The following is a 56,536-nucleotide window of genomic DNA, read 5'->3' on the forward strand; positions in this document are numbered from 1 at the left end:
GGAATTTTTGCGCAGCGACGTGATGATCGCCTTCGCGGTCATGACCGCGGTCACAGTGGCCTCGCGCCTCGGTGGCTACTGGCTGATGGGCTACGTCAACGTCACGCCGCGGGTCCGCCGCATGCTCGACGCATTGCCGGGCTCGATCATCGTCGCTGCCGCACTGCCCGTGGCCGTCAATGGCGGGCCGGTGGTGGTTTTCGCGATCCTCGCCGCGATGGCCGTGACCATCATCCGCCGCAACGACTTCATTGCCGTCATCACCGGGATGGCGGTCGCCGCGGCCGCCCGGGCGCTCGGGTTTGGCGGCTAGTCGTTATATCGGCTCCAGCGAGCTTCCTGGATTCGCGAGGCGCCGAAGCCCTGCCGACGTCATCGCTTCGGATCTTCTTGCGTCGCGGTAGTCGTGACCCCTCAAGCTCGACGCTTACGACGTTATTCAGGCAGCGCTTGAATTTAAGTGGGTGTGATCTTCGATCATGCTCAGCAAGAAATGGGAACCGCCGTCCTTGCCGGCGATCGGAAGCCGCTTTACCGAAACAATCCGCACGCCGTTGCCAGGCGTTTCAATTGTGTGGGTGCCGGCCTCAATTTCGCGATTTTCTGCCAGGAGTTGCTTGTCATGACGCTCAATCAATTCAGCGGTCTGTTTGGGGAAGAGATCATGCGCCGTCTTCTCGATGATTTCTGATCGCGGGAGGCCGTAAAGTATCTCTGCGGCCCGATTGACGAAGACATACTTCAGATCGCGCGCTCGCTTGGCGATAATCGCCTCGGGCACGTTTTCGATGACCGTCGCCAGGAATTGCTCGGTCCTTTCGAGTGCCTTCATAATCTGACGCTGGATGGTGATGTCTTGGTGGGTCGCGACCCATCCACCTCCGTCCATCGCCCGTTCTGAAACGCTAATGATCCGCCCATCCGCCAGGTCGATGTCGTGGACGGCTGGTTTTCTCTCGGCGATCCGGGTCAGGATCATGCTCATGTAACCGTCGATGTCGCCCGTAAATAATCCAATCTGGGCCCTGTGCTTCAGGATATCCTTGAGGGAACAGCCGGGGCGTATCACCTCTGGCGGCAAGCGATACATCTTCCTGTACTGATCATTGACAAGAACAATCCCACCGGATCGATCAAGCATGACCAAGCCCTGGGCCATATTGTTGATGGCCGCGTCCAGCTGCCATTTTTTCGTGTGAAACTTGTCTTCCAAACTGTCGCGCGCCTTGGCGACAACCTCGCGCTCGCCTTCGAGTGCGAGGTTTTGCTCTTGAAGTTCTTCGATCTGACCTACCGCGTCCTGAAAGTTCCGAACGGCGCGAGCGAGATGGCCGATCTCGTCCTGGCGGTTGATGTGCGGAATCGCGAGTTTGATCTTCCCGGAAGCGATTCTGTCTGTGGTTTGGGTAATGTCCGACAGTGGACGCACGATAGACTTGAGGATCAATAGCGCAACGAAAGCTGCCATCGCCATTGCCGCGATGCCTAACGCGATGAGATACCACGAGACGAGTTCACCATGCTTGCCAAGCTCCGCAACATCCTTGGCACGACTGGCATAAACCTTTGCGAGAGTTTCGAGGTCTTCGTTCAGCGCAATACGCACGGTGCGGTTGGCATCGTTATCGCCCCATTCGCGACCGGCGGCGGGATCAATCGTCCTGGCTCGGCGAACGAGTTCATCGCGGAAACCGACAAACTGGTCGATGCGTTTCTTGAAAACGGCAAACTGCGCGGCGTCATCGTCGCTCACAATCTGCTCCCACTCCGCGACGACCCGCTCGATTTCTCTGTTTCGCTTGAGAAGGCTATCGCCAAAGGACTTCGCTTTGGCACGATCAGTCGACATATAGATACCGCGGGATTCCATCACCGCGGCATAGATCAAAGCGTTGACCCGCTCGATGTTCAGGGCCGCGCGCGCCGAGATATCCAGCTTCTCGTGATAGGCGTGCTGTCCGCGAGCGGAATAGACCGCAAGGCACACCAGCAGGAGAATCAGCGTCAGGAAAGTCGCAACGAGTACGTAAACCGTTTCCTTAATGCTGAGCTTTCGGACCTCCGCCGATAGATCGCTCCACAGCCCCTTCATGGCATCCCGCTCTTGGTTGACTATCAAATGACCCGGTACCCTGATCCGAAAGGGATAATTTTGCGTTTCAGCAACTTCTGATCGAGTGAGCAGCTGATCGAGAGACCGGTTGGTCGCCAAGTGATGTAAACGCGCCTTCCTCCACGATGCGCCGAAGGGGCCGAAGACCGTGCGCTCGACCGCAGAAGTATGGCCAAGCCCGACCACCTCTGGACCAACGGTCTAGGGTCGAGAGGATGAACCGCACACTCAAGGAGGCCACGTCAGCGCTACCACTATGAGAGCCACCGGCAGCTGGAAGATCGCCTCGCCGCATTCCTTGACGCCTGCAACATCGCCAGGCGCCTTAAGAGCCTACGCGGCCTCACACCCTACGACACTATCTGCAAGATATGGGCGGATGAGCCAGACCGCTTCAGACTCGATCTCCTCCACTTGACCTCGGGACTGGACACCTGGATCTACCCGAAAAGTTGAATCCCGCCATGCGCAAAACACCTTGTCAATGAGTCTGAACTAGTGTTCAGTTCTTATCGCGGGCACCCTCAAGCTCGCTCAAAACCTTGAAGTTACGCGCCTTATTTGTGACAGCCGTCAGGTTGGCCAAGGGGTGCCGGGGATGAGACGCTCATGGTTTACCGACGGACCCATCAAGTCGTGAAGCGGCTTGCGGCGCGGCGCAGCGCCATTCTGGCGGCGGCACGCGAAACCTGTGCCGAAGGTGGCATGGCGGCGGTTCAGATCGCGCCGGTTGCAGTTCGCGCCAATGTCGCGGCGGGCACGGTTTATCGGTATTTCCCGTCCAAGGCCGACCTTATTTCCGAACTCATCGCTGACGTTTCGCGCGATGAACTCGCCGCGATCCGCCGGGCTGCGGATGCTGCGCCGGGACCGTCATCGGCGCTCGCTGCTGCGGTGACCACGGTGGCCGTGCATGTCGTCTCTCACCGCAAATTGTCGTGGGGCATCCTGGCCGAGCCGGTCGAGGTCGATGTGACGGAGTCGCGGCTGGCCAGCCGCCGTGAGATCGCCGGCGAAGTCGAAGCCCGCATTGCGGCCGCTATTCGCGCCGGTCATTTGCCGGCGCAGGACACGGCGCTCGCAGCGGCCGCATTGCTCGGCGCGTTGCATGAAGCGCTGGTCGGGCCAATGGCCCCCGACAATCTCGAAGATCAGGCCAAGCTGCGCGACGCGGTGCAGACCGTCACGCTGCTGGCGCTGCGCGCCGTCGGCGTGATGGATGCCCGCGCCCGCGGCCTCGTAGTGCAGGCCGTGCTGCCGACCAAGATGGCGGCCGGCGCCTAGCGCGTTTTCAAGCGCAGTGGGCACCGGTTCGCATCAAGAAAACGCGCCAAACCAAAAGGCTTCCGCGCTTACGGCTTGATTTTGCCGTCCTTGTCGAATTGCGCAAGGAAGGCCCACAGGTCGTTCACCTCGGATTCTTTCTTGATGCCGGCAAAGGCCATCTTGGTGCCCGGGATCTTGGCCTTAGGGTCCTTGATGTATTCCTTGAACGTCGCTTCATCCCAGGTAATGCCGGAATTCTTGTTGGCGTCCGAATATGAATAGCCCTCGGCGATGCCGGATTTGCGGCCGTTCAACCCGTTGAGTTCCGGACCGACCTTGTTCTTGGCGTTTTCGCCGACGGCGTGGCAGGCGAGGCACTTGTTGAAGGAGGATTTCCCGGCGGCGACGTCCTGTGCAAGTGCGAAGGAGGAGGCGGTCGAGACGGCAAGGACGATCAGGGCGCCGAAAGTGACAGACTTCATGGATGGCTCTTTTTGTTGGTTGGCTTTCCAGCTTAGTTTGTTGCACACGCTCCGAGTAGTCCACAAGTGCGATGGCGGCTGCCGCGCGTTCCGGCACCATGCGACGCGTCATGCTTTGGTAAGCTACCCAAAGCCGCCCGGACGTGGTTGATTCATTGCAAAGCAGCCGAGTGATCGCTGCGATCTTCGGGAGTGAGCGTTCAATGACCATCATGATGCCCGCGGCGGATCAGGCTGTCCTCGCAAGGCGCGAGGCCATTATCGCTGCGTTGCGAAAGCTGGTTCCGGGCGAGGGCGTGATTTCCAGTGCTGCGGAAATGCTGCCCTATGAGTCGGATGGGCTGATGGCCTATCGCCAGCCGCCGATGGTCGTCGTGTTGCCCGATACGACTGAACAAGTCTCAAAAGTTCTGAAATATTGTCACGAGAACGGCATCAAGGTGGTGCCGCGCGGCTCGGGCACGTCGCTGTCCGGTGGCGCGCTGCCGCTGGCCGACGCGGTGCTGCTTGGTCTCGGCAAATTCAAGCGCGTGCGCGAGATCGATTTCGACAACCGCGCCGTGGTCGTCGAGCCCGGCGTGACCAATCTCGCCATCAGCCAGGCGGTGGCGCATGCGGGATTTTACTACGCGCCGGATCCGTCATCGCAGATCGCCTGTTCGATCGGCGGCAATGTCGCGGAGAATTCCGGCGGCGTGCACAGCCTCAAATACGGCATGACCACCAACAATCTGCTCGGCTGCGAGATCGTATTGATGTCGGGCGAAGTCATTCGCGTTGGCGGCAAGACGGCAGAGACGTCGGGCTACGACCTGATGGGGATCATCACCGGCTCGGAAGGTCTGCTGGGTGTCATCACCGAAATCACCGTGCGCATCCTGCAGAAGCCGGAAACCGCGCGCGCGCTGATGATCGGCTTTGCCGAAGTCGAGCACGCCGGCCAATGCGTTGCCGATGTCATCAGCGCCGGAATCATTCCCGGTGGCATGGAGATGATGGACAAGCCCGCCATTCACGCGGCGGAAGCGTTTGTGCATGCCGGCTATCCGCTCGATGTCGAAGCACTGCTGATCATCGAACTCGACGGCCCAGGCGTCGAGGTCGACGAACTGATCAAGCGCGTCGAAAAGATAGCGCTCGGCTGCGGCTCAACCACCTGCCAGATATCGACCTCCGAACAGGAACGCCTGCTGTTCTGGTCTGGCCGCAAGGCAGCCTTCCCTGCAGTTGGGCGCATTTCGCCGGATTATCTCTGCATGGACGGCACCATTCCTCGCGCGGCGCTGCCGCTGGTGCTGCGTCGCATGAAGGAGATGTCTGCCAAATACGGTCTTGGCGTCGCCAACGTGTTTCACGCCGGCGATGGCAATCTGCATCCGCTGATCCTTTACGACGCGAACAAGCCCGGCGAGTTGCAGCTCGCGGAAGATTTCGGCGCAGATATTCTGAGGCTGTGCGTCGAGGTCGGCGGCGTGCTGACCGGCGAGCACGGAGTCGGCATCGAGAAGCGCGACCTGATGCCGGAGATGTTCAGCGAGGTCGATCTCAATCAGCAACAGCGCATCAAATGCGCGTTCGACGCGCAGGGCTTGCTCAATCCCGGCAAGGTGTTTCCGACGTTGCATCGCTGCGCCGAACTCGGCCGCGTACATGTGCATGGTGGCAAGCTGGCGTTTCCCGATCTGCCGCGGTTTTGATGATGAGTATCAAATTTGCTCTGGCGGCTGTGCTCCCTCCCCCCTTGCGGGGGAGGGGCGGGGAGAGGGGTAACCACGAGCGATGGCGCTTGTGGCCACCCCTCTCCCGGCGCTCCGCGCCACCCTCCCCCGCAAGGGGGGAGGGGACGATGAACACGACAAGTTTGCGATAGGTCTTCCGTGGATATTTTGAAAGTCAGAGATGCTCAGGACGTCGAGCAGGCGGTGCGCGCGGCAATTGCAAGCGAGCAGCCGCTGGAAATCATCGGTCATGGCAGCAAGCGTATGGTCGGCCAGCCCATTGCGACCAATGCGGTGCTTGATCTGTCGGCCTTGAATGCGGTGACGTCCTATGAGCCGAACGAATTGATCCTCACCGTACAGGCCGGCGCGCCGATGGCCGACGTGCTGTCGCTGATCGATTCCAAGAATCAGCAGTTTTCGTTCGAGCCGATGAACACGTCACAGCTTCTGGGCACGCCGGATATCGGCACCATCGGAGGCATGATCTCGGCCGGGCTCGCCGGGCCACGGCGCATTCAGGCCGGCGGTGCGCGCGATCATCTGCTCGGCGTGCATGCGGTGTCCGGCTTTGGCGACAGCTACAAGGCCGGCGGCCGGGTGGTGAAGAATGTCACCGGCTACGATGTCTGCAAGCTGCTCGCCGGCGCGTGGGGCACGCTGTCCGTGATGACGGAGGTGACCCTCAAGGTCATGCCGCGGGCGGAGAGCGAGCGCACGCTGGTGCTGCGCGGGCTCGATGATATCGCAGCCAACAAGGCGATGACCGCGGCGTTGGGATCACCCTTCGATGTCTCGGGTGCCGCGCATCTGCCGGGCTCGGCGTTACGCACCACGCAGGGGGCGCTTGGCGAGATCGCGTCGCCCGACCAGTCGGTCACGCTGATCCGCCTCGAAGGCATCACCGCGTCCGCGTCGCAGCGCGCGGTGTCACTGAGCACGACGCTGAAGTCATTCGGCGTGGCCGAGATACTTGAAGACGCTCAGTCCGCGGCACTGTGGGCGGCTGTCCGAGATGTGACGCCATTCGCGGCCAGCGGTCCGCGTGCGATGTGGCCAGTGTGGCGCATCGTGACGCCGCCGGCATCGGGCGGTGCGCTGGGCCAGGCCATCGCCAAGGGCTCGCAGGGCGAGGTCATCTATGACTGGGGCGGCGGGTTGATCTGGGCGGCACTACCGCCATCGGCCGATGCGCAGGCAACGCAGCTCCGCAAGCTGGTCAATGCGGCCGGTGGCCATGCGACGTTGATCCGCGCGCCGGAAGATGTGCGCCGTGCGGTCGATGTGTTTCATCCGCAGCCCAAAGGCATCGCGGCGCTCGGCGAGCGCGTGCGCAACAGTTTCGATCCGAAGACCATTCTCAATCGCGGCCGGATGTCGCGTGGCCTTGGTACTTGAAAGACTTGCGACATGAAAACCGAATTCACCCCGACCCAACTGGCCGATCCGGATATTGCCGAGGCCGACAAGATCCTGCGCAAATGCGTGCATTGCGGATTCTGCACGGCGACCTGTCCGACCTATGTGCTGCTCGGCGACGAACTGGATAGCCCGCGCGGCCGCATCTACCTGATCAAGGAGATGCTGGAGAAAGATCAGAAGCCGACGCAGGAGGTGGTCAAGCATATCGACCGCTGCCTCTCATGCCTCGCCTGCATGACGACCTGCCCGTCCGGCGTGAACTACATGCATCTGGTCGATCAGGCGCGGGTCAAGATCGAGAAGGACTACAGACGGCCGCTCTCCGAGCGACTGCTGCGTGACGTGCTGGCCTGGGTGCTGCCGCGTCCCGGTCTGTTTCGCCTGAGCATGACCATGGCCCGGCTGGCGCGGCCGCTGGCGGCGCTGCTGCCCTCGACCAGCAAGCAATCCAACCCGAACCTGCTTAGCCGCGTGAAGGCGATGCTGACGATGGCGCCGAAGCAGTTACCTGCCGCCGGTCCATTGGGTGGCAGCGTTTTCCCCGCTATCGGCGCTCGCCGTGGCCGGGTCGCACTCCTGCAGGGCTGCGCCCAGCAGGTGCTGGCGCCACGGATCAACCAGGCCGCCATCAGCCTTTTGACCCGACATGGCGTCGAGGTCGTGCTGGTCCGGGACGAACAGTGCTGCGGTGCGCTGACCCATCATCTCGGCCGCGACGGGGATGCGCTGGCGCGGGCCAAGGCCAATATCGGCGTCTGGCTCGGGGAGGCAGACCGGGGCGGTCTCGATGCCATCCTGGTCACGGCGTCCGGCTGTGGAACCGTCATCAAGGACTATGGCTACATGCTGCGCGAGGATCCGGAGTTTGCCGCGCCGGCCGCCAAGGTCTCTGCGCTGGCGAAGGATATCAGCGAGTATGTCAGCGCCATGGATCTCCCAAAGCCTGACAAACAAAGCGACCTCGTCGTCGCCTATCACTCGGCGTGTTCGCTGCAGCATGGGCAGAAAATCACACAGGCTCCGAAAGAATTGCTTTCCAAGAATGGATTCGTGGTGAAAGATATCCCAGAGAGCCATTTGTGTTGCGGTTCGGCGGGGACGTACAACATTCTCCAGCCTGATATTGCGAGCCGGTTGCGCGATCGAAAGGTCGCCAACATCGCGATGGTCAAGCCGGATATCATCGCTGCCGGCAACATCGGCTGCATGGTTCAGATCGCCGGAGGGACGTCAGTCCCGGTCGTACATACGATTGAGCTACTCGATTGGGCGACAGGCGGTCCCAGGCCAGGATTGAACTGATCTAATTGTGACACCGGCCCCGCGTTAAACTGGCCCCGCGCTGGCGCGGAAGACTTGAAACGCTGGTCCCTTTTGGATCGGCGCCAACAGGAGGACCACGATGGCTAAAGGCAAGAAGTCGAAAAAGGACAAGAAGGACAAGAAAAAGCAGAAGAAGCTTTTGACGGCGGCGAAGCCCGCGAAGAAGTCCTCCAAGAAGTCAGTCAAGAAATCCGCGAAAAAGACGGTGAAAAAAGCGGCCAAGAAGGCTGCGAAGAAATCAGCCAAGAAGACGGTGAAGAAGGCGGCCAAAAAAGCCACCAAGAAGACCGTCAAGAAAGCCGCGAAGAAGTCTGCCAAGAAGGCGCCGAAGAAAGCTCCCGCTAAAAAGACGGTGAAGAAGGCCGCGCCGAAAAAGGCCGCCAAGAAAGCGTCACCGAAAAAAGCTGCGCCGAAGAAGGCTGCCAAGAAGGCGGTGAAGGTTCCTTCCGCGCTCCTGACCAGCACGGCGCCCGCGCCGGCCGTGGTCGAGGCGTCTGTGCCGGTTGCGATGCCGCCGAAGCCGCCGCGCAAGCCGCGGGCCCCCAAGCCGAAGCCGGTCGAACCGCCAATCGCCGAGACACCGAGCTGGGCGACGCCGGAGCCTGATCCGTCACCGGTCGAAGGACACTCGTCCGGCGGGACCACGCCAATCGAGTCGCCCGGCTATACGGCGCCCGATCACGACGAGTCCAAGTAGTCGGATCAAGGCTGACCATCGGTTCTGATCGGCCGACTGATATCTGAGGAAACCGCAACGCTCGTCGTTGCGGTTTTTTCTATGGGAACGCTCGGTGCGGGCGTGCTCGATTCCTCCGTGTCGCATCAAATCTGCAGGGGCGATTCGAGTAATCGTCGTCCCGGAGGCTGTGGGTGGTCAGGTATTCACCGCTTTCGGGACGGTAATTAACAATTCCCAGCCAGTGATAATTCCCCGTGGTGGTATTTTTGGACTGGAATCCCTCCAAAAACGTTGTGCTTTTGCAACACCGCGCCACAACCTCTCACGGAAACGTCAGAACGCCTATTTAGGCGGCACTTGCTCGTTTTTTTTCCTTCACCGCTCCGCTTTTGCGCCCCAGAGTTGCGTCCAGTCGATGAATTTCGCGGTCCCGCCGTCTTTCAGACACGGAACTGCCTCTGGTTTCAAAAGTGATGGGGAATGTCATGAAGAAGATTGTTGTCGCCTCTGCTGCGGTGCTCGCCATGGGGATGAGCTCGGCTTCCGCAGCCGATCTGGGCGCGAAGATGTACAAGAAGGCGCCGCCGATCGTGGCTGCCTACGATCCTTGGGACATCGCTTTCGGCGCTGCGGTCATGAGCAACTACGTGTTCCGTGGTGTCACGCAGTCGAACGGCAACAAGGGTTCGGTCGCCGCTTACTTCGAGCCGCGCTACAACATCACCAAGGACGTTCAGCTGTACGCCGGCGTGTCGGGTGAGAGCATCGCCTTCCCGAACCGCGCTTCGATGGAGCTCGACGGCTACTTCGGTATCCGCCCGACCTGGGGCGCAGCAGCGTTCGACTTCGGCTTCTTCTATTACGGCTATCCGGGCGGCCAGTGCTTCAACACCCCAGCCTTCTGCGGTGGCGATATCAACGCCGTCGCACTGCCGAACGGCAGCGTCGCGAAGAAGAACGCCAGCTTCTACGAAGGCTATGCCAAGCTCAACTACACCTTTAACGACTACTTCTCGCTGGGCGGCAACGCGTTCTACTCGCCGAACTTCCTGAACACCGGCGCAGAAGGCACCTATGCTTCGATTACCGGTAAGGTGATCGCGCCGTCGACCTGGTTCGGTTCGACCGGCATCGGCTCCTACGTCTCGGGTGAGTTCGGTCGCCAGTGGCTGGGCACCTCGGATGCCTTCTACGGCACCGTAGCCTTCCCGAATGGCATCAAGTACGCCGACTATAACACCTGGAACATCGGCATCGGCTTCACCTACAAGGTCTTCACGCTGGACCTGCGCTACTCGGACACCAACCTGTCCAAGGGTGATTGCAACGCCTTCACGTCGGACTTCACGGCTCCTGCCGCCGGCACCAACTTCACCGCGATCAACCCGTCGGGCGCTGGCTCGAGCTGGTGCGGTGCCACCGGCATCGTCAAGCTGTCGGCTGACCTGACCGCGATGACCAACCTGAAGTAAGCATTTCGACTGAGATCGAAGGGGCGGCAGAGCGATCTGCCGCCCCTTTTCTTTTGGGATAGGGCTTCCATGACCCGGGACTGGTTGCGGCGCGCAGCGAAGACGATCCGTCGCAACAATCATCGCAATGCGCTGGCTGGTACCGTTGCCGGGCTGGGGGCAGGGATTGCCATCGGTGTGATGGAGTTCTTCTCGGCCGTTGCGCATTATCCGCTGGTCATCATTCCTTTTGCGACCTCGATCGTCCTCGTGATCGGCTCTCCGGAAGCCGAGCCGGCGCAGCCACGGGCGTTGGTCGGCGGACACATCGTCGCGACGCTGGTAGGGCTCGCGGTGCTCAAGCTGACCGGCCCCCATGCCTGGGCCGCCGCCATGGCGGTCGGCCTCGCTGTGTTGGCGATGTATGTCACCGGTACATTCCACCCGCCTGCCGGGATCAATCCGTTGCTTGTCGTGTCTCACGCACTACCGTGGACGTTCCTGCTCGCTCCGGTGCTGGTCGGCGCGCTGCTGCTCGCGAGCTTCACGTTTGTCTGGCATCGCTATGCGGCAGGCCGCGACTGGCCGCGGCACTGGCTTTAGCGGGGCGTGTCACGCCTCAGGCGGTTTCCGTCCTGGCCTTTGCATCTCCCAGCGCGAAGTGATCGCCGGACCGCGTTAGCGACACCTTGCGCTGATGCAAGTCATCGAGCGTGGTGCGGTGGCCGATCGAAACGATGGTCGTGCCAGGCAGCTTGTCTTCCAGCAGCCGGTACAAAGCCGCTTCCGATGGTTCGTCGAGCGATGCGGTAGCCTCGTCAAGGAAGAGATATTGCGGCTTTTGCAGCAGCGCGCGGGCGACGCCGAGACGCTGTTGTTCACCGAGTGACAGCATGCGATTCCAGTGGCCATCTTCGTCAAGCCGGGTCGCCAGCGCAGGCAGACCCACGGATCTGACGGCATCGGCGACCTCCTGTGGGCTGAACGCGTCGGTTTCGGCAGGATAGGCCACTGCATCCTGCAGCGTGCCGACCGGGAAGTACGGCCGCTGCGGCAGCATCATGATCGCCGCATTCGCGGGGATCGAGATCTTGCCCTTGCCGAATGGCCAGATGCCGGCGATGGCGCGAAACAGCGTGGATTTTCCGGAGCCCGATGGGCCCGTAAACAGCGTGCGTTCCCCGCGGCGGAAGCTGAAGCCCGGCGTCTGCACCATGGGACCGCCATTGGGGAGGGTGAGCGTCAGATCGCTCAGCGCGATGTCACTGGTGCCGGTCTCAGTGGCGTGAACGATATCGGCCTTGGTCGTCAGCGCCTGTACGTTGGCAATGGCTGTCTCGAAGCCATCAAGGCGCATCACGCCGGACTGCCATTCCGCCAGTGTGCGATAGGCGGTGACAAAGAATGAAAGCGCACCCTGCACGGTGCCGAACGCATCCGCGGTCTGCATCACGGCGCCGAGCTGGACCTTCTCCGCAAAATAGGCTGGCGCGACCAGAACATAGGGCAGGATGATCGCGATCTGCTGATAGCTGACCGTGAAGGATGTCAGCTTCTTGGTGCGGCGCATGATGTCGATCCAGTTGCCGACGACCAGCGCGAAGCGGGTCGAGAGTCGCTGCCGCTCGACCGGTTCGCCGCGCAACAGAGCGATCTGCTCGGCATTTTCGCGCGCACGCACCAGATTGAAGCGGAAGTCCGCTTCATAGCGCTGCTGCTGGAAATTCAGTGCCATCAATGGCGCGCCGATATAGTGCGTCAGCGCGGTGCCGATCACGGCATAGACGAGCGCGCCCCAGACGAGATAGCCGGGGATCGGGATATCCTGACCGAACACATGCAGCGGCGCCGCGTCGGACAGGCCCCACAGGATGATCACGAAGGAGACCAACGTAACGACCGAACTCAGCAGGCCGATGCCGATGTCGAGCGTCTTCTCCACGAACAGCTTCACGTCTTCGGCGATGCGCTGATCCGGGTTGTCGGCAGCGTCGCCCTGCAGCTGCATGCGATAGTGGTTGGCGTCGGCGAGCCAGTTGCCGAGATAGCGCTCGGTCATCCAGCGCCGCCAGCGGATCTGGAGCCACTGGTTGAGGTAGAGCTGATAGACCTTGAGTGCGATGTTGATCGCCGCAAGCACGCTGAAGTAAGCGAGCTGATAGGTGAAGACGTCGAGGTTTCTGTCCTGCAGTGCGTTGTAGAAGGTGTTGTTCCAGCGATTGAACAACACGCTGAGACCGACCACCGCCAGTTCGATCGCGATCACCGCCGTGAGGAGGCCGAGTCCCGCCCATTTGTCCTCGGAACGAAAATAAGGAACCGCGATCCGCCAGACGGTCGCGAGCGTGGAGCGGATGTTATTCACAGATCGTCTCCGGGAGGAGGGCCCTAAGCCCTTAAGATCAGAAATGAATTCCAGCGTTTAGACTAAAGTAGCTGGTTTGATGGCCTGCGGCACCTTGTCGCGAAACTGTGATTCACCCTAGCATGACCAAAAGCGAGGCATGGGGGCCTCGCATTTGCGTAGCCATGGGCGCTATCGGCTTTGGCCGATCGTGGACGCCCTCGCAAGTGAACAATCAGCAACTTGCCGATCGATAACGATCGAGCCGCTGCAATAATATAAAGGGGGCGAACGGCCATGTGGAATCAGGTCTACAATCCATTCAATAGCTCCACGATCTCGACGGTTGTGGCCGCGATACCGGTGGTCGTCCTGCTGGTGCTGATCGCCACCAACAAGGTCAAGGCGCATATCGCAGCGATCATTGCGCTGGTGCTCGCCAATCTTGTGGCGATCTATGCATTCACGATGCCCGCTAATATGTCGCTTCGCGCATCGGCGCTCGGCGTCGTGACCGGTTTCTTCCCGATCGGCTGGATCGTCCTCAATGTCATCTTCATGTATCGCCTCACGGTCGATAGCGGCCGCTTCGAGGTGTTGCAGCGCGCGATTGGCGGCGTCACCAATGACCGCCGTCTGCAGATTCTGCTGATCGCGTTTTCGTTCGGCGCATTCTTCGAGGGCGCGTCGGGCTTCGGTACGCCGGTGGCCGTCACCGGCGCCGTGCTGATCGGTCTCGGCTTCTCGCCGCTGGCTGCGTCCGGCCTGTCGCTGATCGCGAACACCGCGCCCGTCGCCTATGGCGCACTCGGCACGCCGATCCAGGGCCTCGCCACCGTCACCGGCTTCGATCCCTTCGTGCTCGGCGCAATGGTCGGTCGCCAGCTGCCGGTCTTCTCCATGATCGTTCCATTCTGGGTGGTCTGGGCCTTCGCCGGCTGGAAGGGCATGAAGGAAGTCTGGCCTGCCATCCTCGTTACCGCGCTCTCCTTCGCGATCCCGCAATTCGTGATCTCGAACTTCATCAATCCGTGGATCGTCGACATCGGCGCCTCGCTGATCTCGATGGGCGCGCTGATCCTGTTCCTGAAGGTCTGGCAGCCCAAGACGATCTGGACCTCGGCTGCGCTGCGCGTGCATGACGACTCGGCGTCGACTGTGCCGCCAGTGAAGCCGATGAGCACCGAGAAGCTGACCTCGGCTCAGGTCTGGAGCGCGCTGACCCCGTGGATCATCCTCTGCGTCATCCTGCTGGTCTGGGGCACCAACTGGTTCAAGGGGATCGTCAACCCGATCTTCTCCTGGAATTTTCCAGTGCCTGAGCTGCACAACATGATCAACAAGGTACCGCCGGTGGCCGCCAAGCCGACGCCGGAAGGCGCGGTGTTCGCGTTCACTTACGTTTCCTATACCGGCAGCGGCATGTTGCTGGCTGCGATCATCTCCGGCTTCATCATGGGCTTCTCGCCTGCGAAGATGATTGTGGAATATGGCCGCACCATCAAGATCTGCACCTACTCGCTGATCACCATCTCGGCGATGCTGGCCATCGGCACGCTCACACGTCTGTCGGGTGTCGACGCGACGCTCGGTCTGGCCTTCGCTGCCACCGGCGTGCTGTACCCGTTCTTCGGCACATTGCTTGGCTGGCTCGGTGTGGCGCTCACCGGTTCGGACACGGCGTCGAATGTGCTGTTTGGTAACCTGCAGAAGATCACGTCCGAACAGCTCGGTCTGTCGCCGATTCTGATGAGCGCGGCGAATTCGTCCGGCGGCGTGATGGGCAAGATGATCGATGCGCAATCGATCGTTGTGGCCTCCACCGCAACCAACTGGTTCGGGCATGAAGGCACCATCCTGCGCTTCGTGTTCTGGCACTCGATCGTGCTGGCCTGCATGGTCGGCCTGTTCGTGATGCTGCAGGCCTATGTCTATCCATTCACGCTGATGGTCTTGGCGCCGTAGAGCGCACGCAAGGAATCAATGACGAATCCCCGCGGCTGCAAAGCCGTGGGGATTTTTCATTTCGGTGCCACATTGTCTCCGTTCGGTTCTGGTCAACCGGTGCCGCCGCGCGTAGAACCGCGCCCATTGTCGCCACCCACGATCACGCCGAGAATTCATATGACTGCCATGACCACTTTGCTGCGAGCCGCCTTTGCAAGTGCTGCGTTTCTGATTGTCGTCCCTGCGCATGCCGCCGACGAATTTCCATTCGGCATGGAAATGACTCTGGATGCGCAACGTCAGCCCGGCTCGAAGCGGATTCCCAATCTGGAAATCGGCGAGGCCGGCGAGACGCGGGTGGAGTTGTGGTGCAGGGGCGGAAAGGGCCAGTTCTCGGTCGCCGGCAACACGGTCGTCTTCGTGGCTGGCGCAATGGACAATCGCAGCTGTTCAGATGCGCAGGTAGCGATGGACGATCAGTTGCTTGCGGATCTCGGCGCGGCCACCAACTGGCAACGGCGGGGTGACAGTGTGACGTTCGTCGGTCCGAAGTCACTGCGGTTTCGGCTGAATACGAACTGATAGCTTAAGCTGCGAAGGCGCTCCACTTCCCCTCTCCCCCGCGGAGCGTAGCTCCGCCAGGCGGGAGAGGGTGACTTCGCGAAGCGAAGGCGGGAGAGGGGTAGCAGCGAAGCGCGGTGCCTGTGGCACCCTCTCCCGTCTCGAACGCACTTCGTGCGTTCGATCCACCCTCTCCCACGGCGCGCAGCTTCGCTGCGCTGGGGGAGAGGGGAAGTAGCGGCGCTCACTTCCAGTTCGAATTATCTGCGTCCCAACGCTGTGCCTTGAACTCCGTCGCGACAGCTGCAACCGCGCCGTTGTCGTCGCGCGGATCGCTTTCTTCATCGGCCGTCGGCGAATCCGCGAGAGCCAGCTTCGCGCCCGAGTTCTCATCGGCAGTGGTGACTGACGGCGTGCTGACCCACAGGATCAGCTTATCCGTCGTACCGGGCTTGTCGGGAGCGATGATCGCGCTGACCTCGACCGTCTCGGTCAATTCGAGCGCGGGCAGAACCTGACTCGGGCGCTTGAAGGTCAGCTTGAGCTTTCCGGTCTCGTCATCCCATGACGTGGCGGCAGGTTTGCCCGACATGGTCTTGGCGAGCACATTCGCCAGCGTGGTCGCAACCTTGTCGCGATTGATCTTGTCGCCATCGCGCCAGTCGGCGGCTGCAAAGCGCACGGTACGATCCATGTCGATAGCGCCCGTGGTCCAGCCGACATTGACGACGCCGGGATAGGTCTTGGTTTTGGCGACGAAAGCCGCGGCGCGTTCCGGATCGATGGCGAGGCTGATGACCTGCTCGCCGGCGCGAAGTGCATCGCAGGACACGGTCAGACTGTTCAACGCGACTTCGACATTCTGCCCGCGCAGCGTGCGGACGAAATCGAGTGCGGCTTCGAGCTTGATCTTCACCGCGATGGCTTCTGGCGAGACTTCGGTGAAATCCTTCGGCGCGGGCGCGATATTGTCGTCGGTGGACTGGTTGTCCTGGAATTCCTTTTCGCTCTGGTCGGAATTGTCCGAAGACGTCACGTTGTTGTTGGTCTGGCCGACCGAGATCTGTCCCTTGAATTCGAACGTGTCGCCGGTCGGCCGGCGGTTCAGCTTGATGGTCACCGGCAGCTTGTCGACCTGGGTCTGCGTTGCGCCGGTCAGCGCCGAACCACTGACTGAGAGATTGGCGACGAAGCGATCCTTGCGGTCGCTGCCCTTCTCGGCGGGATAGCAGACATCAAGCGTCGCGGCCGTGACGGCCTTGCCCTGCCGCGTCTCCCGCAGGATGACGTCGGCATTGCCGTTCATGACGCCGTCGATCGAGGTGAAATAGCGCGTCTCGGGGCCGTTTACCTGGTTCTTCGGGGCTGCCTTCATCTGCGCCGAAGCGAGATTGATGGTTGCAACTGAGGTAGTGGCTGCAAGGCCGAGCAGGCAATAACGAAGCGCGCGCATCTCAAAATATCCCTGGACGTTCCTCGGGTGACGACTGATTCCACCCGTGAGCTTAAAGCGCGATTGAATCAGAACCGCGACCGGTGCGAAAGGCCGGAAGGCGGAGCGGTATTGGCCAAACGGCAAAAAAGAAGGCCGCCCGGAGGCGGCCTTCGATCACAATGCAGTTGAGCGTGAAAGCAGGGCTTAGAAGCCCATGCCTCCCATTCCGCCCATGCCACCCATACCGCCGCCGCCACCCGGCATCGCCGGTGCAGCTTCCTTCGGCAGTTCGGCGACCATGGCTTCGGTGGTGACCAGCAGGCCGGCAACCGAGGCTGCGTCCTGCAGTGCAGTACGCACCACCTTGGCCGGATCGATGATGCCCTTGGCGACCATGTCGACATAGGTTTCGGTCTGCGCGTCGAAGCCGAAGGTCTCGGACTTCTCGTCCAGGATCTTGCCGACCACGATCGAACCTTCAACGCCGGCGTTTTCGGCAATCTGGCGGATCGGAGCTTCCAGCGCCTTCAGCACGATGTTGATACCGGCCTGCACATCGGCGTTCTCATTGGTGAGACGGCCGACGGCCTTCTTGGCGCGCAGAAGCGCAGTACCGCCACCGGGGACGATGCCTTCCTGAACGGCCGCACGGGTCGCGTTCAGCGCGTCATCCACGCGATCCTTCTTTTCCTTCACTTCGACTTCGGTCGCGCCGCCGACGCGGATGACGGCAACGCCGCCAGCCAGCTTGGCCAGACGCTCCTGCAGCTTCTCACGGTCGTAGTCCGAGGTGGTTTCCTCGATCTGCGCCTTGATCTGATTGACGCGGGCTTCGATCGCCGGCTTCTTGCCAGCGCCGTTGACGACGGTGGTGTTTTCCTTGTCGATCACGACCTTCTTGGCGCGACCGAGCATGGCAAGCGTGACGCTTTCCAGCTTCATGCCGAGATCTTCCGAGACGAGCTGACCGCCGGTCAGGATCGCAAGGTCTTCCAGCATCGCCTTGCGGCGATCGCCGAAGCCCGGAGCCTTGACCGCAGCAACCTTGAGGCCACCGCGCAGGCGGTTGACGACGAGGGTGGCGAGGGCTTCGCCTTCGACATCTTCAGCAATGATCAGCAGCGGCTTGCCCGACTGCACCACGGCTTCGAGCACCGGCAGCATGGCCTGCAGGCTGGAGATCTTCTTCTCGACGAGCAGGACGTACACGTCCTCGAGCTCGGCGGTCATCTTCTCGGCATTGGTGACGAAGTAGGGCGACAGGTAGCCGCGATCGAACTTCATGCCCTCGACGATGTCGACTTCGGTCTCGAGCGACTTGTTCTCTTCAACCGTGATGACGCCTTCGTTGCCGACCTTCTGCATTGCCTGGGCGATCATCTTGCCGATGGCAGCGTCGCCGTTGGCGGAGATGGTGCCGACCTGAGCGACTTCAGCCGAAGACGCAACCGGCTTGGCGCGCTTGGTGATGTCCTTGATGACGGCGGCGACGGCGATATCGATGCCGCGCTTGAGGTCCATCGGGTTCATGCCGGCGGCAACCGACTTGGCGCCTTCACGGACGATGGCCTGGGCCAGTACGGTGGCGGTGGTGGTACCGTCGCCTGCGGTGTCGTTGGTCTTCGAGGCGACTTCGCGCAGCATCTGCGCGCCCATGTTCTCGAACTTGTCCTCGAGCTCGATCTCCTTGGCGACGGTGACGCCGTCCTTGGTGATGCGCGGAGCGCCGAACGACTTCTCGATCACGACATTGCGGCCCTTCGGACCGAGCGTGACCTTGACGGCGTTGGCGAGAATGTCGACGCCGCGCAGCATGCGATCGCGCGCGTCTCCGGAGAATTTAACGTCTTTGGCTGCCATGTGATGGTGCTCCTGAATTCTTGAAAGGTGAAACTTAAAACGCTGTCATGGCCGGGCTTGACCCGGTGATGACAGCGTTTGTGCCAGGCGGCGTCGCTTAGGCGATCACGCCCATGATGTCCGACTCCTTCATGATGAGGAGTTCTTCGCCGTCGAGTTTGATCTCGGTGCCCGACCACTTGCCGAACAGAACCTTGTCGCCGACCTTGATGTCGATCGGGATCAGCTTGCCGGATTCGTCGCGGCCGCCAGGGCCCACGCCGACGACTTCGCCTTCAGACGGCTTTTCCTTGGCGCTGTCCGGGATGATGATGCCGCCCTTGGTCTTCTCGTCGGCGACGATGCGCTTGACGACGACGCGGTCGTGCAGCGGGCGGAATTTGGTCTTGGCCATGGGAGTGTCCCTTTAGGGTTTGCGATTTCGTTGCCATCTCGGAGGCGGGCGGGAATCCAGCCGGAACGCTCGGGGCGGCCGGCTCATTCCCTTAGCAATCGCGCTCCGGGAGTGCTAATTGAGCGTCCGGGAAATATGGCCAGACGCTTTTTGAGTCAAGCGAGGCCTTAAGGCCTTGGTGAGGCCAATATAGGATGATCTGGAAACCATAATGGAGAGTCGGCGTAATTCTGCCGACCTCATTGCGCCGTCAGGTGTTTTGCGCTTGGCTGCCGGGATGGGCAGCCGGGGAATTTGCTCTAGGGGATAATATGATCAGGTCACGCTACGCCCGCACGGTTGCCCATCTGGCGATCGTTTCAACTTTGGCGCTGTCATTGGGCGGGTGCGGCACGTCTGGTGGATTGGGCGGGTTCAGCTTTGGGAACTCGCAGCCGACACCGCCGCCGGAGCCCCCGCCGGCGCCGGAACTGCCAGCCTCGATCCGCTCGGAAGAACTCGTCGGCCGCTGGGGTCTGGCGTCCTATATGAACCCCAATGATCGCGTTCGCACCGAGAACGCCGCGCGCGGCCAGTGCAAGCAGCCCTATATCATCGGCCAGGGCGCCACCGGCGGCGTCATCATGCACCTCGCCGACGAGGCGACGCCGCAGGAACTGCGCCTGAAGGGCAGCCCGAGCGGCAAGAACTATATCGGCCCGCCCGGTCCCGCCGGTGGCGAGAAGGATCGCGAGATCGTCTCCTTTGACGGCCGGATTCTCGTCACGCGCTTCATCGACAAGGACGCTGCGGTCCGCTACGGCAACATGGTCTATGTCCGCTGCGCGCCCAAGGCATGACCTGAGGCGTAAGGCGGGTCCCACCATCCTGCTGACAACGTGAGATCATGCACCGATTGCGCGACCTCGTTTTCGGACCGGGCCGCGCGGTCCTCGTGCTGGCATTCACCCAGATCCTGACCTGGGGCATCCTGATCTATCCACCGGTGCTGACCATGCCGCATGTTACGGCGGCACATGGCTGGTCGCTGGCCTTCGGCATGGCGGGCTTTTCGCTGGGGCTGATCGTATCGGGACTGCTGTCGCCGGTGGTTGGTGGATTGATCGACCGTCACGGCGGCAATGTCGTCATGGCATCGGGCGCATTGGCCGGTGCCTTGGGTCTCGCTCTATTTTCAGTAGCCGATCATCCCGCGACCTATCTGGCTTGCTGGTTGTTGCTCGGCGCTGCAATGTCTGCGTCGCTCTACGATCCCGCCTTCGCCACGCTGACGCGTATCTTCGGTGCCTCGGCGCGGCGGCAGATCACCTTCGTGACCTTTGCAGGCGGCTTCGCCTCGACGGTCGGCTGGCCGGCGACCCATCTTCTGCTTGAGGCTGTCGGCTGGCGCGGGACGTATCTGACCTTCGCAGCGATCTTCGCCTTTGTCGTTGCGCCGCTTCATGCTTTTGCATTGCCGCGCCACGTCGCCGTTGCGCCTCTGCCCGTGGTGGACGCCGTTGTCGTCCCCCAGCAGGCAACTCTGCGCCCGGAAGGCTGGCCGTTCATCCTGCTGGCGGCGGCGTTCTCGCTTTACAGCTTCATTCTGTCGGGCGTGACGTCGAACCTGCTGGCGCTGCTGGAGCGCGGCGGGCTCAGTGCTGCAACGGCGGTGACGATCGGTGCGATGTTCGGCCCGGCGCAGGTGGCATCGCGGTTGGCAGACTTCATGCTGGCGGGGCGCACCCATCCGCTGTGGATCGCGCGCGGGGCGGTGGTGCTGGTGGTGTCGGCCTTCGCGATGCTGGCATTGGCCGGGATTTCATTTCCGCTCGCGGCGCTGTTCGCGGTTGCTTTCGGCGCCGCCAATGGCGTCATGACCATCGCGCGCGGCGCGCTGCCGCTGCTGATGTTCGGTCCGGTCGGGTATGGCCGCGTCATCGGCCGCATCGCGCGGCCTGCCTTGTTCGTGCAGGCCTTTGCACCGTTCGTGGTGGCATCCGCGGTCGAGACGCTGTCGGACCGCACTGTACTGCTGCTCGGGACGGCGGGAGCGTTGATCGTACTGGTCTGCTTCGTGATGATAAAAACGCCGGGCGTTGCGGCCCGGCGTTAAGTCGTTTCTAATCTTGCGCGCAGGTTCCGGCGTTAGCCGAACAGCGCGTCGATATCGTCCTGCGAAGCGTGGCCGACGTCGCCGTCCAGCTTCGGGCCGTTGAGCAGCTTGTCGTCTTCGCTGCGCTCATCGACCTTGGCCGGCGCATGCGCCTTGATCTCATCGACGCCACCCCAGATGTCCATCATCGCGGTGATGCGGTTTTCGATGAACTTCATCGTGGTCATCACCTTGCTGATACGCTGGCCGGTGAGGTCCTGGAAGTTACAGGCTTCGAAGATCGCGACGACGTTATCGCCGATCTCTTCCAGCATCTGCTTCTGCTGATCGGGTGAGGTCACCTTGCCGAGCGCTGTCGATGCATTATCGATGGCTTCGGCTGCGGCGAGAATCTGCTGCGTGGCTTCTTCGGTGCCGCCGACGACGGCGCCGAGTTCACCGTTGACCTTCGCCATTTCGTCGCCTTCGAAGCTCTTGCCGTGAAGAACTGCGATTTCCATTTTGGTGCGGGTAATGGCGTCGTGGATCAGATCGAGTTCGATCTTGAGCTTTTCGCACTGCTCGATCTGAGCGCGATAGGTTGCCAGCAGCGCCTGTGCTTCCGCGACCTGCTGATCGGCGGCGGCGCCGACCTGATCTGTCACGGCGTTGCGGGCCGGCGCTCCCATCTGCGCGCGGATCGCGCGGAGCTCAGCCATGATTTCGCGATGCATTGGCATCGGCTCGCTGCTGCCCACCACTTCATTGGGCATAGGTGCAGTACCGAAAACTTCTTCAATGCGAAATCGCTTGCGACGAACAGACATCAGGTCCCCCAACGTTCAATCAATCCCCCGTTCGTATACCCATGAGTTTAACGTGAAGTTCACGCGGGAACATCGCACCTATAGTCGAAATTTCTGCGAGAGAACTGTTAGTTAACCATAGGGCTTTCGCGTTCATTCAAAATAAACGCTACCAAATAGAACTGCGCCGTTTGACGACGTGGTGAATCCAAACGGCGATTGTGTTTACCAAACCGAGGCGATTTTAACCTTAAGTCGGAGTGTGCAAAGCGCTTCTCAGGTGAGAACGCGCACGACGAAACAGTACAGAGTACGTCGATGTTCAGAAAGTTCTCTCTCACGCTTCTTGCCAGCGCATCTTTCATCGCAGCTGGATCGCATCAGACGCTTGCGGTGGAAGCCGCGGCGCAATTCGCCGAGCCTCCGGTGGTCTATGCGCAGCAGCCGCAGCGCCCGATGCAGCGCACGGCCTATGCCGAACGCTCGCGCATGGGCGGCGGCTTCATCGAGTTTCTGTTCAGCGATGGTCCGGCGCAGCAGGGCCAGCGTTATCAGCAACAGCCGGACTACTCTTACGAGCAGCGCCGCTCGCTGCTGCCGCCGATGGATCCGCAACAGCGCGTCTATCAGCAGGAGGAGACGGCAGATGCCGCGCGTCCGGCGCTCGATCCCAGATATCAGCCGCAGATGGTGGAATATCAGGGCAGCGAAAGCGCCGGCACCATCGTCGTCGATACGCCGAACAAATTTCTGTTCCTGGTACAGGGTGGCGGCAAGGCGATGCGCTATGGCATCGGTGTCGGCCGGCCGGGCTTTACCTGGTCCGGCGTAAAGACGATCACGGCGAAGAAGGAATGGCCGTCGTGGACGCCACCGAAGGAAATGCTGGCGCGTCGTCCTGATCTGCCGCGTTACATGGAAGGCGGTCCGGAAAATCCGCTCGGCGCCCGCGCAATGTATCTCGGTTCGACCCTGTACCGCATTCACGGCTCCAACGAACCATGGACGATCGGCACCAACGTTTCCTCAGGCTGCATCCGCATGCGCAACGAGGACGTCATCGATCTCTATGGCCGCGTCGGCGTTGGCGCCCGGGTCGTCGTGATCTAATTGATCTCCCGTCACATGAAAACGGCCGCTCGTGAGAGCGGCCGTTTTTGTGTTGCTGGTCTAAACGATCAGGCCAAATCGCTGTCGTCGGAATCCATGTCCATGGCGTCGTAATCGCCGTCGTCCTGGTCTTGATCCTGGTCCTGATCGGCATCGGCCTGCGCCTGATCGAAGGATCCGGCGCGGGAGCCGCTGGACGAGCCGATATCATTGACGCCGGCCTGATTGCCGAGGTTGCCGCCGGACGAATCCGAACCGGAGCTCCACGGGCTCTTGCTCTCGCTGGCATTGGCGGCGTCGCCAAAACCTTGCTGATGGCTGCCGCCCATCATCGAACGGATGCTGCCGAGCAGAAGCGAGCCGCCGACCACGCCGGCTGCGGCTGCCGCTGCGGTGCCCAGAAACGAACCGCCGCCACCAGCCTGAGGTTGCTGCTGGCCGAACTGTCCCGGCGCCTGACCTTGGCCATAGCCGCCCTGACCATAGCCACCCTGTGGCTGGGGCTGGCCGATGACCTGCCCGGTGTTCCAGGCAGGACGGCTCGGCTCGGGCGGGCGAACGCTCGGCACGGAGCCGCGCGGCTGGTTCGGGTTCTGACCCTGACCGAACAGGGCGTCCCGCATCGAATCGAGGAAACCGCCCTGAGCGGCCTGTTCGGGGGCGCCGTTGCCTTCTAGTTGCTGGATGCGCTCATGGGCGCGCTTCAGCGCTTCGTCCTGCAGCAATACGGTCTGCACCAGCGCGTAGACCGCATTGGGTGCGCGGCGCTGGCCCTGCGCAATGGCGTCGAGCGCGTCCGGATCGCGTGGCGCGCCTTCGACCTTGCTGAGCCGGTCAAAGAGATCGTCAACCAGTTGGCGTTCTTGCGGTGTCATGGCGTCCTCTGTCTTCAAAGCGCGCTTGCTTTGCGCGCTGGAGATGTAGTGACGCTTTGTGTCGCAATAAGTGCCGCCCGGATTAAATTTAGTTATGCGACAAAACGACCGGCAGGCATTGTCGTGCTTCCTCTTGTCATGCTTCCAGCGCGTAGCGCGCCAGATTGGCCTTCAGCATGTCGAGAATCTGATCCCGTGCCGGATCGCGGGTCCCTCTGACCCAGGCTGCGGCGAGTGGCAGTCGGTTCATAGCCGACATGCCCAGTGGCACATAGCGAACGCCGCGCGCGGGCATGCGGGACGTCCAGCGCGGCACGATCGCTAGTCCGATCTCGGCGGCAACGAGATTGACGATGGTCTGCTTCTCATCGGCGATCTGAACAACATTGGCCTGCAGTCCATCTTCCGCAAACAGCTTCATCGTCAGGTCGTGACTATGCGGCCGCGACCGTCGCTCCGGCACGATCAGAGGCTCGTCGGCGATATCGGTGATCGTCAGATGCGTGCGCGAGGCCAGCGGATGGCGTTCGGAGACGGCGACGACCGCCGTCTCGTGAAACAGAAACATGAACTCCAGCCGCTTGTCGGCACTCTCGGGCGGCCGGACGAAAGCGAGATCGAGCCGGCCCGACAGCAGGCGCGGCAGCAGCCGGATCGTCTTGTCCTCATCCAGCTTGATGGCAACCTCAGGGACGCGCTCGCGAAGATCGTGAAGCAGCGCCGGCAGAAGCCCGGCGGCGGCGCTGTCGATTGCGCCGACCCGGATCGTGGCTGCACGGGCCCGCACGCGTGCGCGGAAGGACGACGCGATCTGATCCGCGCGGGCGAGCAGGTCGCGCGCCTGTTTCAGAAACTCGGCGCCGTCATCGGTCAGGGCGACGCTGCGCGTCGTGCGCGTCAGCAGGCGTGTGCCGAGATCGTCCTCGAGGAGGCGGATGTAGCGGCCGAGTGCCGACGGCATCATCTCCAGCCGCTGCGCCGCGCGGCCGAAATGCAGTTCGTCCGCCGCCGTCACGAAACAGCGCAACTGGTGCAGATCCATCAAGCCCTCCCGATGGCGCCCTTCCTTCGGCCGCCTCAGGAGTTATTATATCATTTATTTATATAAACAATCGCGATTGAGCCGGGCGTAGCTCGCCTGCAGGGTGGGAGAGCCAGTTCAACCCAGCAGAGACCTCACCATGCGCGAATATTCCATCGCGGCCATCCCGGCCGACGGGATCGGCCCCGAAGTCATCGCCGCAGGCACTCGCGTGCTCGAAGCGCTGCAGAAGCGCGTCGGCGACGTCACCTTCAATGTCGAGACCTTCGACTGGGGTTCGGCCTATTACCGCAAGCACGGCGTCATGATGCCGGCCGACGGCCTACCCAAACTCAAGAAATTCGATGCCATCTATTTCGGCGCCGTCGGCGCGCCTGATGTCCCCGACCACATCACGCTGTGGGGCCTGCGGCTGCCGATCTGCCAGGGCTTCGACCAATACGCCAATGTGCGCCCGACCAAGATCCTGCCCGGCATCACCTCGCCACTGCGCGGTGTCGAAACCGGCGATCTCGACTGGGTGATCGTGCGCGAAAATTCCGAAGGCGAATATGCCGGCTGCGGCGGCCGCGTGCATCGCGGGCTGCCGGAGGAAGTCGGCACCGAAGTGTCGGTGTTCACCCGGGTCGGCGTGATCAGGATCATGCGCTATGCGTTCAAGCTCGCGCAGTCACGTCCGCGCAAGCTGCTCACCGTGGTCACCAAGTCCAACGCGCAGCGCCACGGCATGGTGATGTGGGACGAGATCGCCGACGAAGTGTCGAAGGACTTCCCTGACGTCACCTGGGACAAGATGCTGGTCGACGCCATGACCGTGCGCATGACGCTGAAGCCGCAGAGCCTCGACACCATCGTGGCGACGAACCTTCACGCCGACATTCTCTCCGACCTCGCCGGTGCATTGGCCGGCAGTCTCGGCGTTGCGCCGACGGCGAATATCGATCCCGAGCGCCGATTCCCGTCGATGTTCGAACCGATCCACGGCTCGGCCTTCGACATCACCGGCAAGGGCATCGCCAATCCTGTCGCCAGCTTCTGGACTGCGGCACAGATGCTCGATCATCTTGGCGAACCGGATGCCTCGGCGCGGTTGATGCGTGCGGTGGAGAAGGTCTGCGAAGCAGGCATCATCACACCGGATGTCGGCGGCAAGGCCACGACGAAAGAAGTGACTGACGCCGTGGTGGATGCGATCCATAGTTCGAACGTCTGACGCGATTTCCGAACGCCCCGGCCTCACCGGGGCGTTCGCCTTCAATAAATCAAAACAATATTCAGGGAGGATCTCATGAAAACCACAGCTATACTTGCGTTTGCGATTACGCTGGCAAGCTCCGCTGCCTTCGCACAGGGCTATCCCAACAGGCCGATCACCATGCTCGTGCCGTTCGCGGCCGGTGGCGCCACCGACACCGTTGCGCGCGTCACCGCTGCGACAATGTCGAAGATCCTCGGCCAGACCATCATCATCGAAAACGCCACAGGCGCCGGCGGCACCATCGCGGCGGCCCGCGCGGCCCGTGCCGAGCCGGACGGCTACACGATCCTGATCCATCACATCGGCATTTCCACGGCTGCGACGCTGTATCGCAAACTGCCTTACGACACCAAGACCGCCTTCGCGCCGATCGGCCTCGTCACCAATGCGCCGATGACCATCATCTCCAGGCCGAACCTGCCGCCGAACACGCTCGCCGAGCTGATCACCTATATCAAGGCCAACGGCGACAAGATGACCTTCGGTAATGCCGGCCTCGGCGCAGCCTCGCAGCTCTGCGGCCTGATGTTCATGAATGCCATCGACAAGCAGATCCTGTCAGTACCCTACAAGGGCAACGGCCCGGTGATGAACGACCTGATCGCCGGCCAGATCGATCTCACTTGTGATCAGACGACTAACACCACCGGTCCGATCGCGGCCAAGCTGGTGAAGAGCTACGCCATCACCACCAAGACACGCCTGTCGTCGATGCCGGATCTCCCCACGGCCGATGAGGCTGGTCTGAAAGGCTTCGAAGCCGGCGCCTGGCACGGCATCTACGCCCCGAAGGGGACGCCGGATGACGTCGTGCAGAAACTCGCCAAGACGCTGCAGGATTCGTTGCGCGATCCCGAGCTGATCAAACGCTTCAACGACATCAACACCGATCCGGTGCCACAGGATCAGGCGACGCCGCAGGCATTGAAGAAGCAGCTCGACAGCGAGGTCGATCGCTGGGCGCCGATTATCAAGGCGAGTGGACAGTTTGCGGACTAACGCGTCAGCGTGACGTTGCTCGACGTCAGCAGCTGCGCGAAGGCATCGCTTGCCAGATACTGATATTCGCGCTCGCGCTGATCGGTGAACGGATCGAGGTCGATCAGGATCTCATCGACATGACCCGGGTGGCACATCACGAGTCCGCCATCCGGAAGGTCGTTGAGGAAACCGGTCATGAGCGTGCCGAAGTCGGCATGCTTCGTGAAATCGTAGGCGCCGGCGAATCCCGGATTGAACGTCACGTCGGCGCGTGTCGCACGTCGGCGGAACGTGGCGCTGAGCGTGTCGAGCAACAGCGCCTTCGGATTATCGAGGCGTTGGCCTAACGGCAGCACGCGGCCGGATTGGCGGACCCAGGCCTTTGGCGCATTTTTCTTCATTGCGGCGAGGAGCGCATCGCGCACCTGCGGGAAGGTCTGCACATGCTGGTGCCCGTCGACATAGTCGGGGGCGCGCCCGAACAGGGCCACAAACTTCGCGATCTGCGTAGTCAGCTCGGTTTCGATCGCCTCGCGATCGAGTTTTCGCAACAGGCTGAAGCGCAGCATCTTGCCAAGCGGCAGGAACAGCTCGTCGAGCAGCGGCCGGTAGTGCATCGTCAGCGGATGAAACGGGGCGGTCAGTGTCGCGTGTAGCCCGATCTCGCAGTTCGGATTGTTGGCGACGGCGTCCTGCAACGCACTCACGTCATCGCGCGAAATCGCAGGACCGACCACCATCACGGATGTGGCGTTGAGGCGACCAAGCGCAATGAGTTCGCGGATGCCCTGATTGACGCCGGGGCTGATGCCGTAATCGTCGGCGCAGAGTGTGATGCGGCGCAGGGCTGCGCCGGTCATTCGGCAGCGGTCCGGTCGGTGGTTTGCGCCACGCTATCGGGGGTGTTGCGCTTCACGCTGTGCTCGGCGACGAAATAGATCGGCCGCGCCTTCAGCTCAGACAGGATCTTGCCGATATATTCGCCGAGCACGCCGATCATGATCAGCTGCACGCCGCCGAGGGTCATCAGGCCGACGACCAGCGATGGATAGCCCGGTACCGACTTGCCGGAGACCCATGTCTCCCACAGGATCGACAGACCGAACAGGAACGCGCCGAAGGCGAGCAGCAGACCGAGCAGGCTGGCGAAACGCAGCGGAGCTACCGAGAACGAGGTCAGGCCCTCGATCGACAGGCCGATCAACTGCTTCGGATTGAACGATGTCACGCCATGTTCGCGCGCCGCCGGTTCATAGTCGACGCGGAGCTGGCGGAAGCCGATCCAGGTGGCCAGTCCCTTGAAGAAGCGATTGCGCTCCGGCAACTGGCGCAGCGCCGCCGCGGCGCGCGGTGACAGCAAACGGAAGTCGCCGGCATCTTCCGGGATCTTCTGCCGCGCGCCCCAGTTGATCAGCGCATAGAAGCCGCGGACGGCCTGGCGGCGCAGGAAGGATTCGTTGTCGCGATGGGCTTTGGCGGTATAGACGACGTCATAGCCTTCGACGATCCAGTGGCGCACCAGCTGTTCGACCAGTGACGGCGGATGCTGACCGTCGCCATCCATGAACAGCACGGCGCCCTTGGTGACGTGATCGAGCCCCGCCATCAGCGCGGCTTCCTTGCCGAAATTTCGCGACAGCGACACGACCTGAACGTCAAGCGACGTGGCCTGCAGGCTGCGCGCAACCGCCAGCGTGCCATCGGCGCTGCCGTCATCGACATAGACGACTTCGCAGGCGAGGCCGTGGCGTTCTTTCAGTGTAGTCGCAAGCGTCACCAGCCGCTCATGAAACAGAGCAAGGCCGGGCGCCTCGTTGTAAACAGGCACAACGATCGACAGGCCTTGTGCCGCGGCGGTCGCGGCATCGGTCGACAGGCTCGATACGTCGCTGCCCAGCATCATCGATCAGATTCCGATATCCAAAATATGCTCATGAATCATATGGTAATCAGCCAGTGCGTCCGCCAGCAAGGCGAAACGCCGCGCTGCGCATTACTGCCGCAGGAAGGCCTCAAGTTTGGCGAACAGCGGATTCTCGCGATCCATCACATAGTCGAGCGAGGCGACCGAGACGGTGTCGGCGCCGTTGGCACGCAGGAAGCTGCTCAGCGCGTAAAGCTGCGCCGGCGGGCAGTGCAGCGTGATCATGCCCGACGAGGTCGGGCCGCCGAACGGCGATACTACGCCGAAGCGGTTGTGGGCCTCGGTGAGGAGCGCCTGATTGCAGCCGGCGAAGCGGGTGCGCACTTCCTTGTATTTGCTGGCGCGGGCGCGCGCGGCAATGTGGTCGAGAATGATGCGCGCAGTTTCCAGGGACTGCGCCGACCAGTCGGCGGCGCGCGAGGCGACGAGATTGGCCTGGCTGCGCAGGATGACGCCGTCATCGAGTACCTTGAGGCCGTTGGCGACGAGGGTTGCGCCGGTGGTGGTGATGTCGACGATCAGCTCGGCCGTGCCGGTGGCCGGTGCGCCTTCGGTGGCGCCGGCGCTTTCGACGATGCGATAGTCGACCACGCCGTGAGACGCGAAGAAGTTGCGTGTCAGGTTGATATACTTCGTGGCGACGCGCATGCGGCGATTGTGCTGCGCGCGGAAGCCGGTGGTGACGTCATCGAGATCGGCCATGGTGCGGACGTCGATCCAGGCCTGCGGCACCGCGACGACCACATTGGCGCTGCCGAAGCCCAGGCCATCGATCAAAGCGACCTTCTTGTCGGCGTCGGGGATGCTTTCGCGCAAAAGATCTTCGCCGGTGATGCCGAGATGCACGGCGCCGCGCGCCAGGTTCGAGGCGATCTCGCTGGCCGAGAGATAGGCGATTTCGACATTGTCGAAGCCGGCAATGGTGCCGCGGTAATCGCGCACGCCGCCCGGCTTCGCCAGCGTCAGACCGGCGCGGGTGAAGAAGGCTTCGGCGTTTTCCTGCAGCCGGCCCTTGGAGGGAACGGCAAGGACGAATGGTGCGGTCATGACGCGCTCCCGGAAACCAGCGCCGAGGACGCGTTGTGAGTGAGGGCTTCGATCCAGATCGAGAAACCGACCGCAGGGATCGGCGTCGCGGAGCCGAGCTGCGTCAGCAGTCCGTCATAACGGCCGCCGGCTACCAGCGGCTCGGTGCCATTGCCCTTGCGGTGCAGTTCGAATTCGAAGCCGGTGTAGTAGTCGACGCCGCGGCCGAATGACGTCGAGAAACGCGTCTTGGTGGTATCGATACCGCGCGCCGCCATGAAGCCGATGCGGCTTTCAAATTCGTCGATCGCGGCCGTGATGTTGAGCTTGGCATCGGAGGCGAGCTTGCGCAGTTGCTGCAGGGCATCGTCGGGATCGCCTGAGATTGCGAGGAAGCGCTTGATAAGCACCAGCGCATCGCGCGGCAGTGCGCCGCCTTTCAGCGTCGACTGTTCGAGGAAGCGATCGGCGATTTCTGCCACCGAACGGCCGCCGACATTGGTGGCACCGGCGATCGACATCAGGTCGGTGACAAGCGCCAGCGCCGCCTTGCGGTCGGAGCCCGCGAGGGCGGCGAGCACGCCTTCATATTCGTTGCGCACCGGCGACTCGGCGAGCGTGAGCCGGTCGAGGTCGTGGGTCAGGCTGATCTTGCGGTTGAAATCCTTCATTAGCCGGCGCTTCCACACCGGATAGAGGTCGAGCGCCTCGATCAGCGCCGCGAACAGCGCGACGTCGCCGGTGCGGATTTCGATATCGCTGAGGCCGAAGGCGGCCGTTGCCTCGAGGCCGAGCGCCAGCATCTCGGCATCGGCGGCGGCGCGATCCTGGCGGCCGAAGGATTCGATGCCGGCTTGCTGGAATTCGCTGGGCGTGCCCTGCCGATAGCGGAACACCGGGCCGAGATAGCTGAAGCCCGCAGGCTGGCCGGCCTGCGGTGAGGCGAGATAATCGCGCGCTACCGGGATGGTCAGATCGGGCCGCAGGCAAAGCTCTTCACCCGACGCGTCTGTCGTCAAATACAGGCTCTTGCGAATGTCTTCGCCGGACATGTCGAGGAACGGATCGGCCGGCTGCAGGATCGCCGGCTCGGCATGGGCGTAGCCGGCCTCGGCAAACGACAACAGCAGCGCATCCGCCCAGGCGGCGGATCCGGTCGCGCGAGGGGCGGCGGGTTTGGTCATCTCGAAGTCCAGCAATCTCAACAGAGTGGTCGTTGGCGCAGCCCATAGCATGGCGGTTGCGACGTTTCGACCACCATCGCCCGGCGGCCTTAATGTCGGGTCATGGCGGCGCCTTATTTGCCTACTTGGTTACCATTCCAGTCACCAAGCCCCGTTTGCACCAGCGCCAGCGCTGCCACGGCGGCGGTATCGGCGCGCATGATCCGGGGTCCCAGCGCCAGCCGCAGGATATTGGCCTGTTTCAGCAGAAGGGCTCGCTCTTCCTCGGCAAAACCGCCTTCCGGGCCGATCAGCACATCGATTCCGGCGGAGGCGGCAGTGCGGGCACCGGTCAGCGCCGCCGTGGGATCTGCCACTTCCGCGGCCTCGTCGCAGAAGATCAGCAGCCGTTTGGCATCCCGCTGGTCGAGATATTTGGGCAGGTTCAGCGGCTCGGCGACGCTGGCCACGCTCAGAATTCCGCATTGTTCGGCCGCCTCGACCACATTGGCGCGCATCCGCTCGGTATTCACCCGGCTGGCCTGGGTAAAGCGCGTCATCACCGGCTGCAACGCCGCCGCGCCCATTTCGATGGCCTTCTGGACCATGTAGTCGAGCCGGGCGTGTTTCAGCGGTGCGAACACGTAGGTGACGTCGGGCAGGTGGTCCTGCGGCCGGGTCTGGGTTAGCAGCGTCAGACGGTCTGCCCGCTTGCCGCCGGAAATGGCGGCCTGCCATTCGCCGTCCTTGCCGTTGAACACCAGCACCGAGGCGCCGGAGCCTAGCCGCAACACATTGCCGAGGTAATTGCTCTGGTTGCGGTCGAGCGAAATGGTTGCGTCGGCTGCAAAAGGCGCATCGACAAACAGGCGGGGACTGCGGAAATCGGTTTGCGGCATCGTTCATGTTCCATTCAGAGGGCGAGCTTTAGCCCAACTGCGACGAATTATCATGCGGGAACGCGGGTTTGCGCCGTGCTGCCGCCCGAATCCGCGTGCTGTTGGTGGGTTGTTAAGGCTTGGCAGGAATCGTAGAAAGTCCTGAATCAGGATGGGCTTCGCCCCCGATCGATCGGGGCACTGAGCTGCCGGAGGAATATCTGTGATCATCCGTCGTTTGATTGTGCCGTTGTCGATGGCCGTGTTCGCCATGCAGGCTATCGAAGTTCATGCCCAGGGCGCGTTTCCCGCGCCGCTGCCGGGCAATAGCTCGGCTGCGCCTGCGAGTTCGTCGCCGTTCCCGCCAGTGAACGGCGCGCCTGCCAGCGCATCGCCATTTCCGCCGGTCAATGGTGCAGCGGCTGCGCCCAGTGCGTTTCCCTCCAATGGCGCTGCGCCGATCGGTGGTGGCGGCTTTGGCGCTCCTCAGCAGCAGCAGGCGGGCCCGCCCGGCGGCGAAGATTGCATGAAGGGCTTTCTGCCCCTGCGTCAGGACGCCGAAAAGAAGGGCGCTGCCATCAAGGCTGCGAGCGAGCGTCGCGCGCCTCCGGACGAGGCCTGCAAGCTGATCACCTCTTTCTCGCAGACCGAAGTCAAGATGATCAAATACATCGAGGCGAATGCGCAGAAGTGCGGCATTCCGCCCAATGTCGGCGAACAGATGAAGACCGGCCACAAGAACACCGAAGGCATGCGGCAGAAGGTCTGCAGCGTCGCGCAGCAGCAACGGGGTGGCGGTGGTGGCGGCCCGGTGGCAGCGCCGCGTCTGAGCGACGTGCTGGGCTCCTCGGCATCGCTGCCGGAAGCGAATAATGCGCGCAAGAGCGGCGGCACCACGTTCGATACGCTGAACGGCAACGTGCTCACCCGATGATCGGGTGGCAGATCATTCTGCTCCAATGAGCGACGCGGCCGCCCGCGTTGCGGATGCGACCGGCAACTGGGTCGATCGCTCGGCGCCGTTGTGGTCGCGGCCCTATCTGCGGCTGTCGCGCTTTGACCGTCCGATCGGCTCATGGTTGCTGCTGATGCCGTGCTGGTGGTCGGCGGCGCTCGCCTCCGGCATGGCGCATGATATCCATCAATTGCCCAAGATGATCGCGCTGTTCTTCATCGGCGCCTTCGTGATGCGCGGCGCCGGCTGCACCTGGAACGACATCACCGATCGCGACCTCGACGCAAAGGTCGAGCGCACACGCTCGCGGCCGATCCCGGCCGGGCAGGTCACGGCGAAACAAGCTTTTGCATTTCTGGTGCTGCAGGCCCTGATCGGTCTCGTGGTGCTGCTGCAGTTCAACACTTTCTCCATCGCCACCGGCATCGCCTCGCTTGGCATCGTTGCCGCCTATCCCTTCATGAAGCGCATCACCTACTGGCCGCAGAGCGTGCTGGGTCTTGCTTTCTCATGGGGCGCGCTGATGGGCTTCGCCGTGGTGTTCGGTGGCATCGATGCGACGGCGCTGCTGCTTTATGCCGGGTCGATCTGCTGGGTGATCGCCTACGATACGCTCTACGCCCATCAGGACACCGAGGACGACGCGCTGATCGGCGTGAAGTCGACCGCGCTGTTGTTTGGGGAACGCACGCAGGCCGCGCTGGCGCTGTTCTACGGGCTTGCCGTGTTGCTGATCGGAGCGGCGCTGCTGTTGGCCGGTGTGCGCTGGCCGGCATGGCTCGGCCTCGCGGCGTTCGCCCTGCATCTGGTCTGGCAGGTCGCGCGCACCGATATCAGCGATTCCGCATTATGCCTGCGGCTGTTCAAGTCCAACCGCGATGCCGGACTGCTGCTGTTTGCAGGATTGCTTGTGGATGCCATCATGCGGGCGGCGTAATCGCGCCTTCCTAAGCACTGGTGGACCACAGAGATGGACGTCGCGCAGCTCAAGACACTCATCCACGTGGCCGAGCTGGGTAGCCTGAGCAAGGCCGCCGATCGCCTTCGCATCGCGCAGCCGGCTTTGAGCCGGCAGATCAGATTGCTGGAAAAAGAGCTGGGGGCCGTGCTGTTCGAACGACATGGTCGCGGCACGGTCATCACCGAGATCGGCCGTGACGTTCTTAACCACGCCACCCGCGTGATGACCGAGCTTGATGCCATCCGCAATGTCACCTCCGAGGAGAGTGCATCGTTCAAGGGCCTCGTCTCCATCGGCACCACGCCGACCGTGGCCGAGATCGTCACCGTTCCCCTGGTCAAGAAGATCAGGGAGGTGCATCCACAACTCTCGATCCGGCTGTCATCGGCCTTCACGGGGCATTTGCTCGACTGGCTGCAGCGCGGCGAACTGGAGCTCGCTGTGTCCTACGATCCGCAGCCGCTGCGTTCGCTTCGTATTGTGCCGGTCATGATGGAGAACCTGTTGTTCGTCGGCGCCGGCGGCAAGGGATTGCGGATGGACCGTCCCGTTCCGTTCGCGGCGCTGGCTCATGAAGAACTGGTTTTGCCCAGCCTGCGCCATGGCCTGCGCGGGATCATGGAGGAATGCGCGCGGCAGGCTGGCATTCAACTGCGCGGCAGCGTCGAGGCGGACTCCTTCGGCGCGATGATCGATCTGGTGCGCAACGGTGTAGGCTCAACGGCTTTGCCGCTCGCGCCGATCCATGCGCTGGTCGAGAGCGGCGTGCTCTGTGCGGCGCCGCTGGTCAATCCTACGCCGGCGCGCAAGCTGGTGCTGGCCTATCCGGCAGACCGTTCGGTCAGCGCGGCGGCACGCTTCGTCGGCGATACATTCACGGAGATCGCGGCCGATCTCGTGGCCCGGAATATCTGGGTTGGCCACATGATCGATCCCGGGAAAACGTAGCTGCGTCGCACCATTCGCGCGCTGTCGCGTGCTGCAACGCCAGAGATCAAATCTCGGCATATCTCTTCGAGCAAATCGGTATGCGTCGGGCTGTCTGCTTTGGGCTAAGCGTGAGTCAGCGCTATGCTGCAGCAACGGAGACTGGAATGTCAGATGCAGGGCCCACGCCCGGTTCACAGGTGGATTGGCGGCACGATGTGTTCCGCATCCTGAAGGAGGCCGACGTCAAGCACATGGTCTATGTGCCCGATGCCGGCCATTCCACGGCCATCCGTCTCGCCGACGAGGACAATGCGATCAATTCCGTGGTGCTGACCACCGAGGAAGAAGGCATCGGCTATCTCGCGGGCGCCTGGCTCGGCGGCGAGCGCGGCGCGCTGCTGATGCAGTCGAGCGGCGTCGGCAACTGCATCAATACGCTGGCGCTGCAGGCTTGCACGCGCTTTCCTCTGCTGATGGTCGTGACCATGCGCGGCGACTGGGCCGAGTTCAATGCGTGGCAGAACCCGATGGGGCAGGCGACGGAGAAAGCGCTCAACCTGATGGGCGTGCTGACCTGGCGCGCCGATGAGCCGCAGGACGTAGCGCCGCTGTTGCATGGCGCCGCATCGATGGCATTCAATGGCGATGCAGCCTGTGCATTGCTCCTGGGGCAGCGTTTGATCGGAGAGAAGCAGTGGGTCAAGTAAACGCAACCGGCGCGCTCGATCGCCGCGAGGTCGTGCAGAAGCTGCTGGCCGGCCGCAAGGATCTGCTTGTTGTGACCGGCCTCGGCTCACCATCCTACGACGTGATGGCCGCCGGTGATCACGACAATAATTACTATCTCTGGGCGGCCATGGGCAGCGCCGCCATGGTAGGGCTCGGGCTCGCGACGGCGAAGCCTGATCATTCGGTGCTGGTCATCACCGGAGATGGCGAGATGCTGATGGGTATGGGCGGACTCGCCACCATCGCCACGCGCAAGCCGACCAATCTCACCATCGCGATTCTCGATAATGGGCATTTCGGCGAAACCGGCATGCAGGTCAGCCATGCCGGGCTCGGCGTCAATCTCGATCGCGTGGCGCAGGCCTGCGGCTTCGGCTGGACGCGCGAGATTCGCGACATGGCCGGCGTGGACGATCTTCGCACTCGCCTGTCGTCGCGCGATGGCGTCAAACTCGCGACCATCAAGGTGAAAGCCGAGAATCCTCCGCGCGTGCTGCCGCCGCGTGATGGTGTCTATGTGAAGAACCGATTCCGCGCAGCGCTCGGACACGCGCCACTCTGAACCAACGGAAGGGCGCCCATCGAAGGAGATGCGGCGCCCTTCTGACGATCGCTGGAAGACCCAATGCTGGAAAACCAGTGTGGGAAACAAAAACATCATCAAGGGTAGGGAAACAATGGCGAGCAAGATCACACGCCGCACGTTCTGCCGCTCGGCAGCCGTTGCGGCGTCCAGCATGATGATTCCGGGTACCCATGCCTGGGCGCAGGCGGAGTTGCCAAAAGGTCCGATCACGCTGGTCGTGCCTTTCGCCGCCGGCGGGGCCACCGACATCGTCAGTCGGCATGTCGCCAAGAAGGTCTCCGATCAGCTCGGGCAGACCATCCTCATTGAAAATGTCGGCGGCGCAGGCGGTGTGGTCGGTGCCACGCGGGTCGCGCGCGCCAAGCCCGATGGGCTGACGCTGTTGATGGGCACGATCTCCACCCACACGATCAATCCGCTGATGGCGAAGGTGCCGCCTTACGATCCGGTCAAGGATTTCACCGCGATTTCGATGCTGGTGACGGTGCCCAATGTGTTGATGGTGTCCAAGCAGGTGCAAGCGACCACCGTCAAGGAACTCATCGCGCTGCTCAAGGCCGATCCGACCAAATACAGCTATGGATCGTCCGGTGTGGGCACGCCGCCGAATCTGTCGGGAGAACTGTTCAAGGTGCAGGCGGGCGTGAAGATGGAGCACGTGCCCTATCGTGGTGGTGCGCCGGCCATGAACGACCTGATGGGCGGACAGATCCCGGTTTTGTTCGACGTGCTGAGCGGCGCGGCACCGTTCATCAAGGCGGGCTCGATCCGCACACTGGCCGTCACCACCAAAAAGCGTTCGCCGTCCTTCCCGGATATTCCGACAATCGCCGAGTCTGGCCTGCCTGATTACGAGACCTACACGTGGAACGCGGTGTTTGGCCCGCCCGGCATGGCGCCGGCGCTTGCAGAACGGTTGAGTTCGGAGTTCCGCAAGGCCGTTGCCGATCCGGACGTGGCGAAGCAGTTGCGCGAGCTGAGCGGCGATCCGGTTGGCTCGACCGGCGCCGAGCTTGAGGCGCAGGTCAAGGCCGAAGCTGTGAAGTGGGGCCCGATCATTCAGGCCGCAGGTCTCAAGTCGGAATAAACAGTCGAAAGGATCGCCTCTTGCCTCTTACGGATAGCGAACGCGCCGCGTTTCTGCAGGCGCTGGCGGCGATCATCGGCGACAAATATGTACGAACCGGCGCGGATGCCGAACCGTATCAGCAGGACTGGCGCGCGCGCTATCGCGGCGTGGCCGTGGCCGTTGCCTTGCCGGCAAGTACGGACGAGGTGTCGGCGGTGGTTCGCCTGTGCGGTGAGCGTGGCATCGCCATCGTGCCGCAGGCCGGCAATACCGGCTTGACGGGTGGTGCCATCGTTCCGGACGGCGTGGCGGCGCTGATCGTCAATGTTTCGCGGCTCAATCGCGTGCGCAATGTCGATCCGCTCAACAATGCGGTGACGCTGGAAGCCGGCTGCATTCTGGCGGATGTGCGTGCGCTGGCTGACCAGCACGACCGGCAATTTCCCGTGCTGCTCGGCAGCGTCGGCAGTTGCGAGATCGGCGGGCTGATCTCCACCAATGCCGGCGGCACCGGCGTGCTGCGCTATGGCAACATGCGCGAGCAGGTGCTTGGCCTTGAAGTTGTTCTGGCCGACGGGCGGATTTGGCGCGGGCTGAAGGCATTGCGCAAGGACAATACCGGCTACGATCTGAAGCAGCTCTTCATCGGCGCCGAGGGAACGCTGGGCATCGTCACCGCCGCTGTGCTGAAACTGTATCCAAAGCTCATGGTGTCAGCGACGGCGATGGTGTCGATGGGGCAGGTCGGCCAGGCGGTTGCGCTATTGCAGTATCTGCAGCGCACCACGGGCGGTCGTGTCGAGGCCTTTGAATTGATGTCGCAGAGCCAATTGCAGATCGTGCTGCGCCATGGCTCCGGGAGCGGCAGTCCGATGACGGGTGAAGCGCCATGGTATGTGCTGCTCGAACTGGCGGACAGCGCCGCGGACTGGAATGCCGTGGAAAGCCTCGAGACCGCACTGGCAGCAGCGATGGAGGACGGGCTCATCGGCGATGCGGTGATCGCAACCGATCAGGCCAAGGCCGACCGGATCTGGAATTTGCGACACACGATTTCCGAATCCAACAAGCGCGAGGGCTTTACGGTGTCGAACGATACGTCGGTGCCGATTTCGGCGCTGCCGGAATTCATCGACCGCGTCACGCGTCGGCTGCAGCGCGAGCTGCCGAATGCGCAGGTCGCGCATTGCGGGCATGTCGGTGATGGTAATGTCCATGTGATCGTCGTGTTTCCCTACGACATCGGCGATGCGCAGGTGCGCGAGGCTGCGGCGCACGAGGCCAACACCATCGTGCATCAGGAAAGCGTTGCCTGTGGCGGCAGTATCAGCGCGGAGCATGGCATCGGCCGCATGCATATCGATCGGCTTCCGCTCTATACGTCGGAGGTCGAGCTCGATCTGATGCGGCGTGTGAAGCTCGCGCTCGATCCCGACCGGATGATGAATCCGGTCAAGGTGTTGCGGTTGCCGGGAGAGTAAGACGGCAGGTGATCCTGCCTGTCTCCTTAGTGCCGCGCGATGATCTCGCGCTCGCCCTTGTACATGCCGGCTTCGCCGAGCAATGCGCCCGGACGACGGCGCACCAGGAATTTCGGGCGGCGCTCCCGAATCGCATTGCGGCGACGGCGGCGCTGCGATGGTTCGTAGATCTTCTCTTCGGGCAGTTGCGGAAGCGCGAAGATCTCGCTCCACATCTGCCAGGCCATGTCGATTTCTTCGCGATCCGAGCTGACCAGCAGCGGGACTGACAGTGACGGATCGCGATGCGCGAGCATCAGCATCTTGCCGTCGTCGAGACCGCGCAGGGTGACGCCGAGAAAATCGCTGACGCGCACATTGATCGCCATGCGCATGCCGCCGACGGCACGGTGCAGGACGACCCGGGTACGATGCAGTTCGATATGGCGGATCGCTCCGTCGGCGCGGGTATCATGCGCCTCGAAACGAACCGGAAGTGAATGGGGATCGAGCCGCAATGCGCTGCTCGATCCCGGGGCATGGGCCCCACCTGTCGCTGTTTGATGCCTCACGGCCTTTTATCTCCCCGCCGGAATTATGTTCCCGGTCGATGGGGAGACCTTGCCAGAGCCGGTTCGGAATCGGCTTAAAAAGGCTGGTTAATCGAATCCGACTGCCCTTCATGATTGACAGAAGCTTGGCAGGCATGATTGACGAACCGTTGCGAGAGCCCTGAAATTCTTTCCTTTTCGGCGCGGCAAATGCTTGAAGTCCCTGCGAAATAAGCACATCTCTAACGGCGGTCATCGCCGCTTCGGACCTGTTGAAATCGTCTCTCAATGTTGGGATTTTGTTCGTGAACTCTTCACCAAACGCATCGTCGTCTGTCTCCACGAAATCCGACAATTCCGATCTGCTCGATCAGTCCGTACTCTCCACGCTGGCGCAGCGTCTCGTCGAGGCTGCCAGGAAGGCCGGTGCGGATGCCGCGGATGCGGTCGCGGTGCGCGGGGTGTCGCATGGCGTCGAAGTGCGTGACGGCAAGGTCGAAGCCTCCGAGCGTTCGGAGGGTGACGATATGGGCTTGCGCGTATTCGTCGGTCGCCGTCAGGCGGTGATCTCCACCAATGACATGTCCGGCGACAATGTCGCGCAACTGGCCGAACGTGCTGTCGCGATGGCGCGCGTCGCACCCGATGATCAATATGTCGGCCTTGCGGACCCAGCGCTGCTTGCGCGCGACTTTGCAAATCTCGATCTGCTCGATCCCGTCGTGCCGTCGGTGAGCGAACTCGAACGACGCGCTGTCGAAGCTGAAGAAGCCGCGCTCGCGGTGAAGGGCGTGACCAAGTCCGGCGGTGCATCGGCCTCGACCGGCATCGGCGGCATGGTGCTCGTCACCTCGACCGGTTTCCACGGCTCCTATCTGCGCTCCAGCCAGGGCGTCTCGATGACTGCCATCGTCGGCGACGGTACCAATATGGAGCGCGACTACGCCTTCACCTCGGCGCTGCATGCATCCGATCTGGAGTCGCCGGCCAGCGTCGGCAAGCTCGCGGGCGAGCGTACGGTGGCGCGGGCCAACCCGCGCAAGGTGCCGACCTGCAAGGTGCCGGTGGTGTACGACCCGCGCGTCTCGAACTCGCTGGTCGGTCACGTCATCGGTGCCGCCAATGGCGCGTCCGTCGCGCGCAAGACCACGTTCCTCAAGGGCAGTCTCGGCAAGCAGCTGTTCAGCAGCAATATCCGCATCATCGACGATCCCCTGCGCGTGCGCGGCCTGCGCTCGCAGTCCTTCGATGCCGAAGGCGTTGCGACGAAGCAGCAGGCCATTATCGATGGCGGCGTGCTCACGACCTGGCTGCTGGATTGCGCGACCGCGCGCGAACTCGGCATGACCACGACAGGCCACGCGCATCGTGGCGTGTCGTCGTCACCATCGCCCGGCGCATATAACCTGCACATGGAAGCGGGCGACGTGAGCCCCGAAGACCTGATCGCCGATATCAAGGAAGGCTTTTACGTCACCGATCTGATCGGCTCGGGCGTCAATGGCGTGACCGGCGACTACAGCCGCGGCGCCGGCGGATTCTGGATCGAGAACGGCAAGCTCACTTACGCCGTCAGCGAGATCACCATTGCGGGTCATCTTTTCGAGATCTTCAAGTCGATGACGCCTGCGAACGACCTCACTTTCAAATACGGCGTCAACGCGCCGACCGTGCGCGTCGAGGGACTGACGATTGCCGGACGCTGATCTCGACACGGACAAACGGCTCGCGCACGATGTTGCCCTGATGGCGGACACCGTGCGGGCGGCCGGCGAGCTCGGCCTCGCAATGTTCGGTACAGAACTCAAGAAATGGACCAAGGGCGAATCCTCTCCCGTCTCCGAAGCGGATATCGCCGTCAACGATCTGATCGAGAAGCGGCTTCGTGCCGCGACGCCTGATTACGGCTGGCTCTCGGAGGAGAGCGCCGATGACGAATCCCGCCTCGGCAAGCGCCTGACCTGGATCATTGATCCGATCGACGGCACCCGCAGCTATCTCGCCGGTCGCGAGGATTGGTGTGTCTGTGTCGCGCTGGTCGAGGACGCCCGGCCGGTGATGGCTGCGGTATTTGCACCATCCACAGATGAATTTTTCCTGGCGATCCACGGGCAGGGCACCACCTGCAACGGCGTTCCGGTTCGGGCCACGACCGGTTCCGCAATGGACTTTTCGCGCGTGGCGGGTCCGAAACCGCTGGTCGAGCGGATGGTCCATCCCCGGCAGGATATCACCCTTTATCCGCGAATCGGCTCACTGGCGCTGCGATTGTGCTGGATCGCCAATGGCCGGCTGGATGCAGCCTTTGCCGGGGGGCAGAGCCGGGACTGGGATCTGGCGGCCGCAGATTTGATCGTGCACGAAGCGAATGGTAGGATGACCGAGCTTTCGGGCGATCCCATCCTCTATAATCGCCGGGAAGTCACGCACGGGTTGCTGGTGGCAGCGGGGGCCGATCGCCATGCTTACATCGTCGAGCAATTCCAGAACCGCCGGGTTTAACCGGCTGCACCACTATCTTTGACTTATCGGATCGCAGCCGGTCGCTGCAGGAACAGGATTCATGTCGGACACACCACAGCAACTGCTTCATCTGGTCATCGGGGGCGAGCTGACCAACCTGAAAGAGACGACGTTCAAGGATCTCAGCCAGGTTGAAGTCGTCGGCGTCTATCCGAATTACGCGACGGCATTTGTCGCCTGGAAGGCCAAGGCGCAGCAGACCGTCGACAACGCGCACATGCGCTACTTCATCGTCCATCTCCATCGGCTGCTCGATCCGGGTCAAGACGCGAAGCCGACCGCTTGAAACGACTGCTCCGAAACACGCTGCGCAGCAGCTGGGTTCAGCGCGCCGCGGGGTTTCTCGCGGCCGAATTTTTGCGTCTGGTCTGGAAGACCAACACCTTCACCTTCGATCCCGTCGATGTCTATGACATTGTCGAGCCGCAGATGCCGGTCATCCTGGCGTTCTGGCATGGCCAGCACTTCATGACGCCATTCATCCGGCAGAAGGACTATCGCGGCGCGGTGCTGATCTCGAAGCATCGCGACGGCGAGTTCAACGCGCTGGCTGCCGAGCGCCTTGGCATCGCCACCGTCCGCGGCTCCGGCGATCATGGTGGCGCGTTTCACCGTAAGGGCGGCGTCGGTGCGTTCAAGGAGATGGTGCGGGTGCTGGAGCGCGGTATCAACATGGCGCTGACCGCCGACGTGCCGAAGCGCTCGCGTGTCGCCGGCATGGGCATCATCATGCTGGCACGCGAAAGCGGCCGGCCGATCATGCCGTTTGCCATGGCCACCAGCCGCTACGTCCAGCTCAACAACTGGGACCGCACCACGATCAATCTGCCTTTCGGGCGCGGCGTGCTGGTCGGTGGCGAGCCGATCAATGTTCCGGCCGACGCGGACGGCACAATGATGGAGGCATTGCGCCTGCAGCTCGAGGCCACGCTGAACGAGGCCACGCAGCGTGCCTATGACACGGTAGGTCGGCCGGAAGGTGCGGGTCGTGCCTAACGCGCTGCCGATCACGCTGCGCGCCTATCGCAGATTGTCGGCGGCGCTGACGCCGCTTGCGCCCGTCCTGATCAGGCAACGGTTGAAGAAGAACAAGGAAGATCCCGCGCGCCTCGACGAGCGTCGCGGCATCTCGCAGATCGAGCGCCCCGCCGGGCCGCTGGTCTGGATCCACGGCGCCAGCGTCGGCGAAGTGCTGGCGGCGGCAGCGCTGATCGAGCGGCTGCGCGCGCTGGGTATGCGCATCCTGCTGACGTCAGGAACGGTGACCTCGGCCGAGATCATCACCAAGCGCTTTCCGACCGATATCATCCATCAATACATTCCCTATGATTCACCGCGCTTCGTGGCGCGCTTCCTCGATCACTGGAAGCCGAGCCTGGCGCTGTTCATCGAGAGCGATCTCTGGCCGAATCTGATCATCTCCGCCGCCAAACGTCGGCTGCCGATGGTGCTGATCAATGCGCGCATGTCGCAGCGCTCGTTCCCGCGCTGGCAGAAATTCTCGGCGACCATCGGTGCCTTGCTCGGCCGTTTTGAGATTTGCCTGGCGCAGTCCGAAACCGACGCCGAGCGCTTCAGCGCATTGGGGTCGCGCAGCGTCGTCGTCACCGGCAATCTGAAGCTCGACGTGCCGGCGCCGCCCGGTGACGCCATGAAACTGGACAAGCTCATGGCGGTGACGCGCGGTCGCCCCATCATCGTCGCATCGTCGACGCATCCCGGCGAAGAGGAAATCATCATCGAGACTCACAAGACGCTGACCAGCTTCTTCCCGAATTTGCTGACGGTCATCGTGCCGCGCCACGCCCATCGCGGCGCCGATATTGCGCAGATGATCACGGTGGCAGGTTCGCAGGTCGCCTTGCGCTCGCGCGAGGAATTGCCGCATGCAGGCACCGATATTTACGTGGCCGACACCATGGGCGAACTCGGCCTGTTCTATCGGCTGTCGCCGGTGGTGTTCATGGGCGGTTCGCTGGTGCCCCATGGCGGGCAGAATCCGATTGAAGCCGTGAAGCTCGGTGCGTCCGTGGTGCATGGTCCGCACGTCTTCAATTTCACCGACGTCTATGAGGCGCTGGATGGCGCCGGCGGCGCGAAGCTCGCCGACTCCTCGGAGCAAATGGTGAAACAGCTCGGCCAGATGCTCGGCAACGAGGCGGCACGCGATGCCGCGATCGAGGCCGGGCATCGCGTGGTTGAACGGCTTGGCGGTGCGCTCGACCGCACCCTGCATGCGCTGGAGCCTTATTTGATGCAGCTCCGGCTCGAAGCGGGAGCGTATGATGCGTGAGCCGGCGTTCTGGCGGCCGCCATCGACATGGCTGTCGCGTCTGCTGATGCCGCTTGGCGCCATCTATGGCGAAGTCGCCGGTAGCCGCATGGCGCGCAAGGGCGTGGATGTCGGCATTCCCGTTCTTTGCGTCGGCAATTATCACGTCGGCGGTGCCGGCAAGACACCGACGACATTGGCGCTGGTGCAGGTGCTGCGCGATCTCGGCGAGACGCCTGTTGTGCTGAGCCGCGGTTATGGCGGCAAGTTGCGCGGCCCGGTGAGAGTCGATCCGTCCAGGCACGTGGCGGCAGATGTTGGCGACGAACCGCTGATGATGGCACGACAGGTGCCGGTGGTGATCTCCGGGGATCGCGTCGCAGGCGCCGCGCTGGCGCGCTCGACGGGGGCCAGCGTCATCGTGATGGATGACGGTTTCCAGAATCCGGCCATCGCCAAGGACGCGTCGTTCATTGTGATCGACAGCAATCGCGGTCTCGGCAACGGCCGTGTGCTGCCAGCGGGACCGTTGCGCGCGCCGCTCGATCTGCAGATCGCGCATACCGATGCGTTGGTCGTGATTGGTGATGGTGTTGCAGCGACGGGCGTGGCGGCGCTGGTGGCGGGCAAGGGTGGTCCGGTGTTGACGGCGCGCCTCGTGCCAGACGAGACGTCAGTGGCGGCTCTGCGCGGCAAGCGCGTGCTGGCCTTTGCGGGAATCGGCGATCCCCAACGCTTCTTCCGGACCTTGTGTCATGCAGGTGTGGACGTGGTTGTGGAGAAAGCCTTCGCCGATCACCACCCGTATGCGCCCGGTGAGATCGACGCGCTATCCCTGCAAGCGAAGCGTGATGGCCTGACGCTGGTGACGACCGAAAAGGATGTCGTCAAGCTCAGCAGCATGCCGGCCGCGGCGGAGATCGTACCATTCGCCGTCACGCTGGTCTTCGAGGACAAGACGGCGCTGCAGGCTTTCGTGATCGAGAAGCTCAATCAGGCAAGAGTGAAGACGCTCAGAACGTAAGGTGGGCAAAGCGAAGCGTGCTCACCCTACGGAACGACCGATACGAGCTTACTTCTGCGTCTTCACCGCGTCCGGATAATGCCGCGTCAGCACCGCATTCGGCACCGCATAGGCTTCCTGCCGATCGACGCTCCAGTATTTCAGTTCATCCAGCGGAATGCGCTCGCCTGTGATGGCGCAAGTCACATAGGTGCCGGGCGACACCACGCGGAAATCGCCGTCGAGATATTGCAACTGGGCTTCGCCGTGGCCCGAAGGGCCAAATTTGTTCAGCACGGCTGGTCTCCTGGATCGTCACTAAGTCGTCTTGCCGGATCGGTCGCCGGCCCTGAATGTCGTCTCGTCGTAGCATAAATAGGGCCGCGGCGTCGCCCAATAAAGGCGGCCCGCGCAACCCTAGAACAGGCTGCCCTGATCGATTTTCGTCGCCTTTTTCGGCGCGGCCGGCGACGCAGGCTTTGCTTCACGCGCAGCGGCCGGGCGGTCGCCATCGGCGGTCACGCCGACGCGGCCATCGGCGAATTCGATGCTCAGGCGGGCGCCCGCTCCGATATTTGCGGCGGTATGCAGCGCCGCGCCTTGCTCGTCGCGCACCAGCGCAAAACCGCGGGCGAGCACGCTGCGATAGGAGAGCGCACCGAGCAACTGACTCGACGCCTGTACGCGCGCCTGCTGGCGCTGCACCAGTGTCGTCAATGCACGGCGCGCGCGCTCAGTGAGGCGCAGAGCGCGCTCCCGATCGCGCGTGATGGCATTGCGCTGCGCCTGCGCATTGGCGAGCTTGGAGGCCTTCAATCGTGCTTCAAGGCCAGTGAAGCGATCGCGGCGCTGCCGAAGCAGTGCACGCGCGGAGAGGCTCAAGCGTTCGCCCGATACCGTCAGTCGCTGTGTGGCATGGGCGATCTGCGCGCGCAGTACGCGCAGCGTCAGCCCGGCACTGGCCTGAGCGAAGCGGCGATGATGCGCATGCGTATTGGCCTTCAACGCACGCGGCAGCGATGCGGTTGCGCCATCGAGACGCTGGCGCGGAATGGCGAGCAATTCGCTGAGATCCGGCAAGGCACGCGCTGCGGCGCGCAGCTCGTTGCGGCGGGATTCCTGCCCGCGCTGCCAGCACAGCATCATGCGGCGCTCGAACCCGGATATCTCCACCATCAGTTCGGCGCGCACGGGCACCGCCATTTCGGCAGCGGCCGTCGGCGTCGGCGCGCGCTTGTCGGCGGCGAAATCGATCAGCGTGATATCGGTCTCGTGGCCCACGGCCGAGATCAGCGGGATCATGCTCTCGGCCGCGGCGCGCACCACGATCTCTTCGTTGAACGACCACAGGTCTTCCAGCGAGCCGCCGCCGCGCGCGACGATCAGCAGATCCGGCCGCGGAATTGCGCCGCCCACCGGCAGCGCGTTGAAGCCATGGATCGCGGCCGCGACCTGTTCGGCCGAGCCTTCGCCCTGAACTTTCACCGGCCATACCAGCACGCGGCGCGGGAACCGGTCTTCCAGCCGATGAAGAATGTCGCGAATGACCGCGCCCGTCGGCGACGTCACGACGCCGATCACCTCCGGCAGCCATGGCAGCAACTGCTTGCGCGCTTCGTCGAACAGGCCTTCCGCGCCAAGCTTGCGCTTGCGCTCTTCCATCAGCGCCATCAGCGCGCCGACGCCGGCAGGTTCGATGGCCTCGATGACGATCTGGTATTTCGACGAGCCGGGATAGGTGGTCAGCTTGCCGGTGGCGATGACTTCGAGGCCTTCCTGCGGCTTGAAGCGCATCCGGCCATGGACGCCCTTCCAGATCACCGCCTCGATCTTGGCGCTCTCGTCCTTGAGCGAAAAATAGCAGTGGCCGGAGGAATGCGGCCCACGAAAACCGGAGATCTCGCCGCGCACCCGCACGTTCCCGTAAGTGTCTTCCACCGTCCGTTTCAGGGCTGAGGACAGCTCGGAGACGGTGAATTCGGGGGAATTGGTGAGGGGGGCGGCGGCTTTGGGCATCGAATCTCGGCTTTCAGGATCGTCGCAAAGTAGGGATGTCGGTCGCAAAACGCCAATCAGATATAGATCTGCAGATAGCTCTGTTATACAGAGTAGTCTGTATTCAGGGAATGGCGGATATTATGGCGTGGATATTGACCTTCGCGGTTCGTGGCATCGTTTGGCTCCTTGCTGCGGTGGGCCTGGTGGCCCTGGTGCTGGCCGGCATGATTGCGGTGCCGGTTTCCCGGCCCAAGGCACTGGCCTCCATTGCGGACACGGCGCGCAGTGCCTATCGCGGGGACGTGCCGCCACTGCAGTATTTCCAGGCGAGAGACGGCTCGAATCTGGCCTACCGGCGCTACACGCCATCCGGCCCATCCGTGAACCGTGCAGCACTGCTCATTCATGGTTCGTCGGGATCGAGCATAGCGGTGCACGCTCTCGCGAAAGCGCTTGCCGCGCGGGGCGTCGAAAGCATCGCTCCCGACATGCGCGGCCATGGCGCGTCGGGGACCCGCGGCGATATCGCCTATCTGGGCCAGCTCGACGATGATCTCGCAGATCTCGTCGGCCATTTGCGCGGGCAGGGGCTGGCGTCGCCACTGACGCTCGCGGGGCATTCGTCGGGCGGCGGGTTTGCACTGCGCGTAGCAGGGTCCGTCAATCAGGGGCTTTTCGCACGCACCGTTCTGCTGTCACCTTATCTCGGTCTGAAGTCGCCATCCACACGCGAGAACGCAGGCGGATGGGCCAGTCCGAGTGTGCCGCGCATCATCGCGCTCAGTGTGCTGCAGTCGTTCGGGGTGACATGCTGTTCGCAGCTCCCGGTGGTCGCCTTTGCCGTGCAACCTGGGTCGACACGCATTCTGACGTCCGAATATTCGTTTCGGCTGCTGCAGAATTTCGGCACGCATCGCGACTATCGCCTGGATCTCGATCCGGCGAACGGGCCCATATCGGTCATCGCCGGGCGCAATGACGAGCTGATGTTCGCCGACAAATATCGCGAGGCGATGCAGTCGAAAGCCAATATCGATGTGCGCGTCCTCGACGACGCAAATCACATGGACGTCGTCAGCACGGCGAGTTTCGTCGCCGTCGTCGCCGATGATCTCGCAACGAGGTGACACCGTGATCAACAGCCAGGAAGCCAGTGCTGCGTTGATGGAGATCGAGAGCCTCAGTCGGCTAGTCCGGCAGTCGGTGTTCTATCGGCACGCCAGCACGATGCTCATTCTATGGGGCGTTGCGACTTTTATCGGATATCTGCTCTCGTTCTTCGCGCCTGCTGCGGCCCCCGTCATCTGGGCGGTCGTCATTGTCGCGGGTGTCATCTGCGCGATCATCATCGGTGCCCTCAACAAGAAGCGCGAAGGCGTCAGCACCTTCGATGCCCGCGCAACGGCAGCGTTTATCGCGTTCGTGGCTTTCGGCTGTCTGTGGAGCATCGTTTTCGGGAACATGGCGCCGCGGCAGATCGCAGCGTTCTGGACGACTTACTTCATGTTGCCTTACGTGATGACAGGGTTCTGGTTCGGCCGCGTCTTTGTCGTGATCGGCATGAGCGTGATCGCGCTGACGTTGCTCGGTTACTTCCTGGCCGGACCGTGGTTCACGCTCTGGATGGCTGTCGTCAATGGCGGCGGCCTGTTGCTCGGCGGCCTCTGGATGCGGCGCAGCTGACATGGCAGAGCTCGATGACATCATCCATCAGCCTCTGCGGCTCAAGATCATGGCAGCGCTGAACGCTCTGCATCCGACACAGGGGCTGGATTTCCCGCGATTGAAGAAACTGACCGGCGCCACCGATGGCAATCTCGGCGCTCATATCGAGACACTGGCGAAAGCCGGTTATGTCAGCGTCGAAAAGGCCTTTGTCGGCAAGAAGCCGCAGACAACGGTGACGGCCACCGCCGCCGGGCGTGGCGCCTTCGCGCGGCACGTCGCCACCTTGCGTGAGATCATCGCGACTGCGGAAGGCAAGTAGAGCAAAGCCTGGGAGATTGTCATGGATATCGCGTGGCGCATTCTGGCCAACACGCCGATCTGGGTGTTCGCGTTGCTCGCACTGCTGATCTGGCTCGGAAGTCTGTCGCTCCGGCCACGAAAGACACAGCTGCGCCGTTTGCTGATCGTTCCGATGGTGTTTCTCCTGATGGGGCTGTCGCGGCTGATCTTTGCCGGCGGCCAAATGCATCTGATCGGGGCATGGCTGGCAGCGGCGATCGTGATGGCGGCCGTCGCTCTGTGGATCGGTCCCGGCGAGATGACGGTCGATCGCCAGGACGGCACCATTCAGCGCCCCGGAAGCTGGCTGCCCCTGATCCGCAACCTGTCGGTCTTTCTGCTGCAATATGCCGTGGCGGTCGCAACCGCGATGAAGCTGGGTTCGGGTGCTGTCGTTCCGCTGATCGGCCAATTAGTGTCGGGGGCGTGCGCTGGCTATTTCCTTGGCTGGACGGTGGGTTTGATCCGCCGCTATCGCGCGGAAACACATGTCGCCGTCGCTTGACGGGTTGGCCGCCTGGCCAGTTGATTACTCAGACCACTGATTGCTGTCCCGACGCGCCGTGCTAAACGGTGGGCGTGTTTGATTGCAATTGGTCTGGCTGGTTATGAACATTCTCCTCATCGGTTCCGGTGGTCGCGAACACGCGCTGGCGTGGAAACTGGCCGCGTCTCCGCTGCTAACCAAGCTCTGGTGTGCGCCCGGCAATGCCGGCATCGCCAAAGAGGCGGAATGTATCGCGCTGGATGTTGCCGACCATGCCGCTGTGATTGATTTCTGCAAGGTGAACAAGGTCGATTTCGTCGTGGTTGGCCCTGAGGCGCCGCTGGCAGCAGGGATCGTCGACGATCTGGCTGCTGCCGGTATCAAGTCGTTCGGGCCGAGCAAGGCCGCCGCCCGGCTCGAAGGCTCCAAGGGCTTCACCAAGGATCTCTGCAAGGCCAACAACATTCCGACCGCGGCCTATGAGCGCTTCAGCGATGCGGACGCCGCCAAGGCCTATATCCGCGCGCAGGGTGCGCCGATCGTGATCAAGGCCGATGGTCTTGCCGCCGGCAAGGGCGTGGTCGTCGCGATGACGCTGAAGGAAGCGGAAGACGCCATCGACATGATGCTGGGCGGCGGCTTCGGCGCAGCCGGAGCAGAAGCCGTGGTCGAGGAATTCATGACCGGCGAGGAAGCCTCGTTTTTCGTGCTGTGCGACGGCGAGCATGCACTGCCGCTGGTCGCGGCACAGGATCACAAGCGCGCCTTCGATGGCGACAAGGGGCCCAACACCGGCGGCATGGGCGCCTATTCGCCGGCACCGGTTTTCACCGATGCGATCCGCGATCGCACGATGAAGGAGATCATCGCTCCGACGCTGCGCGCCATGAGCGCGATGGGCAATCCCTACAAGGGCGTGTTGTTCGCCGGCCTGATGATCACGGACGAAGGTCCGAAACTGATCGAATACAATGCGCGCTTCGGCGATCCCGAGACCCAGGTGCTGATGGTCCGGCTGATGTCGGATCTGCTGCCGGCCCTGATCGCCTCCTGCGACGGGCAGCTCAAGAATTTCGACCTGCGCTGGTTCCCTGATCCCGCACTCACCGTGGTCATGGCCGCCAAGGGCTATCCCGGCGACTATGAAAAGGGCACCCGGATTGCCGGCCTCGACCGCGCCGAGAAGATCGAGGGCGTCGAGGTCTTTCACGCCGGCACCAAGGCGTCCGGCGACTGGATTCTCGCCAATGGCGGACGCGTCCTCAACGTGACGGCCTCCGCCAAGACCGTCGCTGAGGCCCAGCGCCGCGCCTATGAGGCCATCGGCCTGATCAACTGGCCGGAAGGTTTCTGCCGCCGCGATATCGGCTGGCAGGCGGTGGCGCGGGAGCGCAAAGGACGGTAACTTGCCACTTTAAGGCGTAGTTCCTTGGGAGGGGTGCCGTGGCGCGTATTGATGATGAGCTCAGCCAAATAGGGGCCAAGCTAAGGAGCCGCGAAGACGTATCTTCAGTAACCACGCGAACGTTTCTGGCCTGGGCTGGCGCGCAGCGACGTAGCTATTGGAATGTTTTCTACATTCGGCAGGCTCTGAAGAGAGCTGCCTTGCGGACCGAACCCGATTTCCAATCGGCTTATATCGACTCCGATATCCGATTTGTTTTGGATGAAGATAAGAAGTTAGAAGATGAAGGCGGAGTTACAGTAACCGTTCCGGCGGCAATCGCCGTGGCTGAAGTGAATGGTCCAGTTATATCCGCGATCCCGGCGGATCCGACCTATCGAATAAGTAAGCTTGAAGCAGCTAATAAACCTTTAGTTAGTATTTCTCCGGATGCCACCGTTCAACAAGCGGTGACGATGATGATGACTAATGATTACTCGCAGCTCCCAGTAATGACAGGGCCGCGCGATGTGAAAGGTATAGTCAATTGGAGCTCCATCGGGGCGCGAATGATCCTCGGAAAATGCGGCGACCATGTCCGTGACGTGATGGAGGTACATCAAGAAATTCGCGCTGATGCTTCTATGTTTCAAGCGATTTCGATAGTTGGTCAGTTTGGATATGTGCTGGTTCGCAATGCGCAAAATGTTGTCACAGGCATAGTGACTGCAAGTGACCTAAACTTGCAGTTCCAACAATTGGCCGAACCGTTTTTGCTATTAGGAGAAATTGAAAACCACATAAGAGCAATTCTCGATGGGAAATTTTCCCCCTTAGAACTTGAGACTATGAGGGACCCTTCGGATGAAAATCGAAAGGTCGAGGCCGTCTCGGACCTCACTTTTGGGGAGTATCTTCGGATACTTGAGAGCCAAGAGCATTGGTCGAAGGTTGATATACCGCTCGACCGGAAAACGTTTTGTGAGAAGCTGGATCGGGTTCGAAATATTCGTAACGACGTCATGCATTTTGACCCGGATGGTGTTCCTGTGGCTGATCTCAACCACTTGCGAGGCATCGCGCATTTTTTGCAACAGTTGCAGGTCATTAATTCCTATCGCAAGTAGCAAGTAGACTGCCTTCGATCTTGTTTGAAAATCAGCCGCGATATCGGCTGGCAGGCGGTGGCGCGGGAGCGCAAGGGCAAGTAAAGGTATCCAGGGGTTCCTCTTGGGGAACCGAAGGTTGTGGAACGCGTTGATGGGGCTGTGAGGTACCCATGGCGCACTATTACTTCGACCTCAAGAACGGCACGACGCAGCGCGACCACGCTGGTCGGGAACTGCGCAATGACGCCGAAGCGATTGCACAGGCTTATGTGATCGCCGACGAAGTCAGCACGCGATCGGCGATGCATCAGGACCATGAGCGCCACATTTGCGTCATCCACGAAGACGGGCACGAAGTAACCCGTGTTCCCGTCGATATAGCTGTCAGCAAAGCCTCAGCGCCGCGCTCTAAAAAACTCTCGTAACAGCGCGGCGGATTGGGTTTCGCCCACGGACGGATAGACCTCCGGCGCGTGGTGGCAGGTAGGCGAAGCGAAGAAGCGCACGCCGGAATCGACCCCGCCGCCCTTGGGATCGGCTGCACCGTAATACAGCCGCCGGATCCGGGCGAAGGAGATCGCGCCCGCGCACATGGTGCAGGGCTCAAGGGTCACATACAGGTCGCAGTCAACCAGCCGCTCGCTGCCGAGCCTGGCGGCGGCCTCCCGGATCGCCAGGACCTCGGCATGGGCGGTCGGGTCGCGGTCCCGGAGGGTGCGGTTGCCGGCCGTGGCGATCACCTCGTTATTCCCCACGATGACGCAGCCGATGGGGACTTCGCCGGCATTTCCGGCGTTTTCGGCCGCTTTCAGCGCCAGATCCATGAAAGAAGGTGCGGTCAACGGCTCGTTTCCTGCGCAAAACTCTGCTACGGAGTTGCATTCAGCAAAAGTGGATACTGGTTTTGCGTGAGAATGCGCCCCAATGAGCGCGCATTTTCGGCCCGCGAACCCTGTCCGCACCGCTCAACCCAATTCAGCTTCCGCTGCAGTGAGACCCTTCATGCCCCGCGACAACGACAAAAACAACGGCCCCTCGCGCGGCCGGCCCCCCGGTGGCAAAGGCGGAGCCGGCAAGGGCCGCTCCGGTGCCGCACGTGGACCCGACAAGAAATTCGCCAAGCGCGACGGCACATATGCCCCGAAGCCGGCGGATGCTGGCGGCGAGAAGCGCTCCTTCAGTGGCAAGCCTTCGGGCGGCAAGCCGTTCGGCGCCAAGCCTTTTGGATCGAAGCCTTACGCCGGCAAGCGCGACGATGACCGCGCGCCGCGCCGTGACTATGGCGATGCGCCGCGTCCGGCCCGCTTCAACCGCGACGACCGTCCGGCACGCAGCGGTGGCGGTGACCGCCCCGATCACGGCCCCCGCAAGGATTTCGGTGACCGCGAGAAGCGGCCTTATGCGCCGCGCGCCGGTGGCGGCGACAAACGTCCCTACAGCCCGCGCGGAGATGCACCGCGTGGCGACCGCGGCGACGCGCGTCCGGCCGGCCGTTTCTCCGACAAGAAGTTCGGCGACAAGAAGCCCTATGCATCGCGCGATGGTGGCGGTGAGAAACGCCCCTATACGCCGCGCGGCGAAGGGTTTCGCGGCGGCGATGGTGACCGTCCGCGTCCGCGCTTTGATCGCCCGCAAGGCGATCGCAACGATCGCCCACAGCGTGATCGCAACGATCGTCCGCAAGGCGATCGTCCGTTCAGCCCGCGCCCCTCGCGTGACGGTGATCGTCCACGCGGCGACCGGCCCTTCAGCGCCGAGAAGAAGTTCGGCGGCGACAAGAAATTCTCCCGCGGTGCGCCGGATCGCGGCGGCCCGCGCAAGAGCTTTGGCGATCGTCCCGATCGCGGTGATCGTGGGCGTGATTTCGAGCGCGGCCCTGATCGCAGCGAGCAGAAACCTTGGCAGAAGCGCGAAGGCGGTTCGGATGATCGCGGCAGCCGCAGCGCGCGTCCGCCGCGCGATGGCGCGCGCAATTTCGATCGGCCGAAATTCGACAGGCCAAAATTCGACAAGCCGCGCTTTGATCGTCCGCGTGACGACCGGCCGGAGCGTGGCGACAGCGAGCGTCCGCGTTTCTCGCGTCCGCGTGAAGATCGTCCGAGCTTCGATCGTCCGCGCGAGCCGCGTGGCCGCACCGACTGGCAGGAGCATGGCCGGAGCGAGCGTCGTGACGGTGATGATCGTCCGCGTCGTGAGAACGAGGACGAGAGCAGGATTTTCGCCAAGCGTCCTGCATTCGGCGGTCGCGGTGAATATCGCGAGCTCGATCCCGAGCAGCGCCGCCCGGCGCGAGTCCCTGCGGCCAAGAAGGCCGGCGAGCGTATCGCCAAGGTCGTGTCGCGCGCGGGCCTGTGCTCGCGCCGCGATGCCGAGGAATGGGTCACGCAGGGCCGCGTCGCGGTCAACGGCCGCGTGATCAATTCACCCGCGCTGGACGTCAGCACCAACGATGTCATCACCGTCGACGGCAAGCCGTTGCCGGCGCCGGAGCGCACGCGCCTGTTCCTGTATCACAAGCCGCGCGGCCTGATGACGACCCATGCCGATCCCGAGGGGCGGCCGACGGTGTTCGATCATCTGCCCGAAGGCCTGCCGCGCCTGATTTCGATTGGCCGGCTCGATTTCAATACCGAAGGCCTGTTGCTGCTGACCAATGACGGCGGCCTCGCGCGGACGCTGGAACTGCCGGAGACCGGCTGGCTGCGGCGCTATCGCGTGCGTGCGCATGGCGAAGTCACCCAGGCGCAGCTCAACGAGCTCAAGAATGGCGTCGAGGTCGACGGCGTCAAATATGGCTCGATCGATGCGACACTGGAGCGCGACAAGAGCGCCAATGTCTGGATCGTGTTCGCGATCCGTGAAGGCAAGAACCGCGAAGTGCGTAACGTGCTGGCGCATCTTGGCCTCGAAGTGAACCGCTTGATCCGCATCTCCTACGGTCCGTTCCAGCTCGGCGAAATCGAGGAAGGCGAGGTTGACGAGGTGAAGACCCGCGTGCTGCGCGAGCAGCTCGGCGAGAAGATCGCGGAAGCCTCCGGCGCCGATTTCGGTCGCCAGCTGCCGAGCAAGGGCGATGTGTCGCTCGATCCGGTGATCGTGAAGAAGCCGGTGCTGAAGCGCTCGACGGTGGAAGACCGCAAGGGCCGTCGTATTCTGGTGCAGCGCGCCGGCTCAGAAGAGTCGCGTGCCCGCAATGAAGACGCGGCCACCTTCGGCGGTCCACCGAAGAAGCCGAAGCGCGGCTATCACGGCAAGCGCGATCTGAAGCCGCGGGACGCGTAAGCATGCGTGTCGTCGGTGGCCGGCTGAAGGGCCGCAACATTGCGTCGCCCACGACGCAGGCGATCCGGCCCACGGCGGATCGACTGCGCGAGGCACTGTTCAACATCCTGATCCACGCCTACGAGAGTCCGATCGCGGACGCGCGCGTGCTCGATCTGTTTGCCGGCACCGGTGCCCTCGGCATCGAGGCCGTGTCGCGCGGCGCCAAGTTCACGCTGTTCGTCGACAACGGGTCCGAGGCACGCGCGCTGCTCCGCAACAATGTCGAGGCGCTCGGTCTCGGCGGCGTGACCAAAGTGTATCGCCGCGATGCCGCCGATCTCGGCCCCGCCCATCCGGTCGAGCCGTTCTCGCTGGTGTTCCTCGATCCGCCCTATCGCATGAAGCTTGCCGAAAAGGCGCTGGCCTCGTTGCGCGATGGCGGCTGGCTGACGCCGGGCGCTTTGCTGGTGGTGGAAGAGGCGAAGGATGCGGCATTTGCGGCGCCCGACGGGTTCGAAGAACTCGAGCGCCGCGCCTATGACGATACCGAGTTTACGTTTCTGCGATCTGTGTAAGAAGACGTCAAAAGGAGCCGCCGATGTCTGCGATCGAATACACTTGGGATCACGTCCATATCCGCACGCCGGACACTGAAGCGACCGCGCAGTGGTTTGCCGACATGCTCGGCGCCGAGATCCTGCGCGCGCCTGGCCGCATCGACATCAGGCTCGGCGGCGGCATGATCTTCCTCGCCCCGGTGACGCCGGAGATGGGCGTCAACCCGCCGCCGGTGACGCCGTATCAGGGCCTCGACCATTTCGGCCTGAAGGTGAAGGACATCGATGCGGTGGCCGCGTCGCTGAAGGCGAAGGGCGTGGAGTTCACCAAGGATCCGCATACGCTCAAGCCCGGCCTGCGCATCTGCTTCATCCGCGCGCCGCAGGGCGTGTCGATCGAGCTCCTGGAACGCGATCCGAAATATACGTGAGCACTTCTTATCCCTCCCCCGAGCGTAGCGAGCGGGGAGGGTGGCGCGTTTGAGAGCGCAGCGAACAAACGTGACGGGTGGGGCTGCCACGGGCGACAGCGTTTGTGGAGACACCCCCACCCGACCGG

The 56,536-nt window shown here is 62.6% G+C and carries 56 protein-coding genes and 1 pseudogene (1 of these 57 cut by a window edge); 39 read left to right on the forward strand and 18 right to left on the reverse strand.

From position 1 onward, the window contains the following. Nucleotides 1-313: the 3' portion of an AzlD family protein gene (locus A4A58_RS15640; RefSeq protein WP_068733575.1), read on the forward strand. 5 nt of this gene lie to the left of the window's left edge; 313 of the gene's 318 nt are visible here — the last part of the coding sequence; its start codon lies off the left edge, out of view; its stop codon occupies nt 311-313. Between the two features lie 126 nt (nt 314-439). Here A4A58_RS15640 and A4A58_RS15645 read toward each other — a convergent pair whose 3' ends face one another. Next, nucleotides 440-2,092, reverse strand: a complete 1,653-nt coding sequence (locus A4A58_RS15645) for a PAS-domain containing protein (RefSeq protein ID WP_139069863.1) — start codon at nt 2,090-2,092, stop codon at nt 440-442. Nucleotides 2,093-2,281: 189 nt separating this feature from the next. Between A4A58_RS15645 and A4A58_RS31535 the strand changes: the two are divergent. Both A4A58_RS31535 and A4A58_RS15650 read left to right on the forward strand, forming a co-directional pair. Further along, nucleotides 2,282-2,569 (forward strand): annotated as a pseudogene (locus A4A58_RS31535) (integrase core domain-containing protein); the annotation flags it as partial. A 153-nt stretch (nt 2,570-2,722) separates the two neighbouring features. Continuing rightward, nucleotides 2,723-3,397, forward strand: coding sequence for a TetR/AcrR family transcriptional regulator (locus A4A58_RS15650; protein WP_068733579.1), 675 nt, complete (start codon nt 2,723-2,725; stop codon nt 3,395-3,397). Between the two features lie 68 nt (nt 3,398-3,465). On the opposite strand, the gene cycA is transcribed toward A4A58_RS15650, so the two are convergent. Then, on the reverse strand, nt 3,466-3,861 hold the full coding sequence (gene cycA, locus A4A58_RS15655; RefSeq protein WP_068733581.1) for a cytochrome c-550 CycA: 396 nt from the start codon (nt 3,859-3,861) through the stop codon (nt 3,466-3,468). A gap of 203 nt (nt 3,862-4,064) precedes the next feature. Here cycA and A4A58_RS15660 point away from each other — a divergent pair, with 203 nt between their 5' ends. The 6 genes from A4A58_RS15660 to A4A58_RS15685 all read left to right on the forward strand — a co-directional run bounded on the left by A4A58_RS15660 (nt 4,065) and on the right by A4A58_RS15685 (nt 11,057). Further along, entirely contained in the window at nt 4,065-5,558 is a 1,494-nt protein-coding gene (locus A4A58_RS15660; protein WP_068733583.1) for an FAD-linked oxidase C-terminal domain-containing protein, read from the forward strand. Nucleotides 5,559-5,738: 180 nt separating this feature from the next. Further along, nucleotides 5,739-6,977 carry an FAD-binding protein gene (locus tag A4A58_RS15665; RefSeq protein WP_068733585.1) on the forward strand — a complete coding sequence of 413 codons (1,239 nt, stop codon included), beginning with the start codon at nt 5,739-5,741 and terminating at the stop codon, nt 6,975-6,977. A 12-nt stretch (nt 6,978-6,989) separates the two neighbouring features. Beyond that, nucleotides 6,990-8,303: a glycolate oxidase subunit GlcF gene (gene glcF / locus A4A58_RS15670; protein ID WP_068733587.1), complete on the forward strand. Its 1,314-nt coding sequence runs from the start codon at nt 6,990-6,992 to the stop codon at nt 8,301-8,303. A 100-nt stretch (nt 8,304-8,403) separates the two neighbouring features. Beyond that, nucleotides 8,404-9,021 carry a hypothetical protein gene (locus tag A4A58_RS15675; RefSeq protein WP_081421881.1) on the forward strand — a complete coding sequence of 206 codons (618 nt, stop codon included), beginning with the start codon at nt 8,404-8,406 and terminating at the stop codon, nt 9,019-9,021. 467 nt (nt 9,022-9,488) lie between these two features. Further along, complete coding sequence (locus A4A58_RS15680; protein ID WP_068733791.1) at nt 9,489-10,475, forward strand: TorF family putative porin; 987 nt, start codon at nt 9,489-9,491, stop codon at nt 10,473-10,475. A 69-nt stretch (nt 10,476-10,544) separates the two neighbouring features. Further along, nucleotides 10,545-11,057, forward strand: coding sequence for an HPP family protein (locus tag A4A58_RS15685; protein WP_068733589.1), 513 nt, complete (start codon nt 10,545-10,547; stop codon nt 11,055-11,057). A gap of 16 nt (nt 11,058-11,073) precedes the next feature. Here A4A58_RS15685 and A4A58_RS15690 read toward each other — a convergent pair whose 3' ends face one another. Then, complete coding sequence (locus A4A58_RS15690; protein ID WP_068733591.1) at nt 11,074-12,819, reverse strand: ABC transporter ATP-binding protein/permease; 1,746 nt, start codon at nt 12,817-12,819, stop codon at nt 11,074-11,076. 276 nt (nt 12,820-13,095) lie between these two features. Between A4A58_RS15690 and A4A58_RS15695 the strand changes: the two genes are divergently transcribed. Together A4A58_RS15695 and A4A58_RS15700 are read left to right on the forward strand one after the other, a co-directional pair. Next, nucleotides 13,096-14,763 (forward strand): L-lactate permease, encoded by a 1,668-nt coding sequence (locus A4A58_RS15695; protein WP_068733593.1) that lies wholly within the window; start codon nt 13,096-13,098, stop codon nt 14,761-14,763. 168 nt (nt 14,764-14,931) lie between these two features. Beyond that, the gene (locus A4A58_RS15700) at nt 14,932-15,327 is read left to right on the forward strand and encodes an META domain-containing protein (protein WP_081421894.1); all 396 of its coding nucleotides are present in this window, start codon (nt 14,932-14,934) and stop codon (nt 15,325-15,327) included. A 223-nt stretch (nt 15,328-15,550) separates the two neighbouring features. Here the strand turns inward: A4A58_RS15700 and A4A58_RS15705 are convergent, their stop codons facing one another. The 3 genes from A4A58_RS15705 to A4A58_RS15715 all read right to left on the reverse strand — a co-directional run bounded on the left by A4A58_RS15705 (nt 15,551) and on the right by A4A58_RS15715 (nt 18,995). After that, nucleotides 15,551-16,759, reverse strand: coding sequence for a hypothetical protein (locus A4A58_RS15705; protein ID WP_068733595.1), 1,209 nt, complete (start codon nt 16,757-16,759; stop codon nt 15,551-15,553). Between the two features lie 186 nt (nt 16,760-16,945). After that, nucleotides 16,946-18,601 (reverse strand): chaperonin GroEL, encoded by a 1,656-nt coding sequence (gene groL / locus A4A58_RS15710; RefSeq protein ID WP_068733597.1) that lies wholly within the window; start codon nt 18,599-18,601, stop codon nt 16,946-16,948. A 97-nt stretch (nt 18,602-18,698) separates the two neighbouring features. Then, nucleotides 18,699-18,995, reverse strand: coding sequence for a co-chaperone GroES (locus A4A58_RS15715; protein WP_068733599.1), 297 nt, complete (start codon nt 18,993-18,995; stop codon nt 18,699-18,701). Between the two features lie 311 nt (nt 18,996-19,306). Between A4A58_RS15715 and A4A58_RS15720 the strand changes: the two genes are divergently transcribed. Together A4A58_RS15720 and A4A58_RS15725 are read left to right on the forward strand one after the other, a co-directional pair. Further along, nucleotides 19,307-19,834 (forward strand): hypothetical protein, encoded by a 528-nt coding sequence (locus A4A58_RS15720; RefSeq protein ID WP_068733601.1) that lies wholly within the window; start codon nt 19,307-19,309, stop codon nt 19,832-19,834. Nucleotides 19,835-19,881: 47 nt separating this feature from the next. Further along, nucleotides 19,882-21,090 (forward strand): MFS transporter, encoded by a 1,209-nt coding sequence (locus A4A58_RS15725; RefSeq protein WP_068733603.1) that lies wholly within the window; start codon nt 19,882-19,884, stop codon nt 21,088-21,090. Between the two features lie 32 nt (nt 21,091-21,122). On the opposite strand, the gene A4A58_RS15730 is transcribed toward A4A58_RS15725, so the two are convergent. Next, entirely contained in the window at nt 21,123-21,896 is a 774-nt protein-coding gene (locus A4A58_RS15730) for a protein phosphatase CheZ (protein ID WP_068733605.1), read from the reverse strand. 297 nt (nt 21,897-22,193) lie between these two features. Between A4A58_RS15730 and A4A58_RS15735 the strand changes: the two genes are divergently transcribed. Then, nucleotides 22,194-22,985 (forward strand): L,D-transpeptidase, encoded by a 792-nt coding sequence (locus tag A4A58_RS15735; RefSeq protein ID WP_068733607.1) that lies wholly within the window; start codon nt 22,194-22,196, stop codon nt 22,983-22,985. 68 nt (nt 22,986-23,053) lie between these two features. On the opposite strand, the gene A4A58_RS15740 is transcribed toward A4A58_RS15735, so the two are convergent. Both A4A58_RS15740 and A4A58_RS15745 read right to left on the reverse strand, forming a co-directional pair. Continuing rightward, nucleotides 23,054-23,860: a DUF2076 domain-containing protein gene (locus A4A58_RS15740; RefSeq protein WP_068733608.1), complete on the reverse strand. Its 807-nt coding sequence runs from the start codon at nt 23,858-23,860 to the stop codon at nt 23,054-23,056. A 136-nt stretch (nt 23,861-23,996) separates the two neighbouring features. Beyond that, the gene (locus A4A58_RS15745) at nt 23,997-24,902 is read right to left on the reverse strand and encodes a LysR family transcriptional regulator (RefSeq protein ID WP_068733610.1); all 906 of its coding nucleotides are present in this window, start codon (nt 24,900-24,902) and stop codon (nt 23,997-23,999) included. Nucleotides 24,903-25,041: 139 nt separating this feature from the next. On the opposite strand from A4A58_RS15745, the gene A4A58_RS15750 reads away from it, so the two are divergent. Both A4A58_RS15750 and A4A58_RS15755 read left to right on the forward strand, forming a co-directional pair. Next, nucleotides 25,042-26,115 (forward strand): tartrate dehydrogenase, encoded by a 1,074-nt coding sequence (locus tag A4A58_RS15750; protein ID WP_068733612.1) that lies wholly within the window; start codon nt 25,042-25,044, stop codon nt 26,113-26,115. Between the two features lie 75 nt (nt 26,116-26,190). After that, the gene (locus tag A4A58_RS15755) at nt 26,191-27,159 is read left to right on the forward strand and encodes a tripartite tricarboxylate transporter substrate-binding protein (protein WP_068733614.1); all 969 of its coding nucleotides are present in this window, start codon (nt 26,191-26,193) and stop codon (nt 27,157-27,159) included. Here A4A58_RS15755 and A4A58_RS15760 read toward each other — a convergent pair. From A4A58_RS15760 to A4A58_RS15780, 5 genes are all read right to left on the reverse strand, one after another. Further along, nucleotides 27,156-28,001: a ChbG/HpnK family deacetylase gene (locus A4A58_RS15760; protein ID WP_068733616.1), complete on the reverse strand. Its 846-nt coding sequence runs from the start codon at nt 27,999-28,001 to the stop codon at nt 27,156-27,158. The two genes, A4A58_RS15755 and A4A58_RS15760, sit on opposite strands and share 4 nt — an antisense overlap. Then, entirely contained in the window at nt 27,998-29,041 is a 1,044-nt protein-coding gene (locus tag A4A58_RS15765; protein ID WP_068733795.1) for a glycosyltransferase family 2 protein, read from the reverse strand. The genes A4A58_RS15760 and A4A58_RS15765 overlap by 4 nt, the downstream gene beginning before the upstream one ends. 93 nt (nt 29,042-29,134) lie before the next feature. Continuing rightward, nucleotides 29,135-30,112 carry an ATP phosphoribosyltransferase gene (hisG, locus tag A4A58_RS15770; protein WP_068733618.1) on the reverse strand — a complete coding sequence of 326 codons (978 nt, stop codon included), beginning with the start codon at nt 30,110-30,112 and terminating at the stop codon, nt 29,135-29,137. Next, nucleotides 30,109-31,275: an ATP phosphoribosyltransferase regulatory subunit gene (locus tag A4A58_RS15775; protein WP_068733620.1), complete on the reverse strand. Its 1,167-nt coding sequence runs from the start codon at nt 31,273-31,275 to the stop codon at nt 30,109-30,111. The genes hisG and A4A58_RS15775 overlap by 4 nt, the downstream gene beginning before the upstream one ends. A gap of 113 nt (nt 31,276-31,388) precedes the next feature. After that, nucleotides 31,389-32,153, reverse strand: coding sequence for a 16S rRNA (uracil(1498)-N(3))-methyltransferase (locus A4A58_RS15780; protein ID WP_068733622.1), 765 nt, complete (start codon nt 32,151-32,153; stop codon nt 31,389-31,391). Between the two features lie 202 nt (nt 32,154-32,355). Between A4A58_RS15780 and A4A58_RS15785 the strand changes: the two genes are divergently transcribed. The 7 genes from A4A58_RS15785 to A4A58_RS15815 all read left to right on the forward strand — a co-directional run bounded on the left by A4A58_RS15785 (nt 32,356) and on the right by A4A58_RS15815 (nt 38,843). Next, nucleotides 32,356-33,066, forward strand: coding sequence for a hypothetical protein (locus A4A58_RS15785; protein WP_433993627.1), 711 nt, complete (start codon nt 32,356-32,358; stop codon nt 33,064-33,066). 25 nt (nt 33,067-33,091) lie between these two features. Further along, complete coding sequence (gene ubiA / locus A4A58_RS15790; protein WP_068733624.1) at nt 33,092-34,024, forward strand: 4-hydroxybenzoate octaprenyltransferase; 933 nt, start codon at nt 33,092-33,094, stop codon at nt 34,022-34,024. Between the two features lie 33 nt (nt 34,025-34,057). Further along, nucleotides 34,058-34,996 carry a LysR substrate-binding domain-containing protein gene (locus tag A4A58_RS15795; protein ID WP_068733626.1) on the forward strand — a complete coding sequence of 313 codons (939 nt, stop codon included), beginning with the start codon at nt 34,058-34,060 and terminating at the stop codon, nt 34,994-34,996. A 146-nt stretch (nt 34,997-35,142) separates the two neighbouring features. Beyond that, nucleotides 35,143-35,685: a thiamine pyrophosphate-binding protein gene (locus tag A4A58_RS15800; protein ID WP_068733628.1), complete on the forward strand. Its 543-nt coding sequence runs from the start codon at nt 35,143-35,145 to the stop codon at nt 35,683-35,685. Continuing rightward, the gene (locus A4A58_RS15805; protein WP_068733630.1) at nt 35,673-36,269 is read left to right on the forward strand and encodes a thiamine pyrophosphate-dependent enzyme; all 597 of its coding nucleotides are present in this window, start codon (nt 35,673-35,675) and stop codon (nt 36,267-36,269) included. Before A4A58_RS15800 ends, A4A58_RS15805 begins: the two co-directional genes overlap by 13 nt. Before the next feature lie 115 nt (nt 36,270-36,384). Continuing rightward, nucleotides 36,385-37,380, forward strand: coding sequence for a Bug family tripartite tricarboxylate transporter substrate binding protein (locus A4A58_RS15810; protein WP_068733632.1), 996 nt, complete (start codon nt 36,385-36,387; stop codon nt 37,378-37,380). Nucleotides 37,381-37,400: 20 nt separating this feature from the next. Further along, a complete protein-coding gene (locus tag A4A58_RS15815; RefSeq protein ID WP_068733634.1) occupies nt 37,401-38,843 on the forward strand; it encodes an FAD-binding oxidoreductase in 1,443 nt (480 codons plus the stop codon). Nucleotides 38,844-38,869: 26 nt separating this feature from the next. Here the strand turns inward: A4A58_RS15815 and A4A58_RS15820 are convergent, their stop codons facing one another. Further along, complete coding sequence (locus tag A4A58_RS15820; protein ID WP_068733636.1) at nt 38,870-39,394, reverse strand: DUF6101 family protein; 525 nt, start codon at nt 39,392-39,394, stop codon at nt 38,870-38,872. Between the two features lie 284 nt (nt 39,395-39,678). On the opposite strand from A4A58_RS15820, the gene A4A58_RS15825 reads away from it, so the two are divergent. From A4A58_RS15825 to lpxK, 6 genes are all read left to right on the forward strand, one after another. Continuing rightward, nucleotides 39,679-41,079, forward strand: a complete 1,401-nt coding sequence (locus A4A58_RS15825) for a TldD/PmbA family protein (RefSeq protein WP_068733798.1) — start codon at nt 39,679-39,681, stop codon at nt 41,077-41,079. After that, the gene (locus A4A58_RS15830; RefSeq protein ID WP_068733637.1) at nt 41,066-41,875 is read left to right on the forward strand and encodes a 3'(2'),5'-bisphosphate nucleotidase CysQ; all 810 of its coding nucleotides are present in this window, start codon (nt 41,066-41,068) and stop codon (nt 41,873-41,875) included. The genes A4A58_RS15825 and A4A58_RS15830 overlap by 14 nt, the downstream gene beginning before the upstream one ends. A gap of 61 nt (nt 41,876-41,936) precedes the next feature. After that, entirely contained in the window at nt 41,937-42,182 is a 246-nt protein-coding gene (locus A4A58_RS15835; RefSeq protein ID WP_068733639.1) for a DUF4170 domain-containing protein, read from the forward strand. Continuing rightward, nucleotides 42,179-42,892, forward strand: a complete 714-nt coding sequence (locus A4A58_RS15840) for a lysophospholipid acyltransferase family protein (RefSeq protein ID WP_068733641.1) — start codon at nt 42,179-42,181, stop codon at nt 42,890-42,892. Before A4A58_RS15835 ends, A4A58_RS15840 begins: the two co-directional genes overlap by 4 nt. Further along, nucleotides 42,885-44,189 (forward strand): 3-deoxy-D-manno-octulosonic acid transferase, encoded by a 1,305-nt coding sequence (locus A4A58_RS15845; RefSeq protein ID WP_068733800.1) that lies wholly within the window; start codon nt 42,885-42,887, stop codon nt 44,187-44,189. Before A4A58_RS15840 ends, A4A58_RS15845 begins: the two co-directional genes overlap by 8 nt. Continuing rightward, entirely contained in the window at nt 44,182-45,192 is a 1,011-nt protein-coding gene (lpxK, locus tag A4A58_RS15850; RefSeq protein WP_068733802.1) for a tetraacyldisaccharide 4'-kinase, read from the forward strand. Before A4A58_RS15845 ends, lpxK begins: the two co-directional genes overlap by 8 nt. Nucleotides 45,193-45,240: 48 nt before the next feature. Here lpxK and A4A58_RS15855 read toward each other — a convergent pair whose 3' ends face one another. Continuing rightward, entirely contained in the window at nt 45,241-45,468 is a 228-nt protein-coding gene (locus A4A58_RS15855) for a DUF2093 domain-containing protein (protein WP_068733643.1), read from the reverse strand. A gap of 120 nt (nt 45,469-45,588) precedes the next feature. After that, nucleotides 45,589-47,187, reverse strand: a complete 1,599-nt coding sequence (gene xseA, locus A4A58_RS15860; RefSeq protein ID WP_068733645.1) for an exodeoxyribonuclease VII large subunit — start codon at nt 47,185-47,187, stop codon at nt 45,589-45,591. Between the two features lie 122 nt (nt 47,188-47,309). Here xseA and A4A58_RS15865 point away from each other — a divergent pair, with 122 nt between their 5' ends. From A4A58_RS15865 to A4A58_RS15895, 7 genes are all read left to right on the forward strand, one after another. Beyond that, nucleotides 47,310-48,296 (forward strand): alpha/beta fold hydrolase, encoded by a 987-nt coding sequence (locus A4A58_RS15865; RefSeq protein ID WP_192855912.1) that lies wholly within the window; start codon nt 47,310-47,312, stop codon nt 48,294-48,296. A 4-nt stretch (nt 48,297-48,300) separates the two neighbouring features. Further along, the gene (locus A4A58_RS15870) at nt 48,301-48,852 is read left to right on the forward strand and encodes a hypothetical protein (protein ID WP_244499777.1); all 552 of its coding nucleotides are present in this window, start codon (nt 48,301-48,303) and stop codon (nt 48,850-48,852) included. A 1-nt stretch (nt 48,853) separates the two neighbouring features. Next, the gene (locus A4A58_RS15875) at nt 48,854-49,156 is read left to right on the forward strand and encodes a winged helix-turn-helix domain-containing protein (RefSeq protein ID WP_068733649.1); all 303 of its coding nucleotides are present in this window, start codon (nt 48,854-48,856) and stop codon (nt 49,154-49,156) included. Between the two features lie 21 nt (nt 49,157-49,177). Next, nucleotides 49,178-49,681: a DUF6622 family protein gene (locus A4A58_RS15880; protein ID WP_068733651.1), complete on the forward strand. Its 504-nt coding sequence runs from the start codon at nt 49,178-49,180 to the stop codon at nt 49,679-49,681. Between the two features lie 103 nt (nt 49,682-49,784). Continuing rightward, on the forward strand, nt 49,785-51,068 hold the full coding sequence (gene purD / locus A4A58_RS15885; protein ID WP_068733653.1) for a phosphoribosylamine--glycine ligase: 1,284 nt from the start codon (nt 49,785-49,787) through the stop codon (nt 51,066-51,068). Between the two features lie 38 nt (nt 51,069-51,106). Further along, nucleotides 51,107-52,174 carry a CBS domain-containing protein gene (locus A4A58_RS15890; RefSeq protein WP_068733655.1) on the forward strand — a complete coding sequence of 356 codons (1,068 nt, stop codon included), beginning with the start codon at nt 51,107-51,109 and terminating at the stop codon, nt 52,172-52,174. Between the two features lie 152 nt (nt 52,175-52,326). Next, nucleotides 52,327-52,581, forward strand: a complete 255-nt coding sequence (locus A4A58_RS15895; RefSeq protein ID WP_068733657.1) for a DUF6894 family protein — start codon at nt 52,327-52,329, stop codon at nt 52,579-52,581. Here the strand turns inward: A4A58_RS15895 and A4A58_RS15900 are convergent. After that, entirely contained in the window at nt 52,552-52,980 is a 429-nt protein-coding gene (locus A4A58_RS15900; RefSeq protein WP_068733659.1) for a nucleoside deaminase, read from the reverse strand. The two genes, A4A58_RS15895 and A4A58_RS15900, sit on opposite strands and share 30 nt — an antisense overlap. 178 nt (nt 52,981-53,158) lie before the next feature. Here A4A58_RS15900 and A4A58_RS15905 point away from each other — a divergent pair, with 178 nt between their 5' ends. From A4A58_RS15905 to A4A58_RS15915, 3 genes are read left to right on the forward strand one after another with little or no spacing between them, the layout of a single operon-like run. Continuing rightward, complete coding sequence (locus A4A58_RS15905; RefSeq protein ID WP_068733661.1) at nt 53,159-55,438, forward strand: pseudouridine synthase; 2,280 nt, start codon at nt 53,159-53,161, stop codon at nt 55,436-55,438. 2 nt (nt 55,439-55,440) lie between these two features. Next, nucleotides 55,441-55,995, forward strand: coding sequence for a 16S rRNA (guanine(966)-N(2))-methyltransferase RsmD (gene rsmD, locus A4A58_RS15910; protein ID WP_068733663.1), 555 nt, complete (start codon nt 55,441-55,443; stop codon nt 55,993-55,995). 23 nt (nt 55,996-56,018) lie between these two features. Continuing rightward, complete coding sequence (locus A4A58_RS15915) at nt 56,019-56,408, forward strand: VOC family protein (RefSeq protein WP_068733665.1); 390 nt, start codon at nt 56,019-56,021, stop codon at nt 56,406-56,408. Nucleotides 56,409-56,536: the final 128 nt, after the last annotated feature.

The sequence above is a fragment of the Tardiphaga robiniae genome (assembly GCF_001618955.1).
GTDB classification, from domain to species: Bacteria; Pseudomonadota; Alphaproteobacteria; order Rhizobiales; family Xanthobacteraceae; genus Tardiphaga; species Tardiphaga robiniae_A.

Coding starts and splice junctions, on each gene's coding strand:
- A4A58_RS15645 (WP_139069863.1), bottom strand. CDS start 2,092: ATGAAGGGGCTGTGGAGCGATCTATCGGCGGAGGTCCGAAAGCTCAGC.
- A4A58_RS15650 (WP_068733579.1), top strand. CDS start 2,723: ATGGTTTACCGACGGACCCATCAAGTCGTGAAGCGGCTTGCGGCGCGG.
- cycA (WP_068733581.1), bottom strand. CDS start 3,861: ATGAAGTCTGTCACTTTCGGCGCCCTGATCGTCCTTGCCGTCTCGACC.
- A4A58_RS15660 (WP_068733583.1), top strand. CDS start 4,065: ATGACCATCATGATGCCCGCGGCGGATCAGGCTGTCCTCGCAAGGCGC.
- glcF (WP_068733587.1), top strand. CDS start 6,990: ATGAAAACCGAATTCACCCCGACCCAACTGGCCGATCCGGATATTGCC.
- A4A58_RS15675 (WP_081421881.1), top strand. CDS start 8,404: ATGGCTAAAGGCAAGAAGTCGAAAAAGGACAAGAAGGACAAGAAAAAG.
- A4A58_RS15680 (WP_068733791.1), top strand. CDS start 9,489: ATGAAGAAGATTGTTGTCGCCTCTGCTGCGGTGCTCGCCATGGGGATG.
- A4A58_RS15685 (WP_068733589.1), top strand. CDS start 10,545: ATGACCCGGGACTGGTTGCGGCGCGCAGCGAAGACGATCCGTCGCAAC.
- A4A58_RS15695 (WP_068733593.1), top strand. CDS start 13,096: ATGTGGAATCAGGTCTACAATCCATTCAATAGCTCCACGATCTCGACG.
- A4A58_RS15700 (WP_081421894.1), top strand. CDS start 14,932: ATGACCACTTTGCTGCGAGCCGCCTTTGCAAGTGCTGCGTTTCTGATT.
- A4A58_RS15705 (WP_068733595.1), bottom strand. CDS start 16,759: ATGCGCGCGCTTCGTTATTGCCTGCTCGGCCTTGCAGCCACTACCTCA.
- groL (WP_068733597.1), bottom strand. CDS start 18,601: ATGGCAGCCAAAGACGTTAAATTCTCCGGAGACGCGCGCGATCGCATG.
- A4A58_RS15715 (WP_068733599.1), bottom strand. CDS start 18,995: ATGGCCAAGACCAAATTCCGCCCGCTGCACGACCGCGTCGTCGTCAAG.
- A4A58_RS15720 (WP_068733601.1), top strand. CDS start 19,307: ATGATCAGGTCACGCTACGCCCGCACGGTTGCCCATCTGGCGATCGTT.
- A4A58_RS15725 (WP_068733603.1), top strand. CDS start 19,882: ATGCACCGATTGCGCGACCTCGTTTTCGGACCGGGCCGCGCGGTCCTC.
- A4A58_RS15730 (WP_068733605.1), bottom strand. CDS start 21,896: ATGTCTGTTCGTCGCAAGCGATTTCGCATTGAAGAAGTTTTCGGTACT.
- A4A58_RS15735 (WP_068733607.1), top strand. CDS start 22,194: ATGTTCAGAAAGTTCTCTCTCACGCTTCTTGCCAGCGCATCTTTCATC.
- A4A58_RS15740 (WP_068733608.1), bottom strand. CDS start 23,860: ATGACACCGCAAGAACGCCAACTGGTTGACGATCTCTTTGACCGGCTC.
- A4A58_RS15745 (WP_068733610.1), bottom strand. CDS start 24,902: ATGGATCTGCACCAGTTGCGCTGTTTCGTGACGGCGGCGGACGAACTG.
- A4A58_RS15750 (WP_068733612.1), top strand. CDS start 25,042: ATGCGCGAATATTCCATCGCGGCCATCCCGGCCGACGGGATCGGCCCC.
- A4A58_RS15755 (WP_068733614.1), top strand. CDS start 26,191: ATGAAAACCACAGCTATACTTGCGTTTGCGATTACGCTGGCAAGCTCC.
- A4A58_RS15760 (WP_068733616.1), bottom strand. CDS start 28,001: ATGACCGGCGCAGCCCTGCGCCGCATCACACTCTGCGCCGACGATTAC.
- A4A58_RS15765 (WP_068733795.1), bottom strand. CDS start 29,041: ATGCTGGGCAGCGACGTATCGAGCCTGTCGACCGATGCCGCGACCGCC.
- hisG (WP_068733618.1), bottom strand. CDS start 30,112: ATGACCGCACCATTCGTCCTTGCCGTTCCCTCCAAGGGCCGGCTGCAG.
- A4A58_RS15775 (WP_068733620.1), bottom strand. CDS start 31,275: ATGACCAAACCCGCCGCCCCTCGCGCGACCGGATCCGCCGCCTGGGCG.
- A4A58_RS15780 (WP_068733622.1), bottom strand. CDS start 32,153: ATGCCGCAAACCGATTTCCGCAGTCCCCGCCTGTTTGTCGATGCGCCT.
- ubiA (WP_068733624.1), top strand. CDS start 33,092: ATGAGCGACGCGGCCGCCCGCGTTGCGGATGCGACCGGCAACTGGGTC.
- A4A58_RS15795 (WP_068733626.1), top strand. CDS start 34,058: ATGGACGTCGCGCAGCTCAAGACACTCATCCACGTGGCCGAGCTGGGT.
- A4A58_RS15800 (WP_068733628.1), top strand. CDS start 35,143: ATGTCAGATGCAGGGCCCACGCCCGGTTCACAGGTGGATTGGCGGCAC.
- A4A58_RS15810 (WP_068733632.1), top strand. CDS start 36,385: ATGGCGAGCAAGATCACACGCCGCACGTTCTGCCGCTCGGCAGCCGTT.
- A4A58_RS15835 (WP_068733639.1), top strand. CDS start 41,937: ATGTCGGACACACCACAGCAACTGCTTCATCTGGTCATCGGGGGCGAG.
- lpxK (WP_068733802.1), top strand. CDS start 44,182: ATGCGTGAGCCGGCGTTCTGGCGGCCGCCATCGACATGGCTGTCGCGT.
- xseA (WP_068733645.1), bottom strand. CDS start 47,187: ATGCCCAAAGCCGCCGCCCCCCTCACCAATTCCCCCGAATTCACCGTC.
- A4A58_RS15865 (WP_192855912.1), top strand. CDS start 47,310: ATGGCGTGGATATTGACCTTCGCGGTTCGTGGCATCGTTTGGCTCCTT.
- A4A58_RS15875 (WP_068733649.1), top strand. CDS start 48,854: ATGGCAGAGCTCGATGACATCATCCATCAGCCTCTGCGGCTCAAGATC.
- A4A58_RS15880 (WP_068733651.1), top strand. CDS start 49,178: ATGGATATCGCGTGGCGCATTCTGGCCAACACGCCGATCTGGGTGTTC.
- purD (WP_068733653.1), top strand. CDS start 49,785: ATGAACATTCTCCTCATCGGTTCCGGTGGTCGCGAACACGCGCTGGCG.
- A4A58_RS15895 (WP_068733657.1), top strand. CDS start 52,327: ATGGCGCACTATTACTTCGACCTCAAGAACGGCACGACGCAGCGCGAC.
- A4A58_RS15900 (WP_068733659.1), bottom strand. CDS start 52,980: ATGGATCTGGCGCTGAAAGCGGCCGAAAACGCCGGAAATGCCGGCGAA.
- A4A58_RS15905 (WP_068733661.1), top strand. CDS start 53,159: ATGCCCCGCGACAACGACAAAAACAACGGCCCCTCGCGCGGCCGGCCC.
- rsmD (WP_068733663.1), top strand. CDS start 55,441: ATGCGTGTCGTCGGTGGCCGGCTGAAGGGCCGCAACATTGCGTCGCCC.
- A4A58_RS15915 (WP_068733665.1), top strand. CDS start 56,019: ATGTCTGCGATCGAATACACTTGGGATCACGTCCATATCCGCACGCCG.